Annotated in this window: 53 protein-coding genes, 2 tRNA genes and 1 pseudogene (2 of these 56 cut by a window edge); 25 read left to right on the top strand and 31 right to left on the bottom strand. The window is 59.8% G+C overall.

Annotation, left to right across the window (positions count from 1 at the left end; translation table 11 throughout):
* The 4 genes from choX to IFT47_RS17055 all read right to left on the bottom strand — a co-directional run.
* Positions 1–657 carry the 5' portion of a choline ABC transporter substrate-binding protein gene (gene choX, locus IFT47_RS17070; RefSeq protein ID WP_192173264.1) on the bottom strand. It extends 285 nt beyond the left edge of the window, so 657 of the gene's 942 nt are visible here — the first part of the coding sequence; the start codon lies at positions 655–657; its stop codon lies beyond the left edge, outside the window.
* 243 nt (positions 658–900) lie between these two features.
* Positions 901–3117 carry a xanthine dehydrogenase family protein molybdopterin-binding subunit gene (locus tag IFT47_RS17065; protein ID WP_192173265.1) on the bottom strand — a complete coding sequence of 739 codons (2217 nt, stop codon included), beginning with the start codon at positions 3115–3117 and terminating at the stop codon, positions 901–903.
* Positions 3117–4103 (bottom strand): FAD binding domain-containing protein, encoded by a 987-nt coding sequence (locus tag IFT47_RS17060; protein WP_192173266.1) that lies wholly within the window; start codon positions 4101–4103, stop codon positions 3117–3119. The genes IFT47_RS17065 and IFT47_RS17060 overlap by 1 nt, the downstream gene beginning before the upstream one ends.
* Positions 4100–4624 carry a (2Fe-2S)-binding protein gene (locus IFT47_RS17055; protein WP_192173267.1) on the bottom strand — a complete coding sequence of 175 codons (525 nt, stop codon included), beginning with the start codon at positions 4622–4624 and terminating at the stop codon, positions 4100–4102. The genes IFT47_RS17060 and IFT47_RS17055 overlap by 4 nt, the downstream gene beginning before the upstream one ends.
* Before the next feature lie 307 nt (positions 4625–4931).
* Here IFT47_RS17055 and IFT47_RS17050 point away from each other — a divergent pair, with 307 nt between their 5' ends.
* The 9 genes from IFT47_RS17050 to IFT47_RS17010 all read left to right on the top strand — a co-directional run bounded on the left by IFT47_RS17050 (position 4932) and on the right by IFT47_RS17010 (position 13855).
* Positions 4932–6224, top strand: a complete 1293-nt coding sequence (locus tag IFT47_RS17050; RefSeq protein ID WP_192173268.1) for an NCS2 family permease — start codon at positions 4932–4934, stop codon at positions 6222–6224.
* Positions 6221–7306 (top strand): tRNA (uridine(54)-C5)-methyltransferase TrmA, encoded by a 1086-nt coding sequence (gene trmA, locus IFT47_RS17045; RefSeq protein WP_192173269.1) that lies wholly within the window; start codon positions 6221–6223, stop codon positions 7304–7306. The genes IFT47_RS17050 and trmA overlap by 4 nt, the downstream gene beginning before the upstream one ends.
* Positions 7307–7538: 232 nt before the next feature.
* On the top strand, positions 7539–8831 hold the full coding sequence (locus IFT47_RS17040) for an MFS transporter (RefSeq protein ID WP_192173270.1): 1293 nt from the start codon (positions 7539–7541) through the stop codon (positions 8829–8831).
* A 247-nt stretch (positions 8832–9078) separates the two neighbouring features.
* Entirely contained in the window at positions 9079–9567 is a 489-nt protein-coding gene (locus IFT47_RS17035; protein WP_192173271.1) for an Hcp family type VI secretion system effector, read from the top strand.
* Positions 9568–9576: 9 nt separating this feature from the next.
* On the top strand, positions 9577–10539 hold the full coding sequence (locus IFT47_RS17030; RefSeq protein WP_192173272.1) for a hypothetical protein: 963 nt from the start codon (positions 9577–9579) through the stop codon (positions 10537–10539).
* Positions 10529–10888 carry a hypothetical protein gene (locus IFT47_RS17025; RefSeq protein ID WP_192173273.1) on the top strand — a complete coding sequence of 120 codons (360 nt, stop codon included), beginning with the start codon at positions 10529–10531 and terminating at the stop codon, positions 10886–10888. The genes IFT47_RS17030 and IFT47_RS17025 overlap by 11 nt, the downstream gene beginning before the upstream one ends.
* Positions 10889–11360: 472 nt before the next feature.
* Positions 11361–11741, top strand: a complete 381-nt coding sequence (locus IFT47_RS17020; protein ID WP_192173274.1) for a hypothetical protein — start codon at positions 11361–11363, stop codon at positions 11739–11741.
* A 226-nt stretch (positions 11742–11967) separates the two neighbouring features.
* A complete protein-coding gene (gene ypfJ / locus IFT47_RS17015) occupies positions 11968–12861 on the top strand; it encodes a KPN_02809 family neutral zinc metallopeptidase (protein WP_192173275.1) in 894 nt (297 codons plus the stop codon).
* Between the two features lie 4 nt (positions 12862–12865).
* The gene (locus tag IFT47_RS17010; RefSeq protein WP_192173276.1) at positions 12866–13855 is read left to right on the top strand and encodes an alpha/beta hydrolase; all 990 of its coding nucleotides are present in this window, start codon (positions 12866–12868) and stop codon (positions 13853–13855) included.
* Positions 13856–14249: 394 nt separating this feature from the next.
* Here IFT47_RS17010 and IFT47_RS17005 read toward each other — a convergent pair whose 3' ends face one another.
* The 3 genes from IFT47_RS17005 to IFT47_RS16995 all read right to left on the bottom strand — a co-directional run bounded on the left by IFT47_RS17005 (position 14250) and on the right by IFT47_RS16995 (position 16407).
* The gene (locus tag IFT47_RS17005; protein ID WP_192173277.1) at positions 14250–14849 is read right to left on the bottom strand and encodes an HAD family hydrolase; all 600 of its coding nucleotides are present in this window, start codon (positions 14847–14849) and stop codon (positions 14250–14252) included.
* Positions 14846–15715 carry an acyl-CoA thioesterase II gene (gene tesB / locus IFT47_RS17000; protein ID WP_192173278.1) on the bottom strand — a complete coding sequence of 290 codons (870 nt, stop codon included), beginning with the start codon at positions 15713–15715 and terminating at the stop codon, positions 14846–14848. Before tesB ends, IFT47_RS17005 begins: the two co-directional genes overlap by 4 nt.
* Positions 15716–15843: 128 nt before the next feature.
* Positions 15844–16407 carry a GNAT family N-acetyltransferase gene (locus tag IFT47_RS16995; protein WP_192173279.1) on the bottom strand — a complete coding sequence of 188 codons (564 nt, stop codon included), beginning with the start codon at positions 16405–16407 and terminating at the stop codon, positions 15844–15846.
* Between the two features lie 128 nt (positions 16408–16535).
* Here IFT47_RS16995 and IFT47_RS16990 point away from each other — a divergent pair, with 128 nt between their 5' ends.
* Both IFT47_RS16990 and IFT47_RS16985 read left to right on the top strand, forming a co-directional pair.
* Positions 16536–17453: a histone deacetylase family protein gene (locus tag IFT47_RS16990; protein WP_192173280.1), complete on the top strand. Its 918-nt coding sequence runs from the start codon at positions 16536–16538 to the stop codon at positions 17451–17453.
* 195 nt (positions 17454–17648) lie between these two features.
* Entirely contained in the window at positions 17649–18887 is a 1239-nt protein-coding gene (locus tag IFT47_RS16985; RefSeq protein ID WP_192173281.1) for a TIGR03862 family flavoprotein, read from the top strand.
* A gap of 23 nt (positions 18888–18910) precedes the next feature.
* On the opposite strand, the gene IFT47_RS16980 is transcribed toward IFT47_RS16985, so the two are convergent.
* A complete protein-coding gene (locus IFT47_RS16980; protein WP_192173282.1) occupies positions 18911–20086 on the bottom strand; it encodes an acyltransferase family protein in 1176 nt (391 codons plus the stop codon).
* A gap of 298 nt (positions 20087–20384) precedes the next feature.
* Between IFT47_RS16980 and IFT47_RS27970 the strand changes: the two genes are divergently transcribed.
* The 4 genes and pseudogenes from IFT47_RS27970 (at position 20385) to IFT47_RS16965 (ending at position 23893) form a co-directional block, all read left to right on the top strand.
* The gene (locus tag IFT47_RS27970; RefSeq protein ID WP_192173283.1) at positions 20385–20771 is read left to right on the top strand and encodes a hypothetical protein; all 387 of its coding nucleotides are present in this window, start codon (positions 20385–20387) and stop codon (positions 20769–20771) included.
* 162 nt (positions 20772–20933) lie between these two features.
* Positions 20934–22025, top strand: a pseudogene (locus IFT47_RS28190) (methyl-accepting chemotaxis protein); the annotation flags it as partial.
* Positions 22011–22928, top strand: coding sequence for a methyl-accepting chemotaxis protein (locus tag IFT47_RS28185; RefSeq protein ID WP_446731163.1), 918 nt, complete (start codon positions 22011–22013; stop codon positions 22926–22928). The pseudogene IFT47_RS28190 and the gene IFT47_RS28185, both read left to right, overlap by 15 nt.
* 173 nt (positions 22929–23101) lie before the next feature.
* Complete coding sequence (locus IFT47_RS16965) at positions 23102–23893, top strand: substrate-binding domain-containing protein (protein ID WP_192173285.1); 792 nt, start codon at positions 23102–23104, stop codon at positions 23891–23893.
* 309 nt (positions 23894–24202) lie between these two features.
* Here IFT47_RS16965 and IFT47_RS16960 read toward each other — a convergent pair whose 3' ends face one another.
* Together IFT47_RS16960 and IFT47_RS16955 are read right to left on the bottom strand one after the other, a co-directional pair.
* Positions 24203–24670 (bottom strand): metallophosphoesterase family protein, encoded by a 468-nt coding sequence (locus IFT47_RS16960; RefSeq protein ID WP_192173286.1) that lies wholly within the window; start codon positions 24668–24670, stop codon positions 24203–24205.
* 3 nt (positions 24671–24673) lie between these two features.
* Positions 24674–25882 carry an MFS transporter gene (locus tag IFT47_RS16955; RefSeq protein WP_192173287.1) on the bottom strand — a complete coding sequence of 403 codons (1209 nt, stop codon included), beginning with the start codon at positions 25880–25882 and terminating at the stop codon, positions 24674–24676.
* A 424-nt stretch (positions 25883–26306) separates the two neighbouring features.
* On the opposite strand from IFT47_RS16955, the gene IFT47_RS16950 reads away from it, so the two are divergent.
* Entirely contained in the window at positions 26307–26960 is a 654-nt protein-coding gene (locus IFT47_RS16950) for a hypothetical protein (protein WP_192173288.1), read from the top strand.
* Positions 26961–27149: 189 nt separating this feature from the next.
* Positions 27150–28166: a LacI family DNA-binding transcriptional regulator gene (locus IFT47_RS16945; protein ID WP_192173289.1), complete on the top strand. Its 1017-nt coding sequence runs from the start codon at positions 27150–27152 to the stop codon at positions 28164–28166.
* Between the two features lie 205 nt (positions 28167–28371).
* Here the strand turns inward: IFT47_RS16945 and IFT47_RS16940 are convergent, their stop codons facing one another.
* The 6 genes from IFT47_RS16940 to IFT47_RS16915 form a co-directional block, all read right to left on the bottom strand.
* Positions 28372–29109: an SDR family oxidoreductase gene (locus IFT47_RS16940; protein ID WP_192173290.1), complete on the bottom strand. Its 738-nt coding sequence runs from the start codon at positions 29107–29109 to the stop codon at positions 28372–28374.
* Positions 29110–29111: 2 nt separating this feature from the next.
* Positions 29112–30644, bottom strand: coding sequence for an FGGY-family carbohydrate kinase (locus tag IFT47_RS16935; RefSeq protein WP_192173291.1), 1533 nt, complete (start codon positions 30642–30644; stop codon positions 29112–29114).
* A 149-nt stretch (positions 30645–30793) separates the two neighbouring features.
* A complete protein-coding gene (locus IFT47_RS16930; protein ID WP_192173292.1) occupies positions 30794–31882 on the bottom strand; it encodes an alcohol dehydrogenase catalytic domain-containing protein in 1089 nt (362 codons plus the stop codon).
* A gap of 68 nt (positions 31883–31950) precedes the next feature.
* A complete protein-coding gene (locus IFT47_RS16925) occupies positions 31951–32910 on the bottom strand; it encodes an ABC transporter permease subunit (RefSeq protein WP_192173466.1) in 960 nt (319 codons plus the stop codon).
* A gap of 4 nt (positions 32911–32914) precedes the next feature.
* A complete protein-coding gene (locus tag IFT47_RS16920; RefSeq protein WP_192173293.1) occupies positions 32915–34426 on the bottom strand; it encodes a sugar ABC transporter ATP-binding protein in 1512 nt (503 codons plus the stop codon).
* Positions 34427–34522: 96 nt separating this feature from the next.
* Complete coding sequence (locus IFT47_RS16915; protein WP_192173294.1) at positions 34523–35470, bottom strand: substrate-binding domain-containing protein; 948 nt, start codon at positions 35468–35470, stop codon at positions 34523–34525.
* A 285-nt stretch (positions 35471–35755) separates the two neighbouring features.
* Between IFT47_RS16915 and IFT47_RS16910 the strand changes: the two genes are divergently transcribed.
* From IFT47_RS16910 to IFT47_RS16875, 8 genes are all read left to right on the top strand, one after another.
* Complete coding sequence (locus IFT47_RS16910; protein WP_192173295.1) at positions 35756–36580, top strand: NAD-dependent epimerase/dehydratase family protein; 825 nt, start codon at positions 35756–35758, stop codon at positions 36578–36580.
* A gap of 66 nt (positions 36581–36646) precedes the next feature.
* Positions 36647–37534, top strand: coding sequence for an SMP-30/gluconolactonase/LRE family protein (locus IFT47_RS16905; protein ID WP_192173296.1), 888 nt, complete (start codon positions 36647–36649; stop codon positions 37532–37534).
* 372 nt (positions 37535–37906) lie between these two features.
* On the top strand, positions 37907–38668 hold the full coding sequence (locus IFT47_RS16900; protein ID WP_192173297.1) for a hypothetical protein: 762 nt from the start codon (positions 37907–37909) through the stop codon (positions 38666–38668).
* A gap of 165 nt (positions 38669–38833) precedes the next feature.
* Entirely contained in the window at positions 38834–39745 is a 912-nt protein-coding gene (locus IFT47_RS16895; RefSeq protein ID WP_192173298.1) for a TauD/TfdA dioxygenase family protein, read from the top strand.
* A 34-nt stretch (positions 39746–39779) separates the two neighbouring features.
* Positions 39780–40895, top strand: coding sequence for an ABC transporter substrate-binding protein (locus IFT47_RS16890; RefSeq protein ID WP_192173299.1), 1116 nt, complete (start codon positions 39780–39782; stop codon positions 40893–40895).
* Between the two features lie 4 nt (positions 40896–40899).
* Positions 40900–41808: an ABC transporter permease gene (locus IFT47_RS16885; protein WP_192173300.1), complete on the top strand. Its 909-nt coding sequence runs from the start codon at positions 40900–40902 to the stop codon at positions 41806–41808.
* Entirely contained in the window at positions 41805–42593 is a 789-nt protein-coding gene (locus IFT47_RS16880; RefSeq protein WP_192173301.1) for an ABC transporter permease, read from the top strand. Before IFT47_RS16885 ends, IFT47_RS16880 begins: the two co-directional genes overlap by 4 nt.
* Positions 42594–42658: 65 nt before the next feature.
* Positions 42659–43474: an ABC transporter ATP-binding protein gene (locus tag IFT47_RS16875; protein ID WP_192173302.1), complete on the top strand. Its 816-nt coding sequence runs from the start codon at positions 42659–42661 to the stop codon at positions 43472–43474.
* 39 nt (positions 43475–43513) lie between these two features.
* Here IFT47_RS16875 and IFT47_RS16870 read toward each other — a convergent pair whose 3' ends face one another.
* From IFT47_RS16870 to glmM, 15 genes are all read right to left on the bottom strand, one after another.
* Positions 43514–44473, bottom strand: a complete 960-nt coding sequence (locus IFT47_RS16870) for a sensor domain-containing diguanylate cyclase (RefSeq protein ID WP_192173303.1) — start codon at positions 44471–44473, stop codon at positions 43514–43516.
* Positions 44474–44476: 3 nt separating this feature from the next.
* The gene (locus IFT47_RS16865; protein ID WP_192173304.1) at positions 44477–45478 is read right to left on the bottom strand and encodes a response regulator; all 1002 of its coding nucleotides are present in this window, start codon (positions 45476–45478) and stop codon (positions 44477–44479) included.
* A gap of 457 nt (positions 45479–45935) precedes the next feature.
* The gene (locus IFT47_RS16860; RefSeq protein WP_074888508.1) at positions 45936–46286 is read right to left on the bottom strand and encodes a BON domain-containing protein; all 351 of its coding nucleotides are present in this window, start codon (positions 46284–46286) and stop codon (positions 45936–45938) included.
* Positions 46287–46580: 294 nt separating this feature from the next.
* Positions 46581–48686, bottom strand: a complete 2106-nt coding sequence (pnp, locus tag IFT47_RS16855; protein WP_192173305.1) for a polyribonucleotide nucleotidyltransferase — start codon at positions 48684–48686, stop codon at positions 46581–46583.
* Positions 48687–48858: 172 nt separating this feature from the next.
* Positions 48859–49128: a 30S ribosomal protein S15 gene (gene rpsO, locus IFT47_RS16850; RefSeq protein ID WP_037015114.1), complete on the bottom strand. Its 270-nt coding sequence runs from the start codon at positions 49126–49128 to the stop codon at positions 48859–48861.
* Between the two features lie 151 nt (positions 49129–49279).
* Positions 49280–50197, bottom strand: a complete 918-nt coding sequence (gene truB / locus IFT47_RS16845) for a tRNA pseudouridine(55) synthase TruB (RefSeq protein ID WP_133776826.1) — start codon at positions 50195–50197, stop codon at positions 49280–49282.
* 3 nt (positions 50198–50200) lie between these two features.
* Positions 50201–50602 (bottom strand): 30S ribosome-binding factor RbfA, encoded by a 402-nt coding sequence (gene rbfA / locus IFT47_RS16840; RefSeq protein WP_037015118.1) that lies wholly within the window; start codon positions 50600–50602, stop codon positions 50201–50203.
* Positions 50603–50763: 161 nt separating this feature from the next.
* Complete coding sequence (gene infB / locus IFT47_RS16835) at positions 50764–53286, bottom strand: translation initiation factor IF-2 (RefSeq protein WP_192173306.1); 2523 nt, start codon at positions 53284–53286, stop codon at positions 50764–50766.
* 27 nt (positions 53287–53313) lie between these two features.
* The gene (gene nusA / locus IFT47_RS16830; protein WP_065987602.1) at positions 53314–54795 is read right to left on the bottom strand and encodes a transcription termination factor NusA; all 1482 of its coding nucleotides are present in this window, start codon (positions 54793–54795) and stop codon (positions 53314–53316) included.
* Positions 54796–54854: 59 nt separating this feature from the next.
* On the bottom strand, positions 54855–55313 hold the full coding sequence (gene rimP / locus IFT47_RS16825; protein WP_163022007.1) for a ribosome maturation factor RimP: 459 nt from the start codon (positions 55311–55313) through the stop codon (positions 54855–54857).
* Between the two features lie 127 nt (positions 55314–55440).
* Positions 55441–55517, bottom strand: a tRNA-Met gene (locus IFT47_RS16820).
* A gap of 97 nt (positions 55518–55614) precedes the next feature.
* Positions 55615–55700 (bottom strand) — tRNA-Leu (locus tag IFT47_RS16815).
* A 44-nt stretch (positions 55701–55744) separates the two neighbouring features.
* Positions 55745–56128 (bottom strand): preprotein translocase subunit SecG, encoded by a 384-nt coding sequence (gene secG, locus IFT47_RS16810; protein WP_074888489.1) that lies wholly within the window; start codon positions 56126–56128, stop codon positions 55745–55747.
* 4 nt (positions 56129–56132) lie between these two features.
* Positions 56133–56888 (bottom strand): triose-phosphate isomerase, encoded by a 756-nt coding sequence (gene tpiA, locus IFT47_RS16805; protein WP_192173307.1) that lies wholly within the window; start codon positions 56886–56888, stop codon positions 56133–56135.
* A gap of 66 nt (positions 56889–56954) precedes the next feature.
* Positions 56955–57671, bottom strand: the 3' portion of a protein-coding gene (gene glmM, locus IFT47_RS16800; protein WP_192173467.1) for a phosphoglucosamine mutase. The gene runs 627 nt beyond the window's last position; 717 of the gene's 1344 nt are visible here — the last part of the coding sequence; its start codon lies off the right edge, out of view — the gene reads right to left on this strand; it ends in the stop codon at positions 56955–56957.

Below are 57671 nucleotides of genomic sequence, written 5' to 3'. Positions count from 1 at the left end.
TTCGCTGCCGGTCAGGTAGGAGATCTTCATATTGATGTTCATCGGGTGCGGGGTCCAGCCGACGAATACCACCCATTCGTTACGCTTGATCGCGCGCTGCACCGCCGCGAGCATGCCGGCTTCGCCCGACTCGACCAACTGGAAGCCGCCGAGGCCGAACTGGTTCTTCTCGATCATGCCCTTGATGTTGGCGTTGGCACCGGTGCCGGGCTCGATGCCGTAGATCTTGCCGCCGAGCTTGTCCTTGAATCTGGCCATATCGCCGAAGGTTTTCAGCCCGCCCGACGCCACATAGTCCGGCACCGCCAGCGTTGCCTGGGCATCGCTCATGCTGGGCACGTCGAGCACCTTGACCTGATTGGCCGCCACAAAGGGCGCGATGTTCTTGTCCATCGCCGGTTTCCAGTAACCCATGAAGACGTCGAGTCGATCGTCACGCAGACCTCCGAAGACGATTTGCTGGGCGGCGCTGGTCTGTTTCACGTCGTACCCCATGTTCTGCAGCAGCACTTCGGCGACAGCGCTGGTGGCGACGACGTCTGTCCAGTTGACCACACCCATGCGCACGTTCTGGCATTTGGCGGGTTCCGCCGCCAGCAGGACGGTGCTGCTCAGCATCAACACAGCGCAACTGAAATGACGAATAAATGACTTCATGGGTGCTCCTCGGGTCGGCTCGTTATTTTATTCAGCTCTTTTCGGCAGTTTTTCAAGGCTTGAAGACCCGCGGCAATTCGATGGCTGCCGCGTCGATGCAAGGTACGCAGCAGGCCTGAGCATCAAGCGCACCAGCGCGACCTGTGCTTGCACTGGGGCGACATTGAATGAAGGGGGTTCAGCAGCAGATGATCGTTCCCACGCAGCGCGTGGGAACGGTCAGGCTACAAGGTCCGGCGTGGGTTAAAGCACTTTATCCAGCGTAATCGGGAATTCCCGAACACGCTTGCCCGTGGCGTGGAAGATGGCATTGGCGATGGCAGAAGCCACGCCGACGATGCCGATCTCGCCTACACCCTTGGAGCCCAGATCATTGACGATGTCGTCGTTCTCTTCCACGAACAACACGTCGATCTCACCGATGTCGGCGTTCACCGGGATGTGGTACTCGGCCAGGCTATGGTTCATGAAGCGCCCGAGGGTATGGTCGGTCTGGCTCTCTTCCTGCAACGCCTGACCAATGCCCCAGACCACGCCGCCGAGGATCTGGCTGCGCGCGGTTTTCGGGTTGACCACGCGGCCCGCCGCGACTGCGTCCACCACACGATTAACGCGAATGGTGCCCAGGTCTTCGTCCACCAACACTTCGACGAACACCGCCGAGTGAGTCGCCGTCGAATAGCCTTCGCGCTTGTCGTCAGGCTTGGCGTCGATCTGGACTTCCAGCGTCTCGTGGGACGACTCGCGGACGATGTCGGCATAGGCAAAACGCTGATCGTCGATGAGCAGATAACCGTCGCCGTAACCGACATCGGCCATGTCCACCACCGCGTATTGCGGATGCGCCATTCGCACGGCGTCGAGCAGCTTGGCGCGCAAGGCACGGCAGGCCTGCTGTACGGCAGTACCCACGGACGACACGGTGAACGAGCCACCCTGCAACGGCGACGTCGGCAGCGAAGAATCACCCAGCACGAAGGTGACGTCGTCCGGATTCACACCGGCGGCTTCGGCGGCGATCTGAGTCATGACCGTATACGTGCCGGTGCCAATGTCAGTGGTGGCACTGCTGACGGTGATCTTGCCGGTGCTGTCGATACTGGCTTTGGCGCTGGCCGGCATCTGCATGGCTTCCCACACACCACCGGCCATGCCCCAACCCACTAGCTGACGGCCCTGACGCATGCTGCGCGGCTCAGGGTTGCGCTTGCTCCAGCCGAAGCGCTCGGCGCCTTGCTCGTAACAGGCCAGCAGTTCCTTGCTGGAATACGGCTTGGCTTCGTTGCCGTTGCTGTCGGCAAAGTTGACGATCCGCAGCTGCACCGGGTCGATGCCGGCCGCAATGGCCAGCTCGTCCATGGCGCATTCCAGCGCGACCATGCCGGAAGCGGCGCCCGGTGCGCGCATGTCCAGCGGCGTATACACGTCCAGCGGCGCCAGCTGGTAGCTCAACTGCACGTTGTCGCACTGATAGAGCATGCCGCTCCATTCAACGACGTGCTCGGTGAAGTCTTCGAAACGCGAGGTCTGGCCGATCGCGTCGTGAGCAATCGCTGTCAGCTTGCCATCTTTGGAAGCACCCAGGCGCATGTGCTGAAGGGTCTGGGGGCGATAGCCGAAGGTGAACATCTGCTGGCGGGTCAGCGTCAGGCGTACCGAGCGCTGAAGTTTCAGCGCTGCCATCACGGCCAGTGGCAGCTGGTATTGCGGGCGCAGGCCGGAACCGAAGGCGCCACCGACGAAGGCGGCGAGGACGCGAATCTTTTCTTTCTCAAGGCCGAATACGCTGTGCAGGTAGTCCTGGCAGTTCTGCGTGCCCTGGGTTTTATCGTGAATCTCCAGGCTGCCGTCGGCCTTGTAAAACACCGTCGACGCGTGGGGCTCCATCGGGTTGTGGTGCTCGTTGGGCGTGCTGTAGTGGATGTCGACAGTCACTGCGGCCTGGGCGAATGCGCCCGAAAAATCCCCGCGCGGCTTTGGCGTTTCCGCCGGCGCGGTGTGGGCGTCACTCTGGCCGACGCTGAGGTCGGTCTGGTGCGAATCGGTTTCGTATTCGATGCGCACGAGGGAACCGGCATGCCGCGCCAGCTCAAGGGTGTCCGCCACCACCAGCGCCAGGGGCTGGCCGCTGTAGAGCACGCGGTCGTTGTAGAACGGCCGAAACGGTGAGCCTTCCGCAGAGTCGGCGTCCTGATAGTCCTCGTCATAACTGGCGATATGCGGGCGGTTGGTGTGATCGATGACCGCCACCACGCCGGGCACCGCCAGCGCCTGGGAGGCATCAATGCTGACAACCCGGCCGGAGGCGATAGTGCTGGAAACCACGCTGCCGTGCAGCAACCCGGCCTCTGGGTACTCACCGGCATAGCGGGCCTGGCCGGTGACTTTCAGGCGTCCGTCGACGCGGTCCATCGGTTGGCCCAGCGCGGAGCTTCCCGGGATTGGTGTGTTGGCGTTCATTAAACAGTCCCTCCCAAGGTGGCGTCGCTCAAGGCGCGAACGATCGCGCGGCGGGCCAGCTTGATCTTGAAAGCGTTGTGCGCCAGCGGCTGAGCGTCGCGCAGCATCGCGTCGGCAGCAGCAACGAAGTTTTCCCGCGAGACCGGCTGACCCTTGAGCGACTGCTCGACGGCCGTGTCACGCCAAGGCTTGTGGGCAACGCCACCCAAGGCGATGCGCACATCACGGATCACGTCGCCATCGAGTTCAACGGCAGCGGCCACCGAGATCAGGGCAAAGGCGTAAGACGCGCGGTCACGGATCTTCAAATAGTGGCTGTGCTGCTGGAAACGCGGCGCAGGCAGTTCGACAGCCGTAATCAGTTCATCGTCGGCCAGCTGGTTGTCGCGCTGGGGCGCATCCCCCGGCAAGCGGTGGAAGTCGGCAAACTCGATGACCCGCGCACCGGCACGCCCTTGAACGTGCACGCGGGCTTCGAGCGCAGCCAAGGCCACGCACATGTCCGACGGGTGCGTCGCGACGCAGGCATCACTGGCACCAAGGATCGCGTGGATGCGGTTCAGACCTTCTTTAGCCGGGCAACCCGTGCCAGGCTCGCGCTTGTTGCACGGCACGGTTGAGTCGTAGAAGTAGTAGCAGCGGGTACGCTGCAACAGGTTGCCGCCGGTGCTCGCCATGTTACGCAACTGCGGCGAGGCGCCCGCCAGAATGGCTTGGGACAACAATGGATAGTCACGTTCGATCAGCGGGTGCCACGCCAGATCAGCGTTGCTCACCAGCGCGCCGATCATCAGGCCGCCGCTGTCGGTTGCGCGAACGTCTTTGAGCGGCAGGCCAGTGATGTCGATCAGGTGCTCGGGGCGGGCGATGTTTTCTTTCATCAAATCCAGCAGGTTCGTACCGCCAGCGATGAAACGACTGGCAGGGCCTGCGAGGTTGACCGCCTGGGTGATGTCGGACGGCTTGCTGTAGCTGAAGGGATTCATTGGCCGCGCCCTCCCTGATCCGGTGCGGCATTCATCGATGGCAAGACTTCTACCACCGCCGCACGGATGTTGCTGTAGGCGCCGCAACGGCACAGGTTGCCGCTCATCAGTTCTTTCACTTCATCATCGGTGCTGGCGCGGCCTTCGTTGGCCAGGCCCACTGCCGAGCAGATCTGCCCGGGCGTGCAGTAGCCGCACTGAAAGGCGTCGTGCTTGATGAACGCTTGTTGCATCGGGTGCAGGGTGTCGCCGTTGGCCAGCCCTTCGATCGTGGTCAGCTCGGCGCCATCACACATGATCGCCAGGGTCAGGCACGCATTGATGCGTTTGCCGTCACGCAGCACGGTGCATGCACCGCATTGGCCGTGGTCACAGCCCTTTTTGGTGCCTACCAGATCGAGCTGCTCGCGCAGCATGTCCAGCAGCGTGGTCCAGGGCTGTACGTCCACTTGTCGGGTCTGGCCGTTCAACGTCAGGGCGATGGAATGCCCTGCGAACGCCTGTTCATTGGTTGCACTCATGGGAAGCCTCACGGTAGGTACTCGATCAGCGCAGTGATCTGCGTCTTAAGGGGTACGACTTGTGTGGTTTCGGAAACGTTCAGGGTTTATGACGGGCGTTTTGACGCAGCGTAGCGCCGGCCTGGCGCAAGGCCGATCCGGACATTTGCAATCCGGCGACAAGCGCCAGGCCCCATCGCCCGGAGCTGCTGGTATGATGCGCGGCTTTTTGCAACTGGCAGAATTTGTGCAAGCCGTTTCGGTGAGCAGTGCTTTGCTGTTTCAGTCGACTACATAAATGACGCGGAGCGTCACCGGGGAGCCTTAAATGCTGGAGCGGTTGTTTCAACTCAGGGCACATAACACCAATGTGCGCACCGAAATTCTGGCCGGGGTCACGACCTTTCTGGCCATGGCCTACATCCTGTTCGTGAACCCGAGCATCCTTGGCGAGACCGGCATGGACAAGGGCGCGATCTTCGTCGCCACCTGTCTGGCCGCGGCCATTGGTTCGACCGTGATGGGCCTGATCGCCAACTACCCGATCGCCCTCGCGCCGGGCATGGGCCTGAACGCCTTCTTCACCTACACCGTCGTGCTGCACATGGGCCACACCTGGCAAGTGGCGCTGGGCGCGGTGTTCATTTCGGCAGTGATGTTTTTCCTGCTGTCGATCTTCCGCATCCGCGAATGGATCATCAACAGCATCCCGCTGCCGTTGCGCTCGGCCATCGCCGCGGGTATCGGTCTGTTCCTGGCGCTGATTGCGCTGCACAACGCCGGTATCGTGGTCAGCAACCCTGCCACGATGGTCGGCCTGGGCGATCTGGCCAAACCGGCCCCGATCCTCGCCGCCCTGGGCTTCGCGCTGATCGTGGCGCTGGAAGCTTTGAAAGTGCGGGGCGCCGTGCTGATCGGCATTCTGGCCGTGACCATCATCTCGATCGTAATGGGCTTCTCGCCGTTTGGCGGCGTGGTGTCGATGCCGCCTTCACTGGCGCCGACCTTCCTGCAGCTGGACATTCCCGGCGCACTGAACATCGGTCTGGTCAGCGTGATTTTCTCTTTCCTGTTCGTCGACCTGTTCGACAACTCCGGCACTCTGATCGGCGTCGCCAAGCGCGCGGGCCTGATGGGCAAGGACGGCCACATGCCGAAAATGGGCCGTGCGCTGATCGCCGACAGCACCGCCGCGATGGCGGGCTCTCTGCTGGGCACGTCGACCACCACCAGTTACATCGAATCGGCGGCGGGCGTCAGCGCCGGTGGCCGGACCGGTCTAACGGCCATCGTGGTGGCGGTGCTGTTTCTTTTGGCGCTGTTTTTCGCACCGCTGGCCGGCAGCGTTCCGGCATTCGCCACCGCCCCGGCCCTGCTGTTCGTGGCCGTGTTGATGACCTCCGGCCTTGCCGAAATCAACTGGGATGACATCACTGAAGCAGCACCGGTGGTGATCACCGCGCTGGCCATGCCGTTCACCTATTCGATCGCCAACGGCATCGCCTTTGGCTTCATTTCCTGGACCGTGATCAAGCTGTTGTCGGGCCGGGGCCGCGAGCTGAATTCGGCACTGGTCGTGCTGTCGATTCTGTTCGTGATCAAGCTGGGCTTTTATCCATGAGTTCTACGTTCGACCCTGCAAACTACACCGCTCAGCTCGATGAAAAGGCCGCGCGCCTGCGCGAGCTGCTGGCGCCTTTCGAGGCGCCGGAACCTCAGGTTTTCGACTCGCCGAGCGAGCACTACCGCCTGCGCGCCGAGTTCCGCCTGTGGCGCGACGATGGCAAGCGTCACTACGCCATGTTCGCGCCGGGCGACAAACACACGCCGATTCTGATCAACGATTTCCCCATCGCCAGCCAGCAGATCAACGCGCTGATGCCGGTGCTGCGGGATCGCTGGGAAGCCAGCAAGACGCTCAATCACAAGCTGTTTCAGGTGGACTTTCTGACCACGCTGGCCGGCGACGGCATGATCACGCTGTGCTATCACCGCCCGCTGGATGAAGCCTGGCAAGTCGAGGCCGAGCAATTGGCGGCTGATCTGAAGGTCAGCGTGATCGGCCGTTCGAAGGGGCAGCGTCTGGTGATCGGTCGCGATTACGTGACCGAACAGCTGGAAGTCGCCGGCCGGCCCTTCAGTTACCGCCAGCCGGAGGGCGCGTTCACCCAGCCCAACGGCACGGTGAACCAGAAAATGCTGAGCTGGGCGTATGACGCGCTGGGCGACCGCGACGATGATTTGCTGGAGCTGTATTGCGGCAACGGCAACTTCACGCTGCCGTTGGCGACCCGCGTGCGCAAGGTGCTGGCGACCGAGATCAGCAAGACCTCGGTCAACGCGGCGCTGAGTAACCTGGCGGACAACTGTGTGGATAATGTGTCGCTGGTGCGCCTTTCGGCGGAAGAGCTGACCGAAGCGCTGAATGAGGTGCGCCCGTTCCGTCGTCTGGCCGGCATCGATCTGAAGAGCTACGACTTCGGCAGCGTGTTCGTCGACCCACCCCGCGCCGGCATGGACCCGGACACCTGCGAGCTGACGCGACGTTTCGAACGCATTCTGTACATCTCGTGCAACCCGGAAACCCTGGCCGCAAACATCGCCCAACTGCACGACACCCACCGGGTCGAGCGCTGCGCGCTGTTTGATCAGTTCCCGTATACCCATCACATGGAGTCGGGGGTATTGCTGGTTCGGCGCTGACAGCGCGACATCGGTCATTTCCGGCTAAAGCCGGTCCTACTATCGTCGGTAGGACCGGCTTCAGCCGGGAACAGGGTTTCACTTATTTCAACAACCGCGTTTTCCACATGACATCCATGCGCACGCAGCATATCCCTCACCACCCATCATTAAATTCCTGACAGCTAGCGGCGAACTGCGCCAGACCGGTGTATAACTCTCGGCCGTCTCTCGCTTCGATGGATGCCTAGCCTTGAGCTCCGAATCGCCCGCCCCGTCCTCTGAATCCTCCGCTAAAAGCGCCCTGCGGCTGCCCGGCTTTTTCGCCTTCCTGACCGCGCGTCTTGCTGCCGTCTTTGCCATGCAGATCCAGGCGGTCGTGGTCGCCTGGCAGGTCTACGACATGACCCGCAGCCCCATTTCGCTGGCGTATGTGGGCCTGGCGCAGTTCATTCCCATGCTGCTGTTGTTGATGCCGGCCGGCGATCTGATCGACCGCTACGATCGCAAGATGATCCTGACCATCAGTTGGTCCGTGCAAGCGGTGTGCAGCCTGATGCTGATGCTGTTCTCGGTCACGCACCATCAGGACACGCGGCTGATTTACGCCACCCTCGCCCTGTTCGGCTGCGCCCGCGCCTTTACCGGGCCGGCGTTGCAGAGCCTGCTGCCGCAAGTCGTCCCCCGCGAAAAACTCGCCTCGGCCATCGCCACCAACAGCATGATCATGCGCATTGCCACAATCGCCGGGCCTCTGGTCGGCGGCGGTTTATATGCAGCGGGCGGCGGCGGATTGACCTACTCGGTGTGCATGGCCAGCTTCATCGCTGGCGTGCTGCTGCTGATCCGCGTGCCGGTGCTCTATGCCGGGAAGAAGCAGATCCTCGAGTCCACGGCCTGGAAGCGCTTCACCGCCGGCATCGCGTTCATTCGATCGCGGCCGATCATCCTCGGCACCATTTCCCTCGACCTGTTCGCCGTGCTGCTCGGTGGCGTCGTGGCGCTGCTGCCGATTTATGCCCACGAAGTGCTGCACCTGGGCCCCCAAGGCCTAGGCGCGCTGCGCAGCGCGATGAGTCTGGGGGAGGTCAGCACCGGTCTGTACCTGAGCTTCCGACCTTTTGATCGACACGTCGGTCTGGTCATGTTCATCGCCGTCGCGGTGTTCGGTATCGCCAATCTGGTGTTCGCCCTGTCGACGCTGTTCTGGCTGTCGCTGCTGGCGTTGATGATCGCCGGTGCGGCGGACATGGTCAGCGTCTACATTCGCTCCACACTGGTGCAATTCTCAACGCCGGACGACATGCGCGGGCGGGTAAACGCCGTGAATATGTTGTTTATCGGTTCGTCCAACGAACTGGGCGAATTCCGCGCCGGCAGCAGCGCAGCGCTCTGGGGTGCCGTGCCCGCCGCGATCATCGGCGGCCTGTGCACACTGGGTGTCGTGGGCGCCTGGATGGTGGGTTTCAAGGCCTTGCGCCAGGTCAACCACTTTGCCGACGCCTCGCCGGTCGAAACCACCGAGAAGCAGACGGCGCGGGTTTGATGTAAGCCGTCATGAGTATGTGCTGCTGGCGCGTACCCTCTGCGCGCCACGCGAATACGGCGATTTCCAGCCCCTTTTGAACGACTACTGCGACGAACATCACCCGTTACGGAATCTTCCGTAAGACGGGCTATGGCTCCAGCGTAGGACCGATCCGAATCGTACTTCTGCCCCCCCTCTTGACGCTTCAAAGCCAGGAATACGCTCCCTATCCTTGCTGCATCTGAACTCAGCAAGGACATGCAGCATGGCATTTGACGGATTCATCAAGCTGGACGGGATAGACGGCGAGTCGCTGGATGAGCGCAACAGTGGCTGGATCGAAATCGTGGCCTACGACTTCGGCGTCAGCCAAAGCACTTCGGCCACCGCCAGCTCGAACGGCGGCGCAGGCTCGGGTCGGGCCAGCCTCAGCGACTTCAGCTTCAGCAAGCGCCTGGACAAATCCAGCGCTTCGTTGTTTGAAGCGAGTTGCGCGGGTACGCACATAAAGGACCTGACTTTGTGTCTGTACCGGGCCGGTGGAGACAAGTTGAAGTACTACGAAGTGCGCCTCGAAGAAGTGATCATTTCTGACTTCAGCCAAAGCGGTGAAAGCGGCGAGCCCCTGGAACACGTGCAAATCAACTTCGGCCGCGTTCGCATTCTGTACACCCAGCAGAAACGCAGCGACGGGGCGGCAGCCGGCAACGTCACCGGCGGCTGGGACCGCATCGCCAACAAGCGCTTTAGTTGAGGACAGCACGTGTCCAAGCCATATGTGTTTATCAATGACCGCATACAGACCTATTTCACACTCAAGGCACGGGTGAGCGGGGGTGCGAAGTTCGATGTGCTGAACGCGCATATCCGAAACGTTGTGGTGATGCCGGGCCAACTGGTTATTGTCAGCGACGGTTCAAACGGCACTCTCACAGCCGAAGAAACCGAGCTGATGAACCTGGCGCGTAACGTCCATCGTCAGGTGAAAGGCGCGGGGAGCCAGCTCATCGAGAACTATGACCTGCTGCAGAACATGCTCAGTTATGGATCGCTGGGTATTGGCGCTGCCACCGGGAGTTGGGGCAAGCACCTTGAGGGCGTGAAGCAAACTCTGGAAGAGATCGAGCGGCTTTACAAATTGTCGCTGGCGCGCGGAACACCCATTGCCCGGCAGGAGTTCATCAACCAGCGGCGAGCGCTGTTCGCCACGCTTGATAAGCAACTGGAAGGCATTGCTCGCTGGGGTACCGGGCTACGGAAAAAGGGCCCGCTTAAGAAGATGCTGGGGTTGTCGACCAAGAGTTATCTGCACACAGGTGAGATCCAGGGATATGCGGCGCGGGTCGGGAAGATCGCCAAGGTGGCGAAGTTGTTGAAGCATGGGACAGCAATTGGGATCGGGCTGAACTTAGCATCTACCGCGCTTGAGATTAAGGAAGCCTGCTCGACCGGAAGGGAGGATATTTGCACGCGAGCGAAATTCGTCGAAGGCGTGAAACTGGTGGGCAATGTCAGCGGCGGCTCCTTAGGCGGAACGCTAGGTGGCACAGCGGCGGCTACTGCATGCTTCGCGGTATTGGGTCCAACAAGCGGCCCGGTGGCACTTGCCTGTTTGATCGTGGGCGCAGTTGCTGGAGGGTATGGAGGTGGGTTGGCAGGTGAGAAAAGCGGAGAGTTCATAGGAACCAAACTTTATGAATGGAGCCCGCACACTAATGATGATTGAGAAAGTCTGGTGGGTGATGGCGGTGTTTGGAAGCATATTCGTCAATATCATCATAATGATTTACTTCCAGCTAAATAAGTTAACCGCCATGGAGGAACTGCTATCAGACGTAAAACTCGTGCAGTGGAACAAAAGCGTGTGGGGCGGGGGCCTCATTGGCAGGCAGATGAGGCTGAATGGATTAGCGATGATTATCATCATGCATAAGCTTATGTGCAGGCGGGGTGAGATACCTCCCGATGCAGATAAGCGGTTGTCTTCGGCGCTCAGGCTTCAACTTCAGGCGCTCTATTTTTTCTCGTATGCAAACGGCGCCGCTTTAGCTTGGGTTTATTTCTCCCTAGACTGAACAAGCTTGACAGTGCTCTGCGAGACCTTTTGACCCTCATTAGGGAAGAAATTTGGAGCTGCTTCACCAATGCACTACTTAATCGGCCTACTTTCACTGGCAATGTCCTTTTGGATGTTTGCGACCATCTTGACGATGACAATTTTTTGCTGCAGAAAGATAGTAATAATTGAAAGCTATCTGAATGACTGCAGATGCATATCTGATGCTCGAAGGATGTGGGGCGACGGCATTATCGGAAGACAGATGCGTATGAACATGGTGACTGTCGTCCTTACTTTTCCGAATTTGATGTACCTCCGTGGAGATATTTCAAAAGATGCAAACTTAAGAGTGCCACCAGATTTAAGGGTCTGGATACTCTGGCTCTACATCAATCTAAATACAGTATTTGCATGCATGATCGGGCTTTATGCCTTTATCACAGCACAGTGAGAGAAATGAAAGAAATGACCGACGAATATCTCTATGAATGGGCGCAGTAATGGTAGATATCCCTACCGGACTACTGGCACTCATTTTGACAGTGATCACGGCCTTGCATCTCGCCGGCTACTACATCTTCTTCTACATCAACTTGGAAAAAATCGAAAACTACCTATGCGATATTGAAATGTTTTCATTGAACAGAGATTTCTACGGAGACAGCCTTTTCGGACGAAGAATGAGGGAAACCTTTGTAATGCTGGTCGCAGTCGCACCTGAAATCTTCTGGAGGCAGAAGCGCATTCCCAGGCAAAAACTTCTCAAACTGCCTCCCCGACTGCTGTGGGGAGTGCGGATAATTTATGGCTCGATGATTCTCATCGGCGTGAGTAGCGGACTGCTCTACTATTTTCGCGCGCCTCATTAACGCACTCAAAGGGCGCTGCCTTGGCATGGGTCTACTTCTCCCCAGCTCGAAAAACACAAATAAGGTTCCAAGCTGCCAACCCCCACCAGACAGATCTGCAGGTGAGCAATACCTCTGAAGAACCGATTCGCGAACTATTCCCCCTCCCCTCCTCTCTTAGTCCAGCAGACCAGACGTCGTACGCCCGCCGTCTACACTTCCCACACGACCAAAAGAGGATTCCCCCATGCTATGGAAAAAAGGACGTCGCAGTGACAACGTCGTGGACGCACGCGGCGATTCCGGGGGTGGCGGTGGCGGCGGGATGCGCATTGGCGGCAAGGGTCTGGGGCTTGGCGGGATCGTGATCATTGTCGCGATCGGTCTGCTGACCGGGCAGGACCCGATGCGAATTCTGGGCGAGATTACCGGCCAGATGGGTTCGGAGCAGACCGCAGCGGTCAATCCGCAAACGCGCCAGGCGCCACCGGCCAATGACGAGCAGGCCGACTTCGTGCGCGCGATCCTGGGCGACACCGAGGACACGTGGCAGCAGGTGTTCCAGCAAATGGGGAGCCAGTACAAGGCGCCGACCCTGATTCTGTTCAGTGGCCGGGTGCAATCGGCGTGCGGCTCGGCGTCTTCGGCGAGCGGCCCGTTCTATTGCCCGGCTGAACAGCGCGTGTACCTGGACATGAAGTTTTTCCGTGAGATGAGTCAGCGTTTCAAGGCGGCGGGAGATTTCGCTCAGGCGTACGTGATTGCTCACGAAGTTGGCCATCATGTGCAGACCTTATTGGGGGTTTCGGCTAAAGTTGACGCCGCCCGCCAACGCGGCATGAAAATGGAAGGTGACAACGGTTTGCTGGTGCGTCAGGAGCTGCAAGCTGACTGCCTGGCAGGCGTTTGGGCCAACAACGCACAAAAGCGTTTGAACTGGCTGGAGCCGGGTGATATTGAAGAGGCGCTGAACGCCGCCAATGCCATTGGCGACGACCGCTTGCAGCAACAGGGTCAGGGCCGGGTCGTGCCGGACTCGTTTACCCACGGCACTTCTGCCCAGCGGGTCCGCTGGTTCAAGACAGGTTTTGCCCAGGGACAAATCAACCAATGCGATACGTTCGCCGCCAAGAGCCTCTGATCACATGATGAAACCGCTTTCGATCCTGTTGTTGGGCACCCTGATGAGCCTCAATGCTCATGCGGCGGATCAGGCGGTTAAAGCCATCAGCCCCGACCGGCTGCAGATCAACGGAACGACCCAGGCCACCCTCGGCCTGAGTCAGAACTGGGTTCGTCCCAGCCCGCAGGTCCAGCGGGTGGTCATTGTTTTCCACGGTCGGCTGCGTAACGCGCAAACCTACCTGCGCAGTGTCGAGCGCGCAGCCAACCAGTCCAGGCAGCGATCGAAAACCCTGCTGATCGCGCCGCAGTTTCTCGACGAAAAGGACATCGCAGAACACCGCCTGCCTGAGTCGGTACTTCGCTGGCACACCAATGACTGGATGGCGGGCGAGAAGTCATTGGGGCCCAAGCCGGTCAGCTCCTTTGTGGTCATCGACCACATCCTCAAGCGTCTGAGCGACAGTAAGCTGTTCCCCAACCTGAAGGAAATCGTGATCGCGGGCCATTCCGGCGGTGCGCAGGTGGTGCAGCGCTACGCGATGATTGGTGGCAAGGAAGATGCCTTGCTCAAGAAGGAAGGCATCAAGCTGCGCTATGTGATCGCCAACCCGTCCTCTTATGCCTATTTCGACGCGACGCGCCCTGTGCCGGTTGATGCGGGGAGCTGCCCGACTTTCGACACCTGGAAGTATGGTCTGAACAAGCTGCCCGCCTACGCTGGCAAGGAAACACCGGCTGAGCTTGAGGCCGCATACGTGAAGCGGGACATTACTTATCTGTTGGGCGAGCTGGACACCGATCCGGAGCACCCGGCGCTGGACAAGGATTGTGGCGCGGAAGCTCAGGGGCCTCAGCGCCTGGCCCGGGGTCACAACTATTTCGATTACCTGACCAAGCGCCACCCTGAAGGCTTGAATCAGCGTCTGGTGGAAGTGAAAAACGTCGGGCACAACGGCGATGCGATCTTCACTTCGCCTGAAGGGCAGACGGCGTTGTTCAAGGCGAATTGATATCCGCGCGTTTGGTAGGACTGGTTTCGGCCGGGAAGAGGCCAGCATGTGCAGCGTCAATGTTGCGGTGTAGCGCCAGACGCCTTCCCGGCTGAAGCCGGTCCTACAAATGAACACAGCCGCCGGTCCTACTGTCTAGATGCGGCACTACGTAGGGCCGGCTTTAGCCGGGAAGAGGCCAGCATGGGCAGCGTCAATGTTGCGGTGTAGCGCCAGACGCCTTCCCGGCTGAAGCCGGTCCTACAAATGAACACAGCCGCCGGTCCTACTGTCTAGAAGCGGCACTACGTAGGACCGGCTTTAGCCGGGAAGAGGCCGGCCTGTACACCATCAATTTTGTGGTGAATTGCCGAACGCGCTCCCGGCTGAAGCCGGTTCTACCGAAAGAGTGGAATCAGCTCTTTGCGCCAATCATCTTCTTTAACGCCACACAATCCGCTGCGTGCCAGTCGGTCAATTCCGGCCACGGGTTTTCCGGGAGATTGACCAGCACCGTCCGGGCCCCGGCCGCTCGACCACAGGCCAGGTCGAACTGATAGTCACCCACCATCACCATTTCCGAAGGCTGCACGTTCCAGGCGCTCGCGAGCTTCAGCAGGCCACCCGGATCGGGTTTGGGCGCGGCCTCGTCACGGCCGAGCACGTCGTCCACGGCAAAGCAGTCGGCAATACCGATTGCGTCCAGCGTCACGTGGGCAAGCTCGCGGGCGTTACGGGTCAGAATGCCGAGACGATAACCCCGCCCTGCCAGCTCCCTCACCAACTCGACAGCACCTGTCGCGGGTTTGGATTCGATCGCCAACGCGCGCTCGTGCTCCAGCAACCACGCATGTTTGGCCGCCGCAACATCAGCCGGCAGCGCCGCAAGATGCCCAAGGATGTCGTCCTCCTGAGGGATATCCAGCGCACGCTTGATCGCCGGAAAATCATGGGCAGCAACGGTCAGCGTACCGTCCATGTCGAATACCCAGTGGCGTACTTGATTGAGGCTCATGACCAATCCTTACGGTGGCGAATCAAACCTTCCTGACTGACCGACGCCACAAGCTTGCCCTCGCGATTGAATACGCTGCCTCGGGAGAACCCGCGCGAATTACCGGCCCATGGGCTGTCCATGGCGTAAAGCAGCCAGTCGTCAGCGCGCAGTTCACCGTGGAACCACAGCGAGTGATCCAGGCTGGCGATCTGCATGTCTTTCTGCCAGACCGTCTTGCCATGGGGCAACAGCGAGGTGGTCAGCAGGTTGAAGTCCGACGCGTAAGCAAGCATGTAGCGGTGCAGGGCGGGGATGTCGGGCAGGGTGCCGTCGGCGCGAAACCAGATGTATTTCACCGGATCAGCAGGCTTCGGGTTGTAGGGATCAGACTCGGTGACTGGCCGGAATTCGATGGGCTTGGGGCACAGCAGTTTGTCCTTCATGTGCTCGGGAATCAGGTGCTCGCGCTGACGCATCAATTCAAGCTCCGACGGCAGGTTTTCCGGGCCGACCACCTGCGGCATATGGGTCTGGTGCTCGAAGCCTTCTTCGTCGTACTGGAACGACGCGCTGCAGGTGAAAATCGGATGGCCTTTCTGAATGGCCGTCACCCGGCGCGTGCTGAAACTGCCGCCGTCGCGGACCCGGTCCACCTGATACACCACGGGCAAGTGCGCGTCGCCGGGGCGCAGGAAATAGCCATGCAGCGAATGCACATGGCGCGCGTCTTCAACCGTCTTGCTCGCCGCCGACAGCGACTGACCCAGTACCTGACCGCCAAACAGCTGGCGAAAGCCAAGGTCCTGGCTGCGTCCGCGGAAGAGGTTTTCTTCGATCGGCTCCAGACTCAACAGCGACACCAGATCATCCAGCACGTGACTCATTCAGGGTTCCTCACACGGTCGTCTCGCCAACCGTCATCGCATCAATCAGGCCATGGGCGCCGTAGGCCGGCGCATATGGAAGTGGGACGAAATGATACAGAGGTTTGTAGCCCGATTCCCGCAGCTGTTTAAAGCGTCGCCAACCAGCCCGCCCGGTTGATGCGATACAACACGTGGGGCCTGAGTGGATGGCCGTTGGGCAATTTCGGATGATCGAAGTTGTCAGCCGGATCGTTGCGCATGCCGATGGCCTGCATGACCTTCTGCGAGGGCAGATTATTGACCGCCGCAAATGCCACGATTTCGTCCATGTCCAGGTGCTCGAATCCGCAGCCAAGGACCGTCCAGGCGGCTTCGCTGGCATAACCCAGGCCCCAATGCTCGCGGGCCAGGCGCCAGCCGATCTCTACCGCTGGCGTAAATCCTGCCTCGAAGCCCACCACGGCCAGGCCGGTGAAACCGATGAATTCACCGGTGTCCCTGCGTTCAAGGGCCCAGAAGCCGAAACCATACTCGGCAAAATGCCCGCGCACTCGGCCGATCAGCTTGGCGCTTTCCATGCGGCTCAAGGGCTGCGGAAAGTAGCGCATCACTTGTGGATCGGCGCACATCTTCGCGAAGGCTGGCAAATCATCATCTCGCCATTGACGCATCAACAAGCGTGCGCTGTTGAGCTCAAGAATCGGCTCCATCGATCGTCTCCCTGTTGCCTCGCCTCTCAAAATGCCCGCCGGCTGGCGATCTCCCCGCCCAGGCAAATCGCTGTGCGGTGATCGTCAGAACTGGCAAGATTCCCCTTCGAACCAGACGCGTGCTCACCATGCCCCTGCCCCTCATTTACCACGAAGACTACAGCCCGGACTTTCCGCCCGACCATCGCTTCCCGATGGACAAGTTCCGGCTTCTGCGCGACCACCTTATCGACACCGGCCTGACCACAGATGCTCAATTGTTTCGCCCGCTGGTCTGCCCAACGGACATCCTCGTGCTGGCCCATGACCCCGGTTACATCAGCCGTTATATGGAAGGCGCGCTGTCGCGGGAAGATCAACGTCGCCTTGGCCTGCCCTGGACCCAGGATCTGGCCCGACGTACGGTACGCGCGGTAGGTGGCTCTTTGCTGACAGCGGAACTGGCGCTGCAACACGGACTGGCCTGTCACCTTGCCGGCGGCACTCACCATGCCCATTACGATTACCCGGCGGGGTTTTGCATCTTCAACGACCTGGCGATCATCAGTCAGTACCTGCTGCAAAGCGGACGCGTCGACCGGGTGCTGATTTTTGACTGCGACGTGCACCAGGGTGACGGCACTGCGCGGATTCTCGAACACACCGATGACGCGATCACCGTCTCGCTGCACTGCGAAAAGAACTTCCCTGCGCGCAAGGCCCAAAGTGACTGGGACATTCCGCTGCCGATGGGCATGGGTGACGACGACTACCTGAAGGTGGTCGACGACACGCTCAATTACCTGCTGCCGCTGTATCAGCCCGATCTGGTGCTGTACGACGCCGGCGTGGATGTGCACAAGGACGACGCGTTGGGCTATTTGCAGCTGACCGATGCGGGGGTTGCCCGCCGCGACGAGGCGGTGATGCGTCATTGCCTGGGCCGGGACATTCCGGTGATGGGCGTGATTGGCGGTGGCTACAGCAAGGACCGGCAAGCACTTGCTCAACGGCACGGGATTCTGCACCACAGTGCGCAGCGGATGTGGATAGAGCGCGGGCTTTGAGTGATGACATCACTTACCCACATCCCCTGTGGAACCGCCTGTGGATAACCTGAGTGCAAGGGCGTGATCCCCTGATATCAATGGGGCTCGCGCGCACTGTGCGTTTTTTGATCGATAAGTTTTCCACAGGCTGGCCGCGTTTCACGAAGCTCGCGTAGAATGCGCGCCCCCTACCCAACCGGTGTTCGCTTAGCCATGACGTCAACCGCCACCTCAAGCACCCAGACAGTCGCCATCATCGGCGGCGGCCCTGCCGGCCTGATGGCCGCTGAAGTGCTGAGCCACGCCGGTTTCAAGGTGGACCTCTACGACGCCATGCCCTCGGTCGGGCGCAAGTTTCTGCTGGCGGGCGTCGGCGGCATGAACATCACCCACTCCGAGCCGTCGCCTGCGTTCGTTGCCCGCTACGCCGAACGCGCCCCGGTAATCGCGCCCTTGCTGCGCAGCTTCGGCGCCCAGGCGCTGTGCGAGTGGATTCACGGCCTGGGCATCCAGACGTTCGTTGGCAGTTCCGGGCGTGTGTTCCCCACCGACATGAAGGCCGCGCCGCTGCTGCGCGCCTGGCTCAAGCGACTGCGCGAGTCCGGCGTCGTTATCCACACCCGTCATCGGTGGCTGGGGTGGAATGCCGACAATACGTTGCGAGTCGACGGTCCCGAAGGTGAAGTCACCCTGAACCCTGCCGCCACGCTGCTGGCGTTGGGCGGAGCAAGCTGGTCGCGGCTGGGCTCGGACGGTGCGTGGGTACCGCTGCTTGAACAACGCGGGGTCAACGTCGCGCCGCTGCAAGCCGCCAATTGCGGGTTCGAAGTCTCGGCCTGGAGCGAACTGCTGCGCAGCAAATTCGCCGGCGCGCCGCTGAAGAACATCGCGATGGGCCTGGAGGGGCAAAACCTGCGGCTGGGGGAAGGCGTGGTCACGCAGGGCGGTGTCGAGGGCAGCCTCGTTTACGCTTTGTCCGCGCAGATCCGTGAGGCGATCAATCAGTCGGGGTCGGCCACGGTCGAGATTGATCTGCTGCCCGGCAAAAGCGTTGCCGAGGTGCAAAAGGCCCTGAGCAAACCCCGCGGTTCCCGCTCGACGTCCAAGCATCTGCACAGCCAGCTGGGCCTCGACGGGGTGAAAGCGGCGCTGTTACGTGAGCTTACCCCCGCTGCGACATTCGCTGATCCAGCCCTGCTTGCGCGTGCGATCAAGGCCTTGCCGCTGACACTGATCACGCCGCGCCCGCTGGATGAGGCCATCAGCACGGCAGGCGGAGTGAAATTCGAAGCACTGAACGAGCACCTGATGATCCCGTCGCTGCCCGGCGTCTTCTGCGCTGGCGAGATGCTCGACTGGGAAGCGCCTACCGGCGGCTATCTGCTGACCGCCTGCTTCGCCAGCGGCCGCGCGGCAGGGCTGGGGATGGTTGAGTGGTTGCGCCGCAGTTAAGGCTCAGCGCAACCAAAGGGGATTCACGCCGCGCGATCAACCTGCGGCTTCAGGCCACCGCCAATACCCTGCTTGACCGGCGCTTTGCCGTTCGAGGCTCCGGTGACCCACTTGCCCAACTCGACGCCCTTCAGCTCGATGTACTTATGAGCCAGAGCAGCCAGGCCGATCGCTGCGAGGGTGACGGCAACCACCAGCGCGTTGTTGCCCAGCTCGGAACCTGTGTCCATGAAACGCTGGCCGTTGATCATCGGCGACAGATCGCGGCCGGTGAGCTTCTGCGCCACGATGAACATCGTCGACAGGCAAAACAGCAGCGCAGCGTGGGTCATGTAGATGGAGTACGACAACTTGCCCAACAGCCTGAACACGGCGGTTTTCAGGAACGTCGATACCAGCCCGGCTTCGAATGCGAACACCAGCACCAACACGCAGAACGTCAGACTGGCAATGGGCGAGCGGTCGCTGTAGTCGTTCATCACCATCCAGTACGTTGTGCACGTGAGCGCCACTTCGAGCACCGTCATCAGCCAGCGCACCGGCACGAATCGGTCGCGAACCAACAGGTAGGCGAGGTACGTGATATTGCCAGCGAAGAAGCAGGACAAACCCAGCATCGCGCGCCAGACCAGCGGTTCGTTTTCGGTGAAGATCATCGTGAATGCGACGACGGCCACGCAGGCAAACATCAGAAAGCGGCTTCTCAGTGAGAGCAGGCACAGCCCGCCGAAGAGCATGTAGATATAGAACTCGATGCTGATGCTCCACGACGGGTAGTTGAACGACATGGTTTCGGTGAGCGTCGTCCAGGCTTGCACCAGCAGCAGATTGGGCAGGATCTCCGACGGGGCGAAGAGACCGGTGAACGGCACGTTGTTCAAGGTGAAGCCTTTCTTCCAGGCCGCCCAGCGCACCCCTTCGAAGAGGATAAACACCAGCAGCATCACGACGTGCAGTGGGTACAGGCGGAACAGGCGCGAGATGACGAAACGCTTGAAGCCGAATTGCGGCTTCAGCCCATAGGAATGGGCCAGGACAAAGCCGCTGAGCACGAAGAAGAAGTTGAGGAGGATGTCCGCTCTGCGAAAAAACGGCAGCTCGATGAAAGCGCCCACCACGTGCAGGTGATAGAACACCACCAACAACGCGAAAACGCCCCTGAAACTATCTAGCGTGGTGAATCGCTGAACTGATCCCATGGCCCAACGTCCCGTCCTGAGTGAGAAAACGCCCGCGGCGGCAGTGAAGTCTCGCGGCCTTTACACGGTAGGGGGATGATGGACTTATCAACAGTTGAAATATTTCATGTCCGGTACAAAGGACAGCGCAAAGATTGACGCCAGCGTTTGACGAGCAGCGGGGCAAGCCATCGCTGAATCAACTATCAACGCCGACAATGTTCGCTACCAATCGTATTGAGTTCTGATTAATTTTGCGGCGAGTAACATCAGCTCCATACCGAGTCACCCACTCATCAAACGTACTGGAGCAACCCCCATGAAAACCAACACACTGATTCTTGGCCTGGCCTTCTCTGTACTGGCAATCAGCGCTTTCGCCCTCCCTGCTGTTGATGCCAGCCCATTTGTAAACGCGCCAATCGTTGCTGAAAACGGCTCTTCCCACACCAACATCAATCGTGTTGCTGCCGACGGCGCTGACCGCGTTGGTGCAAATCGCGTTGCTGCTGACGGTGCCGACCGCGTTGGTGCAAACCGCGTTGCTGCCGATGGCGCTGATCGCGTTGGTGCAAACCGCGTTGCTGCTGACGGTGCCGACCGCGTCGGTGCAAATCGCGTTGCTGAAAACGGTTCGTCGCACACCCAACTGGGTCGTGTTGCCGCTGACGGTGCAGACCACGTCGGTGCCAGCCGCCTGAGCTGATCGACACTCTGCTCCTCCCCCAGCCCGGCCTTTGCCGGGCTTGATTGTTTCTGGGCCCCGCGTTTTTTCTCCTGCCTATACCTCCGCTCGCACACGACTGTCGGACAATTCCGACATCGGTTTCAGATTCTCGCGAATCTGCCGATGCATTCGTACACATGAATGTTTTGCTGGCTCCATAACAAAAACCCTCCAGCTGACGATTTCAAATATTTACGGATCTGGAGAAATGGAATGAACAGCTGGTTCGCGAACATTAGCGTCAACATGAAGCTGGCCCTCGGTTTCGGTGTCGTGCTTGTACTGACTGCCCTGCTGGCTCTGGTGGGCTGGAACAGCCTGGGCAATATGACCTACCGCAGCGACCGTGTTGCCGACATCACCAAACTCAGCCAGAAGCTGACTGACCTTCGGATTACGCGGCTGCAGTACATGCTCAGCAATGGCGACGAAGCCGCTGCGCAGACCGTGCAGACTGCGCTCGAAAGCTTCAAGGCGCAGCAGCAATTTCTGCAGAAAACCTTCAGCAATCCACTGAACGTCGCGCCCATCAAGGCGTTGGGCGAGCAGATCGCCGCTTATGAGACCTCATTGAGCAAAATGCGCGAGGCCTATCAGGCGAGCGCCAAGGTTCGCGCCGACATGGGCGTTGACGCCATGAAGGCGGCCGACCTGATCGCCGCGATCAACGACGACGTAATGAAAATCGACCCGACGGACGAACGCCGTTTCGAGCAGTACCAGGCCGTCATCAAAGCCCGCGAAGACGTGATGCTGGTGCGCTATGAAGTGCGCGGCTACACCGCCAGCGTCTCGGCCAAAACCGAAGACACGGCCATGCGCCAACTGACCAGCGCCATGGACGGCCTCGCGCCGCTCAACGCCATGTTTGGCGGCACTCAGGGCGAACGTCTGAAACAGCTGGAAGCGGCGCTGAACGGCTATCGCCAATCGGTGCAGGGATTCAAGGTCGCGACGGACACGATCAACACGACGCGGGCCGAGATGACCGAGGAAGGAAGCGCCATTGTCAAATTGGCCCAGCAACTGAATGACTTGCAGATCACCCTCGGCCAGGCCGACAGCCAGCAAGCTCGCACGCTGCAATTGGCCGGCACGCTCCTGGCGCTGATCCTCGGTACGCTGGCGGCGATCATCATTACCCGTCAGATCACCCGTCCGCTTCAACAGACACTGGCCGTGGTCGACCGCATTGCGTCGGGCGATTTGTCCCACGACATGGTCGTCACCCGCAAAGATGAACTGGGCGTTCTGCAAATGGGCATCCAGCGCATGGGCGCCACGCTGCGCGAATTGATCGGCGGCATCCGTGACAGCGTCACGCAGATTGCCAGCGCTGCCGAGGAGCTGTCGGCCGTGACCGAACAGACCAGCGCCGGGGTCAACAGCCAGAAAGTGGAAACCGACCAGGTCGCCACCGCGATGCACGAAATGTCGGCCACTGTTCACGAGGTGGCGCGCAACGCCGAGCAAGCATCGGTCGCCGCTTCTGCCGCTGACAAGCAGGCACGGGAGGGCGACAAAGTGGTGGGTGAAGCGATCGTCCAGATCGAGAAGCTGGCCACTGAGGTGGTTCGCTCCACCGACGCGATGACCGTGCTGGAACAGGAAAGCGACAAGATCGGCAAGGTCATGGACGTGATCAAGGCCGTCGCCGAGCAGACCAACCTGCTGGCCCTCAACGCTGCCATCGAGGCCGCACGGGCCGGTGAAGCCGGTCGCGGTTTTGCCGTGGTCGCCGATGAAGTCCGTGGCCTGGCGCAACGCACCCAGCAATCCACCGAAGAGATCGAAGGCCTCGTCGCCGCGCTGCAAAACGGAACGCGCCAAGTCTCGGAGATCATGCTCAGCAGCCGCAACCTGACTGACAGCTCCGTTGCCCTGACCCGCAAGGCCGGTACCTCGCTGGAAAGCATTACCCAGACGGTGTCGAACATCCAGGCCATGAACCAGCAGATCGCTGCCGCTGCCGAGCAGCAAAGCTCGGTGGCCGAAGAGATCAGCCGCAGCATCGTCAACGTGCGCGACGTGTCAGAACAGACCGCCGCCGCCAGCGAAGAAACCGCCGCGTCCAGCGTCGAACTCGCCCGCCTGGGCAACCAGCTGCAGATGTTGGTCAGCCACTTCAAGGTGTAAAGCGGCTTTATCTGCGTCGGGCGAAAAGCCGCCCGGCGCAGGCACTGCAAGGGGTTGAAGACGAAACGCGCAGGCGTATCGGCAAGAAAGGGATTTACTGATCTCACAATTGCCACATACTGCCCGCGCTGTTTTATTTCGTCATATTCATCTCCAACGCCGGGTTTATCTCCATGAAAAGAATGTTGCCTTACCTCCTCAGTGCCGCCCTCTCCCTCGTTCCAGTCGCTTTTTCCCACGCCGCCACGGCACCTGCCCCCGTTCAACTGATCGTCCTGAGTTCCGGTGGGATCATGGGTGCGTTCAAGGCTGTTGCCCCCGATTACGAACAGCGCGCCGGCGTAAAGCTGCAAGGCGAGGTAGCCCCATCGATGGGCGCGACGCCCCAGGCGATTCCAAACCGACTGGCCCGCCACGAGCCGGCGGACGTGGTGCTGATGGTGGGTGCGGCGCTGGACAAGTTGATCAAGGACGGCAAGGTCGATCCCAAAACCCGTGTCGATCTGGGCAAATCCTACATCGCCATGGCCGTACGTCATGGCGCGCCCCACCCTGACATCAGCACCATGGAAGCCTTCAAGCAGACCCTGCTGGACACAAAAAGCATCGCCTATTCGGACAGCGCCAGCGGCGTTTACCTGTCCCGCGTGTTGTTTAGCCAGATGCACATCGCCGATCGCATTCAGAGCAAAAGCCGCATGATTCCCGCCGAGCCCGTCGGTGAAGTCGTTGCGCGTGGAGACGCTGAAATTGGGTTTCAACAGCTGAGCGAGCTCAAGCCGGTGGACGGCATCGACATCATCGGCCTGATCCCCGACCAGGCGCAGCAGATGACCCTCTACTCCGCCGGCGTCGTGACCATGAGCAAACACCCTGAACAGGCCAAACAGTTTCTGGAGTTTCTGAGTTCTTCGGCAGCCGCCCCGGCCATCAAAGCCAGCGGCCTGGACCCGATCGCGAAGTAACGAGGATGCCGCAGATCCTTTAGTTGGCGGATGACCTGTGGGAGCGACCGGGGTGGCGCTCCACCTTGCTCGCGAAAAGGCCCGTACATCCGCTAAATAACTTGGCGATTGGATGAACGTCTTCGTGAGCAAGCTCACTCCCACAGTGACCGTGTTCGCCGAAGCCCTATCAGTTGCCAGATCACTTGTGGTAGCTAGCTTGCTCGCGAAGAGGCCATTACATCCGCTAGATATTTGGTGGAGGGAAGATCGTCTTCGTAAGCAACCTCACTCTCACACTGGACTGCGTCGTAAGCGCACTGGATGGGCTTATGTGAGCGCCAGCTCGATCAACTCACCGCGCACGTCATCACCCTCGATGTGCAGCAGGCCGACCGTGATCGGCAATTTGAAACGTCGCGGTCCGGCGCTGCCCGGGTTGATGAACAGCACGCCATCGCGCATCTGCTGCAAGGGCCGGTGGGAGTGGCCGGTGACCACGACGCGCACCTCATCCGGCAATGATTTCGGCACATCGGCCAGTATGTGGGTGGTATAAATCGCCACATCGCCAACTCGCAAGAACGCTTCATAGGGCACGTCGCACGCCCAGGCGTCATCGGTGTCGTTGTTGCCTCGCACCACCGTCAGTGGCGCGATGGCCATCAATGCGTCGAGGATCTCCGGCTTGCCAATGTCGCCGCCGTGGATCAGGTAATCGCAGCCCTGCAACGCCGCGAGTGCCTGAGGCCGAAGCAAGCCGTGGGTGTCCGAGATCAAGCCTACTTTTACACTCATTGTTCAGCTCCCGGATGCCGACAGGGCAGCCTGTTTCGATTGCACGCGCTTCATGCTGATCATCGCCAGCAACGCAACCACGGCCACCAGTCCGGCGAAGAACTCGCCCACATGCTCCAGACCAAACACCCGCACGCTGAAACCCACCGCCACCACCGGCACGGAAATCGACACGTAAAGCACCACAAAGAATGCGGACGTCACCGCTGCCTTCTGATCAGGCGGGCTGCTGGCGGTGACCGCGCCCATGCCGGCGCGCAGGATCATGCCCTGGCCGATGCCTGCCACCAGACCCGCCGCGATCAACAGCCCCAACTGCGACGTGGCAATGCTCAGTCCCAGACAGATCATGCCGACAATCAGCCCGACGCAACCGAGGGTCATGTGCCGGTCCTTTGGCAGCACCTGCAGCAACGCCTGGCCAATGATCGACGCCACGAAAAACAAGCCGATTACAGCGCCAATCAACAGCCCGCCTTGCTCGTGCATGACGTGAATCATCACCGACGGCACCATGCTGGTGAACAGACCTGCCACGCTAAAACCCGCCAACCCGGCGATGGACGCGGAAATAAACACGCTGCGCACTGAGGCTGGAACCGATGGCTTCTGAATACCCAGTTTCAGAATGGCCGGACGCTGCACGGTCTCCCGAATCAGCGCGATACCGACCGTCGCCAGCACGAGCATTACCAAGTGCACGTAAAACACCAGATGCAACGCATCCGGCAGAAATTGCGAAGTAAAGCCGGCCAGCAAAGGCCCGATGCCAAGGCCGAACATATTGGCGGCCGTGGCCACCAGCGTGGCGTTCTTCCAGGTTTTGGGGGCCAGTTCAATGACGGCGACAGTTGCCGTGCCGGTCATGATGCCCGCGCTGAAACCGGAAAAAAGCCGTCCGATCAGCAAACCGCCAATCGAATCGCTGAACAAAAAGATCACCGCGCTAATCGCCCCCATCGCCAGCCCTGCCAGCAACAATGGCTTGCGCCCCAACTGATCGGACCAACTGCCGACCGCCAGCAGCGCTGCAATAACGCCCGCCGCGTAGATCGAGAAGATGATCGTCAGCCAGCTCGCGTCAAAGCCGAGCCGTTGTTGATAGAGGGCATAGAGCGGCGTGGGCAGCGTGGTGCCGACCATGGCGATGAGTAACGCGCAGGCGGCAAAGATGAAGTCGCGCGTAGAAGAAGAGGAAGCAGGCAAGGACATGAGCGCTCCGGGCACCGGTATAAACAAGACTGGCAGTGTCGCTGATACAGACCAGGCAAGGTAGACCTGAGAGCGTTACCGAGGTTCATGCTGAGGCAATTTTGAAGTATGCGTGAACATATTCATCATCATGTTAAACACTTTGACTTTGCATGCCTCACGCCCATCAGCGCGGATCAGAGGCCCGATTGAGCCATACTGACGAGATAACCAAGACGAAATCGCAGATTTGGAAAACTGCAATACCGATTATCACAAAAGACTTTTACTGAGTGGAAGAAGAACTAAAAGAATGAACTCGTCCGCTGTTTGGCTAACCCGGGAAAGTTCTTTAGAGTCCCGCCCTTAATACTCGCTCAACAGTGAAAAACTTGTGAATAACGATCTACAACTTGTTAAATCAGCATTAACGCGATTCGGCGTCATGCTGGCGCTTACGCTCTTCAGTATCGGCATGGTGTTCATCGACATCTTTATCGCTAAAACGGACATTCTCGAAACCTCGTTCACCGAGGTCAGTCAGGAAGTGATGCTGGCAATCATCGCCGGTCTGTTCTGGCTCTCGGCGCGTCAACCTGGGCAACGTGGCGTCGGCATCCTGATTGGCGGCTTCTTCGCCTGCATGCTGATTCGTGAGCTGGACGGGTTGTTTGACCCCATCAGTCACAGCTTCTGGCTGTGGCCTGCGCTGCTCACCGCTGGCACTTGCGTCTACAAGGCCTTGGGTCACAGGAACGCGTGGCGCGACGTCGTCTCGGGCCTCGCCCGTTTTTCCCTGCGTCCGGCGTTCGGCTTCATCATGGCCGGCCTGCTGGTGCTGATCTTCTCGCGACTCTTCGGCATGGGCTCGCTGTGGCACGGCATCCTTCAGGGCGGCTACGCGCGGCTGGCGAAAACCACCGTCGAAGAAGGCGTCGAACTGCTGGCCTACAGCATTTGCCTGGGCGGCGCGCTGGACTACTTTCTGGAGTTGCGCCGCGATCTTTCGCGCTTTGATGAGCTCACCGAACTGCAGATTTCCGTGCCCGTCAAAGCCAGACGTCGCGCTGTCGCCGAGGCAATGGAAACCAGCGTCTGACCCTGGCGTCGGCGCATCGACGGAGGGTCTTCAGGCACTCAGCCAGCGTCCGATAATTTAGCCGTCGGTTCGCCGACGCGCGCCGACATCGGCATCCCTTTCGCGCCCTCCATCGTGCTAGCCTTGGCACTCTTTGGAGGGATGCGACTGCCCCGCAGGTTGTCCCGGATTTCAGGCAGCCAATCGCCCATGAGCAAGAAAACCCCCGTCACCATTTCCGACATCGCACGCCGCGTGAACATGACGCCTGTCACTGTTTCCCGGGCGCTGAACAAACCCGATCTGGTCAAGCCCACCACCCTGGCGCGCATCCTGGAAGTGGCGCAAGAACTCGATTACGTCCCCAACGCCTTTGCCCGCAGCCTCAAGCGCAGCGAGAGCATGATCATCGGGGTCATTACCGCGTCGGTGGACAACCCGTTCTACAGCGAGATGATCAAGGCGATCTCCCGCGAGGCGAAGACCCGTGGCTACACCATCATGCTGGTGGACACTGACGGCTCCGAAGAACTCGAAGCCAAAGCGGTGGATACGCTGCTCAGTTATCGCGTGGCGGGCATAGTGCTGTCGCCGGTGTCAGACGAGCCGGCGTACCAACCGGTCTATCTGAGCCGGCTGAGCAATGGTGACATCCCGGTGGTGCAGCTGGACCGCGCGCTGCCTTCCAGCCCGTTCAGCCATGTGGTGCTCGACAACTATCACAGTGGTCTGAAAGGCGCGCGTTACCTGCTGGCGCAGAGCCCGGCGATGCGTCGCATGCTGGTGCTGACCGGTCCTGCGCATTCGCGGATCTCCGAGGAACGCCTGAAGGGCGTGAAGGCGGCGATTGCCAAGAGCGGCAAGCCGGTGCAGCTGGATGTGTTTGCCGGGGATTACACGCTGGAACCGTCGCACCAAAGCACGCTGGATTACCTGCGCGACCATCCAGTACCAGACGCCATTTTCGGCTTCAATCAGCTCATAACGCTGGGCGCCATGAAGGCCCTGCGTGACCGCGATATTGCCCACCACAGCGTGGCCATCTGCGGTATCGACCGGCTGCCGTTCGCCGACATCTTCGGCATCCCCATCGCCTGCATCGCCCACGATGCCTCGCTGGCCGGAAGCAGCGCGGTGAAGATGCTGATGGAGCGAATCGAGGATCGGCATTTGCCGAAGGCGCAGGTGGTGATTGTCGGGGAGCTGGAGAATGGGGTTGGCGGGTAATTTTTCATCGGCCATCCACCGGCAACCTTAGTCGTGAAACCTACGCACCCTTAGAGCAAACGGGATCCCTGTGGGAGTGAGCTTGCTCACGAAGAAGGCATTCCAGGCGAAGGTGATTTAGCGGTTTCACCGACGCCTTCGCGAGCAAGCTCGCTCCCACAATAAACACGCATTTAGTATCCACACAGGTGCTGAATCCAAGCCTTCAACGGCTCGTGTAACCCCCATCAATCGGCAGCGACACGCCGCTGATCATCGATGCTGCGCTGCTCAGCAGGAACAGGATCGGCGCTGCGACTTCTGCGGTTTCGGCGAAGCGGCCGAGGGGGATCGCCGCCAGCGCCGGGTCGCGTTTGCTTGGCTCGCCCCACGCCATCTGCGCCATGGGCGTCAGCGTCACGGTGGGGTTGACGCTGTTGACGCGAATCCCGTAGCGTCCCCATTCGCCACACTGCACACGGGTCATGGCATCCATCGCGCCCTTTGACGCGCAGTAGCTCAAGTGGTCGTCCAGCGCCACCAACGAAGCCTGGCTGGACACGTTGACGATGCTGCCGGCCACGCCTTCGGCAATCATCTTCTTCGCTATCGCTCCCGCGATCATCGCCGCCGCCCGCACGTTGATCGCCATGACCTGATCGAATGCCGCAGCGCTGACCTCGGTCGCGGATTCCAGTACCGAAATCCCCGCGCAGTTGACCAGGCCGTGCATTACTGGCAAGTCCGCCAGCACTGCGGCCAATGACGGCTGATCGGCCACGTCCACGCGCAAGACCTGACAGCCTTGTCCTGCCAGTTTTTCCAGAGCCGCTGCATCGCGGCCCAGGGCATACACCTCCGCGCCGCTGGCCAGCAACTGCTGCGCGACCTCCCAGCCGATGCCGCTGCTGGCGCCGGTGACCAGAATGCGCTGGCCGCTGAAATCAAATTGAGCCGTGTTCACAGTCACGCTCCCTGCAAGCGATGCATGATCGGTTTCAGCGCCGGGTACAGCGCCACGTAATCGGCGAACAGTCGTGAATACAGTGCGACGTTCTCGGCCTGAGGCTCGGCCCGCCGCTCCAGTTGAACCCAGCCTTTGTGGACCTGCGCCTCATCCACCAACCCGACCGCGTGGGCCGCCAGCAAGGCTGCACCGAGCGCCGCCTCGACCTCCTGCACGATGGTGTAGACCGGAAAGTTAGTGACGTCGGCGATGATTTGCATCCACAGGTCCGAGTGGCTGGCACCGCCGATCACGATCAGCCGAGGGTCCAGGGACTGCGCGCCTTTGGTGCCCGCTTCGATGTTGTGCCGAAGCGCGAACGTAACGCCTTCGAGCACCGCGCGATACAGATGGATTCGGCTGTGATAGAGGCTCAGGCCCACAAAACTGCCGCTGGCTTTAGCGTCCCACACGGGGCTGCGCTCGCCCATCAGATACGGCTGGAACAGTACGCCGTCGCTGCCGGCCGGAATCCTCATCGCCGCACGTTCGAGAATGACGTGGCTGTCTTCGCCGCTTTCCCTGCCTTGCTGCTCTTCAGCCTGACAGAACTGCTCGCGAAACCAGCTGACCGACGCACCGGCGGTGATCGCGCCGCCGAAGATGTAGAGGTCTTTGGCGCCGTTGAAGACATGGGGAAAACTGACCAGACCGTGGCGGGCATCGACCTGCTGATTGAGGTAGCCCCAGCACATGCTGGTGCCGATCATCGCCACGTGATTGCCGGCCTGAGTAACGCCCGCGGCGAAGGTCGCCATGGCGGCATCGACGCCACCACCGAGCAGCGGAATGCCAGGAGCAAGCCCAAGGCGGTCGGCCGATTCGGGCAACAGGCCGCCGACGACATCACCGGAGTGAACCAGCCGCTCGGGCATCATCGACGCCGCGATGCCCAACGCGTCGAGCATCTCGGCCGACCAGCCCCGGGCCTTTACGTCGTAAACACCACCGATGTTGCCGGCAGAGCTGTGGTCCACCGCGACCTCGCCGGTCAGGCAGTAATTGATGTAGCTGTTGGGCGGCAGCAGGTAGCGCGTGTCGGCCCAAACCTGCGGTTGTTTATCCTTGAGCCAGAGCATTTTGGTGAAGCCGTAATAGCTGTCCACCGAGTTGCCAGTGATCGTGTAAAGCCGTTCGAGGTCGACGTGCCGGTTGACCCACTCGACCTGTGCCTCGGCGCGGCGGTCCATCCAGATCAGGCACGGGTACAAGGGTTTGATCTGTGCATCGACCGCGATGCCGGAGCCGCCATACAGGCTGCTGACACACAGGGCTTTGACGCTGTCCCTCGGCAACGCGCTTTTGCGCATGCAGGCGGCGACGCAGATTTCCACGGCGTCGAGCCAGACCTGCGGCCATTGCTCGGCCCAGCGCGGTTTAGGGGTGTCGACCTTATAGCTGTGGCTGTGCTGCGCGACGATCCGGCCTTGGCCATCGACCAGCAATGCCTTGGTGCTTTGGGTGCCGATGTCGACACCGATGACGTAATCCATCTGGGTGCGCTCTCTTGTTATTGGTTTACCTGAGGCGTGCCACGGTTCCCTGTAGGAGCAATCGGAGGTTACGACGGTCGCGAAAGCGTTGTGTCAGGTAAACCGCATCGCGACCGTCGTAACCTCCGATGGCTCCTACAGAGACTGCGTTATCCGTTGACGGGTTTGAGCAGCACTTTGATCGACTTGGTCGAGTCCGCCAGGGCAAACGCTTCGGCGTAGTCGTCCAGACCGAAGTCGTGGGTGACGATGCCCTTTGACGTCACCAGCCCGCGCTCGAACAGGTCGATGGCAATCGGGTAGCAATACGGGCCCAGGTGAGCGCCACGTACGTCGAGTTCCTTGCGATCGCCGATGATCGACCAGTCAGCGCTGGTCTCGGCGCCAAACACGCTGAACTCCACGAAGCGGCCCAGCTTGCGGATCAGATCAAGGCCTTGGGTAACGCCGATCGGCACGCCCGTTGTCTCGATGTAAACGTCGCAGCCGTAGCCGTCGGTGAGGCCGTTGATGATCTCTTTCGCGTTGTCGCGGTTCGGGTTGATCACCACGTCGGCGCCGAATTTTTTCGCCAGTTCCAGGCGCTCGTCGACCATGTCGATGACTACCAGTTTCTTCGGCGTTTTCAGCGCAGCCACTTGCACCATGCACAGGCCCAGCGTGCCGGCGCCGGCGATCACCAGCACGTCGTCGAGCTGAACATCACCGCGGTTGACGGTGTGAATCGAGCAGGCCATCGGCTCGATCAACGCCGAATCTTCCAGCGAAACCGACTCGGGAATGTGATGCACGATGGCCGTCTTCGGGATGCGCATGTACTGCGCCATGCCGCCCTCGGCGACGTCTTTCTGGAAGCCGAAGATGTTGTGCACTTCGCACATCCAGTACTTGCCGGACTTGCAGAATTTGCACTTCTCGCACGGAACGATCTGCTCGGCGATGACCTTGTCACCCACCTTTACGCCGAAGTGCTCTTCAGCGCCCTCGCCCACCGAATCGACGTAGCCGAAGAACTCGTGGCCCGGCACCACGGGGGCCTTGACCCACGGGCTCTCGCCGCCCCAGAACATCGCCGCCCCTGAATGGCACTTGCAGTCACTGGCGCAGATCCCGCAGGCACCAATGCGAATCACCAGTTCATTGGCCCGCGCAACGGGCTTGCTGATCTGCTCCAGACGGTAGTCTTTCGGCGCATGGCAGACGACGGCTTGCATAGTATTTGTAGTGTTTTGTTCCATGTCGGTTCACCTGTTTTGATCGTTGGATGGCGTGTAGAAGCGTGCTCCTACAGGCGCTGCTTTTTTGTTTATTTATGCCGCTGCCGACTGATAAAAATCGCCAGCAAAATGATTCCGCCCTTGATCACGCTTTGCACATACGGCGAGACGCCCAGCATGTTCAGGCCGTTGTTAAGAACGCCCAACAGCATCGCGCCCACCAGCGTGCCAATGATCACGCCGCGACCGCCGGCAATCGACGCACCGCCCAGCACCACGGCCGCAATGGCGTCCAGCTCGAAACCGACGCCAGCGTTCGGTTGCCCGCTCATCAGCCGCGACGACAACACCAGCCCGGCAATCGCCGCCGTCAGCCCGCTGATCGAATACACCAGCAGCTTGAACCGCGAGGCGCGCACGCCGGACAGACGCACGGCTTCTTCATTACCGCCGATGGCATAAACGTAGCGACCGACACGCGTGTGTTGCAGCAGCACCGAGGCGAAAAAGTATGTCGCCAGCATGATCAGAATCGGCACCTGAATGCCGAACAGCGTGCCGCGTCCGAACCAGGCGAACCAGTCCGGCATGCCCGCAATCGGGTAGCCGTCGGTGTACATCAGGCCCAGCCCGCGCGCGATGCCCATGGTCGCCAGCGTCACGATGATCGGCGGCATTTTCAGGTACGCGACGAAGATGCCGTTGCCCACACCGAAGCCCACGCCAATCAGCAAACCGACAAGGATAGCGATCGGCGCCGGCACGCCTGCGACCATCAGGCCGGTGGTCAGCGTGCCGGACAAGGCCATCACCGGACCCACCGACAAATCGATGCCGCCGGTGAGGATCACGCAGGTCATGCCGACCGCGATGATTGCGTTGATCGACACTTGGCGGGCGATGTTTTCCAGGTTCGCGCCGGTGAGAAACTTGTCGCTGGCGAAGATCATGAAGACCGTCACCACCACCAGACCGACGAAGGGGTAAAACGCTGGCGAACGGATCAATCGAGCGAAGTTGAGCTGCATCCGGTTGGGCTGCGCGGTCATGGGTTTAATGGAGGTGTTCACTGTTCAGACTCCCGGTGGCGTGGCGCATCACTTCCTGCGGATTGATGGCCGAAGCCTCCAGCACGTTGACGATAGCGCCCTTGTTGAAAACGGCCACGCGGTCGCACATACCGATGATTTCCGGCAGTTCCGAAGAGATCATGATGATCGCGAAGCCTTGTTCGGTGAGTGTGCGCATCAGGGTGTAGATCTCCGCCTTCGCGCCGACGTCGATACCTCGGGTCGGCTCGTCGAAGATCAGGATGTCGCAGTGGTGATTGATCCAGCGCGCGATGACCACCTTCTGCTGATTGCCGCCGCTGAGATTAATCACCCGGCTTTCACAACTTGGCGCCTTGATCGACAGCTGCTTCATCAGCTGAGCGGTGGTGGTGTCCTCCTTGTGCCGATCAAGCAGGTGCGCCGCGCCTTCGTACTTGCCCAGATTGTTCAGGGAAATGTTCTCGCGAATGCTGAAATCCACGATCAGCCCTTCACTCTTTCGGCTCTCCGGCAACAGGCCGATGCCACTGGCCAGCGCTTGCGCCGGATCATTAAGGTGCGCCGGCTGACCCCGCAGCAGCACATCCTTGCTGACCACCGGCAACGCGCCTATCACGCCCAGCGCCAGCTCCGTGCGCCCGGACCCCACCAGCCCGGCAAAGCCGAGAATCTCGCCCTTGTGCAGATTGAAACTGTTGTGCGGGCCGTTGCGGGTGAGCTGGATATCACGCACTTGCAGCACCACTTCGCCTTGAGCGCGGGACTGCTTGGGCGGAAAGCTCGCTTCCAGACGCCGCCCCACCATCATCTCCACCAGCGTGTCGATGTCGCTGTTGGCGACGGTCAGGGCGCCGACATTGGCGCCATCACGCAGCACGCTGATGCGGTCGCAAACCTGAAAAATCTCTTCCAGATGGTGAGAGATGAAGATCACCGCCACGCCCTGGCTTTTCAGTTCGCGCATGATGTCGAACAGCAGCTCGGCCTCGGATGGCGTCAGGGTGGCAGTCGGCTCGTCGAGAATCAGCAAGCGTGCTTCAAGGGCCAGGGCCTTGGCGATCTCGACAAACTGCTGCTCGGCGACGCTCAAGTGCTGCACCGAACAATCCAGATTGATCTTCACGCCGAGGCGGTCGAACAGCGCGATGGCCTTCTCGCGCATCTCGCCTTTTCGCAGCAAGCCGAAACCGTTGACGATCTCGTGACCGAGGAAAATATTCTCCACGGCATTGAGATAGGGGATCAGGCTGAATTCCTGAAAGACGATGCCGATGCCGGCGGCAATGGCCTCGTTGTAGGTCGCGAAATGCTGCTCCGCGCCGTCAATGAGAATGCTGCCTTTGTCCTGATGTTCGACGCCCGCGAGGATCTTCATCAGGGTCGATTTGCCCGCGCCGTTTTCGCCGAGCAGCGCGTGAATTTCGCCGCGCTCGACCTGCAGGTTGATCGACTTGAGCGCCTGCACGCCGGGGTAGCTTTTACAGATGTTTTCCAATTGCAGAAGGCAGCTCATGGGCACCTCGTCGCAGCAGAACATCGCTGCGCAACTCACATCAATCCGTGGCGCCCGCCTGGGCAAACAAGACTCAGGCGAGAGGCGCCACGCCCCTTACCAGGTGAAGGTCTTGGCCTTGGCCTGATCCACCAGCAGGATGTCGACCGGAATGGTCGCCGGGACTTGTGAGCCCCACTTCTTGGCGAGCGCCAACCCGAGGGCCAGACGTACCTGGTCGCGAGGGTACTGAGCGGAAGTGGCGATGAACTTGCTGTTGGGCTTCTGGATTTCCTTGATGGCTTCGGGCGCGCCATCGACGCTGGTCAGCTTGACGTCCATGCCACTGGATTCGATAGCCGCCAGGGCGCCAAGGGAACCGTTGTCGTTGACGCTGAACAGGCCTTTGAGATTGGGCTGCGCCTGCAGCATGTTTTCAGTCACGGTCAGCGCCTGATCACGCTCCTGCTTGCCGTTCTGAATGCTGACGATCTTGATGTCTTTGTACTTGCCCAGGGCTTCCTTGCAGCCGCGCACGCGCTCAAGAATCGGCACCACCGCGATGCCGTCGAGAATTCCGACGTCGCCCTTCTCGCCGATGTTCTTGGCCAGGTAATCGCAAGCCTGCACGCCAGCGTCGAAGTTCTTCGAGCCGACGAACGAGTCCAGCGGGCCATTGGCTTGAGCGTCGACGGCAACCACGACCACGCCTTTGTCGTGGGCCTGTTTGACGGCGGACTGAACACCGACCGAGTCGGTCGGGTTGATGATCAGAATATCGATGCCCTTCTGCAGCATGTCTTCGATGTCGCTGATCTGCTTGGACACGTCATGGCGCGCGTCAGTGACCAGCAGCGTTGCACCGATGCTGGCAGTGGCGTCCTGAAGGGCGTCCTTCATGGTCACGAAATAGGGGTTGTTGATCTCTTGAAACGAAGCGCCGATTTTCAGCGGACCGGTCTTGGCGGCGTCGGCGGCTTGAACGTTGATGGCGGTGCCGCAGGCGACGGCCACAGCGAGGGAACAGAGAGCGGCGGAAAAGCCCTTCTTGAGGCGAGTTGTCATAGCGAAAAATCCCGTTGTTTTTATTGTTTAAGCGGAAATGTCATCGTTAACATTTTCGAAATTAGCAGAGAAACAAGGGGTCCGCAATATCCGCCAGCGACCGTTGGTAAGCCCGTGACGAGTACCGTTCGGGTAGTGCCCCGCACTGGCCCAGCGAGGACGACCCCATGGGATTGAAACCTTCGTCGCGTTGACAAAATTTGCGGGCCCTGTCGATAATCCTGCAAACGTCATACGACAACCGATGACACCATAAAAACAACATCAGAATCAGGGCTTCCCACGATGACTGAATTCAACGCCCAGGCCCCGCTCAACCGCATTTTGCTGACGGGCGCCGCTGGCGGCCTCGGTAAAGTCCTGCGCGAAAGCCTGCGTCCGTTTGCCAAGATCCTGCGCCTGTCCGATATCGCCGACATGGCACCGGCCGCCGGCCCCCACGAGGAAATCCAGATCTGCGACCTGGCCGACAAAAAGGCGGTTCACCAGTTGGTCGAAGGCGTTGACGCCATCGTTCACTTTGGCGGCGTCTCGGTCGAGCGATCCTTCGAAGAAATCCTCGGCCCGAACATCTGTGGCATCTTCCACATCTACGAAGCGGCACGCCGGCATGGCGTGAAGCGAGTGATTTTCGCCAGCTCCAACCACGTCATCGGTTTCTACCGTCAGGATGAAGTCATCGACGCCAGCGCTGTGCGTCGTCCGGACAGCTACTACGGCCTGTCGAAATCCTACGGTGAAGACATGGCCAGCTTCTATTTCGATCGCTACGGCATCGAGACCGTCAGCATCCGCATCGGCTCCTCATTCCCTGAAGCACAGAACCGCCGCATGCTTTCCAGCTGGTTGAGCTACGACGACCTGACCCAGCTGATCGAGCTCGGGCTGTTCACCCAGAACGTCGGCCACACGATCGTTTACGGCGCGTCGGACAACAGCAAGGTCTGGTGGGATAACCGCCTGGCCAATCACCTGGGCTATCAGCCGAAAGACAGTTCCGAGCCCTTTCGCGCCAAGGTCGAAGCGCAGCCGATGCCGGCGTCCGACGACCCCACCATGGTTTACCAGGGCGGTGCGTTCGTGGAGTCCGGGCCTTTTGGCGACGAGTAAGGGCCGACGACGACCAGGCCGACTGCGGGGTCGGCCTTCCATAGTAAAAATCCGGGAATGATTGTCATGGACGCAGAGCTGATTCTCGATGCACGCAACGCCACGGGTGAATCGCCGGTCTGGAACGCTCAGGAACAGGCACTCTACTGGGTCGACATTCCGGCCCGTCGCCTCCATCGCTGGAGCCCGCAAGACGGTCGCACCACGCACTGGGAAGCACCGGAAATGCTCGCCTGCATCGCTCGCTACGAAGACGGCAGCTGGCTGGCCGGCATGGAAAGCGGCCTGTTCCGCCTTCATCCTCAGGACGATGGTACCGTCACCACGCAACTGCTCAGCGGCGTGAAACACGCCAGCGACAACATGCGCTTCAACGACGGTCGCTGCGATCGCCAGGGCCGTTTCTGGGCCGGCACCATGTTCATGGACATGGCAAAAGCGTCGCCGGTGGGTTCGCTGTATCGCTACGGCGCCGGCCAGGCGGAGCCGCTGACTGCGCAGATTACCGACATGATCGTGCCCAATGGCCTGGGGTTCAGCCCGGACGGCTGCATCATGTACCTCTCCGATTCCCACCCTTCCGTGCAGAAAATCTGGGCCTTCGATTACGACATCGACACCGGCACGCCGCGCAACCGCCGACTGTTCGTCGACATGAATCACCACGCCGGCCGCCCCGATGGCGCAGCAGTCGACGCCGAGGGCTGCTACTGGATCTGCGGCAACGATGAAGGCGTGATCCATCGTTTCACCCCCGAGGGCAAGCTTGATCGCTCGCTCAAGGTGCCCGTGAAAAAGCCCGCCATGTGTGCCTTCGGCGGTTCGGGTCTGGACACCCTTTACGTCACCTCGATACGCCCCGGCGGCGACATCAGCGACCAGCCGCTGGCCGGTGGCGTGTTCGCGTTACACCCTGGCGTCCAGGGCCTCGAAGAACCCCTGTTCAAGGGCTGAGCCACACACTCGGCCCCGCTCTGCCGCTCAACCGGTCTGGACATCGTCGAGCGGGTAAAACGCACTGCCATCCAGATGGCCCGCCACGTGGCTTAAAGATCGCAAAGTGGCCTTGACATATCTCGCGACACAATAACGTTACACTCAGCACCCCTTCTGCTCGGGGCCTCTTGCGTCGATCTGTTTCATAAATGGACGAAAAAGCGAGCTTTTCCCGCGAAAATAAACATTTTGAAATATTCTCTCCGTGCACATGGATAAACGTGTGCTAGCTGCTAGGCTTCGGCCTCGCCCGGCTGAAACGGTATATCTCAAGCAGTAGGTCCGATGGGCTTCTCCGTTCCTCGGTCAACGTCATGAGGTTGCCGCCAGATGCCCTACACCACTTTTTCGGAAGCTCAGGTCCAGAGCTTGATCAAGGCCATCGACAGCGACGGATACGCTGTCTTGCCCGGCTGGGCCAGCCCTTCCCAACTCAAAGCACTGCAAGCGCTGGTCGCCCGCACGGTTGCCGACTGTGGCAACGATTACGTGGCACTCTCGGGCCGACAGGCCGTGCAAGGCACGCCGCTTCATGAATGGGGTACATCTCGGGATTTCATCGATTTATGCCGGCGCATTGTGGCCGGAGCCACCGGTCATCGCTCCAGCGAAAACGGCATGACCCAGACGTTACGCTGCCTGACCGGTAGCGGCGGTCGTCGCGAATCGCTGATCTTCCACTACGACTCGTTTGTGCTGACCACCATCATGCCGGTCTGCATGCCCACCAGCGGCGAACGCGGCGACCTGCTGATGCTGCCGAACCGTCGGCCGATCCGCCGCACCTACTTCTCCAACCTGCTGGACAAGGTGCGAGTGGACAACGGCTGGGTGCAGCGCCGTCTCAGGAGCAAAGTCGCCAGGGATGAAAAGGCGTTCACCCGCATCGCCATGCAACCCGGCCACCTGTACCTGTTCTGGGGCTATCGCTCGCTGCACACCAACATGCCCGTGGCCGAAGACGCCCTCCGCGCCACAGCGGTGTTTCACTATCACAACGTCCACGGCAGCAGCTCGCTGGCCAGCCGGCTGCGAAGATCCCTCGGCACCTGGAAGGGGCAGGGTCTGCAGGAGGATGCACCGCAGATGTGAGGTGATCCAATTGCGCAGGAATCTCTTGGGCTTATGACCTTCAGCCCATGACATTAACCTCACGCATAAACTCTCCTTCTATATTTATGCCAAATTGTGATTAGCGGACCGCCGATTTATATCCTTATGATCTGAGCCACAACAGCTCAGATCGAGGTTACGGACATGGCGATTCAGATCAAACCCGTTGCGGGGAAAATCGGTGCCGAGGTGAGCGGCATCAAACTCTCCGCCGATGTCTCCGCGCAGGATTTTGATTTCATCAATCAGGCGCTGCTCACGCACAAGGTGCTGTTCTTCCGTGAGCAGTTTCTCAACGACGAGCAGCACGAAGGCTTCTCCCGCCGTTTCGGCGATCAGGTCCCTCACCCCACCGTACGTTCCGCTGAAAAAAGCAGTGCCATCCTGCACCTGGACGCGAAGGAAACTCGCGCCAACTCCTGGCACACCGACGTCACCTTCGTCGCCAACTACCCGAAAATCTCGATCCCGCGCGGGGTGGTCATCCCGCCCTACGGCGGCGACACGGTATGGGCCAACACGGCAGCCGCCTACGCTGACCTTCCCGACAGCCTGAAAACCCTGGCCGACGGCCTGCGCGCACTGCACACCAATGTCTATGACTATGCGGCGCCCCGAGACACCGGCGAAGCGGGCGTGAAACGCTACCGCGAACAGTTCACCGCCGAAGTCTATGAAACCGAACACCCACTGGTGCGCGTGCACCCCGAAACCGGCGAGCGCAGCCTGCTGCTCGGCCACTTCGTCAAACAGATTCAGGGCGTCAGCAGCAACGACTCGAAACAGCTGATTCGCCTGTTCCACGATCGCATCACCCATCTGGACAACACCGTGCGCTGGCGCTGGAACGAAGGCGACGTGGTGATCTGGGACAACCGCGCCACCCAACACATTGCCGTCAACGACTACGGCCAGGCCGAGCGCGTGGTGCGTCGTACCACTGTGGCGGGCGACATTCCGGTCGGCGTCGACGGACGCGCCAGTCAGGCCATCAAACCCACACCCGAAACCCTCTCGCCCAAAACAGAAGCCGACAAGAAACACCTGGCTGCCTGATTGCGCGTCACCCACTTTCCAAGGAAGAACCGTCATGGCAAACGCCAAGCGAACATCTTTATTCAGCAAAACAAGCGTAGCTACCGCACTGGCGGCGCTGCTGATGATGCCCTTGGCCGAGGCCGACGTTCTGCGCATTGGCGTGGCCAGCGCCGGTGGCGGTGATCCGGTCACGTTCAGCGGCTCGCCGTTAGGCATCGTGCGCAACCAGCAGCTCCTCGAAAAAGCCTTCGCCGGCACCGACACCGAAGTGCAGTGGTTCTTCTTCAAGGGCGCCGGGCCGGCCGTCAACGAGGCGCTGTCTAATCAGCAACTGGACTTCGCTTACGAAGGCGACTTGCCTGCGGTAGTCGGCCGTTCCAACGGCCTGGACACCAAATTGCTTGCGGCCATCGGCGTGCGCTCGAATGTGTATCTGGCCGTGCCGAAAGGCTCCGACATCAAGACCGTCGAAGACCTCAAGGGCAAGAAGGTCGCGGTGTTCCGTGGTACCAACGGCCATCTGGTTTCGATCAAATTGCTTGCCGATCACGGCATGACCGAGCGCGACCTGAAAGTGATCAATCTGGACAGCGGCAGCAGCCAGGCCGCGCTGGCGTCCAAAGGCGTCGATGCCGCATTCGGCGGTCGCGAGCTGTTCAAGCTGCGCGATCAGGGGCTGGTCGACATCATCTTCGACAACCCTGACAACAACGTGCGCTACACGCGCCAGTGCGCCCTGGTGGTTCGTGGCGATTACGAAAAACAGCACGCCGACAACGTGCAAAAAGTCGTCAACGTACTGGTCGATGCCGCGCGATGGGAATCCGAAGCCGGCAACCGCGACGCCGTGCTCAACGAGTGGGCGAAGACCAATGAACCGCTGGCCTCGCTGCAAGCTGACTTCAATCGACTGGATTTGCGCGACAGCGCGTCACCGCTGGTGGATGAATTCCTGCGCGACCGCTATCAAGCCGTCGCCGATCAGGCCAAGGACGAGAAAATGATCCGTCGGCCAGTGAGCGTCGACGGCTGGTTCGACACCCGCTATCTGGACAACGCGCTGAAAGCCAAAGGCCTCGAGCACTACTGGACCTCCTACGGCGCAGACGGCAAAGCCGCGAACACAGCGACGGCGTCTTCGGACAAACCCGTCAACAACGGAGGCTGACGCCATGGCCCGAGCCACCGCTGAAGCCCTTGATCGGCAGCACCTCCCGGCGAAAACCGTGGCGCCGGTCAAGCGCCTGCCCCGTTCACCGTCGCGTGCCCCTCGCCGCGTCCCGGTTGTCAAAACCGCCACGGCCTGGCGAACCCGCGCTGCCAACGTCGCGCTGGCCTGGCTGCTGCCCGTCGCGCTGCTGGGGCTGTGGTACCTCGGCACTGAACGCGGCTGGTTGTCGGAGCAAGTGCTGCCGCCGCCCGCGTTCGTTTACCAGACGCTGGGCGATCTGGTCAGCAGCGGCGACTTGTGGCTGAACGCTTCCGCCAGTCTGCAGCGCGTGCTGGTGGGCTTTCTGATTGGCTCGGCGCTGGGCATCACCCTGGGACTGGCGATGGGTTTGTCGAAAACCGTGGAGGATTACCTGCTGCCGACCTTCAACGCGCTGGTGCAGATTCCGGTACTGGGCTGGATGCCGTTTGCGCTCTTGTTGTTCGGCATCGGCGAGCCACTGAAATACGTGCTGATTGCCCATGCCGCGCTGGTCCCGGTGACGCTGTGTACGCTGCAAGCCTTCCATGAAGTGCCCAAGCGCTTGCTGGAGGTGGGCCGCGCGTACGGGTTCAGCCAACGCCAGATCGTCACCGATATCGTCCTGCCCTCCGCCGTTGCGCCGATCTTCACCGGCCTGCGCCTGGGCTTCACCAAGGCCTGGCTGTCGCTGGTGGTGGTTGAGCTGTTGGCGTCCAGCGAAGGGCTGGGCTACCTGATTGCCTACGGTCGGCAGTTGTTCCAGCTGGACCTGGTCATGGCCGCCGTGGTGGTGGTCGGCACGATGGGTCTGCTGATTGATCGCGGGTTCGAGTTCGTCGAGCGGCGCCTCAACCGAGGCCGCCCGAGCAAGACCGGGAGACTCGCATGAACACACTGACTATCCCGCAAGCCGGCCAGACCCACCGCTATCGAGGGTGGGCCGTGCCGATCGTGGCGGTCGCCGTGTGGTGGCTGGCGTCGAGTCAGGGCTGGAGCAGCTCCGGCCTGTTGGTCTCGCCGCAAAAGGTCGCGGTCACCGCCTGGGAGCAAGTGACCTCCGCGCAGTTCTGGCGCGCGATTTCCGCCAGTCTTGCGCGCGACGTGAGCGGCTTCTTCATCGGCACCACATTGGGCCTGGTGCTCGGTTGTCTGCTGGGGTTTTCACGGCTGTTCGAGCGCCTGGTGGGCCCGAGTTTCAACACCTTCAAACAGATCTCGTTGTTCGCCTGGATCCCGCTGATCTCAGTGTGGTTCGGGCTGGGCGACGTCGCCAAAGTGGTGTTTCTGTCACTCGCCGCACTGGTGCCGGTGGTGGTCAACACGTGCGACGGCTTGCGCAGCGTCTCCCCCGCGCTGCTGGAAGTCGCGAAGGTCTACGGCTTCACCCGATGGCAGACCATCATCGGCGTCATGCTGCCGGCAGCACTGCCGTCGATCTTCACCGGCATCTACCTGGCGCTGGTCTATTCGTGGCTGGCGACCATCGGCGCGGAATACCTGCTGGTGTCAGGCAGCGGCATCGGCAACACACTGATCGATGGCAGCGAGCACTTCATGATGGACCTCGTGCTGTTCGGCATGATCGTCATCGGGCTGGTCGGTTGGGGACTTAACGTCCTGGCGCGCCTTCTTGAACGACGCCTGCAACGGCTGTACGGCATCGCCCCGCGCTAAAGCCATCGTGTTCAGCCTCAATCGACTCTCTCGCTTCGCAAAACCTTATTTCTGAAGGAAAGCCCATGCCAGCCACTCAACCGCTTACTGCACAGCCCGTCGCCCGGGCCATCTCCCCATCGCAGGGCAATGGCCTGCGTCTGGAAAACATCAGCAAGCGCTTCGCCAGCACAGCAGCCGACACCCAACTGCAGGTACTGGATAACGTCCAGCTGGACATCGCGCCGGGGGAGTTCATCACCATCGTCGGCGCCAGTGGTTGTGGCAAATCAACCCTGCTCAGGCTGATCCTCGGCCTGGACGAAGAATTTGACGGCCGCATCCTGCTGGACGACAAGCCGATCAGGGGCACGGGCCTGGAGCGCGGCATCGTGTTTCAGGATCACCGGCTGTTCCCGTGGCTCACGGTTGAGCAGAACGTCGCGGTCGGCCTGAAAAACGCGCCGCTGACTGCGGCGCAGAAAAATGAGACCGTGCGCGAACACATTCAGCTGGTGGGCCTGCAGGATTTCACAGGGTCGTACCCACACCAGATTTCCGGCGGGATGGCGCAACGGGTGGCGATCGCCCGAGGGCTGGTCAATCGGCCCAGCGTGCTGTTGCTCGACGAACCCTTCGGCGCGCTGGATGCGCTGACCCGTACGCGATTGCAGCGTGAGTTGCAGCACATCTGGCAGCAGGAAAAGATCACCATGGTTCACGTCACCCATGATGTGGATGAAGCGGTTTATCTCGGTGATCGGGTGGTGGTGATGCAACCGCATCCGGGGCGCATCCGGCGTATCGTCGACGTAGACCTGCCACGCCCGCGCAATCGCAGCGACGCGCGGTTTATCGAGCTGCGGGATGACGTGCTCAGCGATTTCGCGGAGTTGTCCTAGCGGGTGAAGACGGCCTTGGATGCAGACGTTATCCGGGCTTCAATCCGACGCATCCACCGACACACGATTGCGCCCGTTCTTCTTGGACTCGTACAGCGCCTGGTCCGCGCGTTCGATGAGCATCTTGTAGTCGTCCATGGGCGAGGTCATGTCAGCGACGCCCAGGCTGATCGTGCAATGAATGGCTTCGCCTTCCTGCATGACGTCCAGCGCCTCGACGGCGGCGCGCAGACGCTCGGCAAACATGGCGCCGCCCTGCTTGTCCGTATCGGGCAGCAGCACCGCGAACTCTTCACCGCCGTAACGACCCGCGATGTCAGCGTCGCGGATGTGCTCACGCACCACGTCCGCCACCCGCTGAATCACCCGGTCGCCGCATTGATGCCCATAGGTATCGTTGACGCGTTTGAAGTGGTCGATGTCGAACATCACCAGTGACGCCGTGGTGCCGTAACGCACATGCCGCGCATGCTCCAGACGCAATGCTTCTTCCCAGTGGCCGCGGTTGTACAGGCTGGTCAGCCGGTCGGTGCTCGATAGCTTCTGCAGCTCGCGGTTGGCCGCCTGCAACTGCAGACGGTTTGTCGCCACATCGGTGACGTCGTAGATCACCAGACACACATGGGTGACCACGCCGGTCGTCGACCGCAGGGGAAACATCGTGGTGTTCTGGTACATGAAGTCTTCTTGCCCGGTGATGGGCTGATAGCTCTTGAAGCGAACCAGAAAGGGGCGCTGCTCCCAGATCGTGAACGCTGGGGTGCCGAGGGTGATGACGCTGTCGATCTTGTTTTTCAGCCAGCGCTCGTTGATCTCCGGGAACAACGAGAAGAACGAGCGGGTCGCTGCTTCGTAGGACAGTATCCCGGAACGGTTCTCCATGAAGGTGTTCCAGACCTGCACCCGGTATTCCTGATCCAGCACCACCACGCCGACGTCGATGCTCTGCGTCACGGTGAGCAGCCAGTGCAATTCCTTGAAATCGATACGATCGTTCATGAATCAGCTCATCAGGTGGGCGAGTTTCCGCGACAGCAGCTCGACCGAATCTTCGGTGAACAACATCAACAGATCGAAATGGATGTTATGACCCTCCAGGCTGTAACTGATCTCCACAGCCAGGGTCTTCTTCCAGCGCCGCTCGTTGAGCCGGATCAGCTCTTCAATGCCGCTGTGCAATCCCAGCACTTGCGGGTGGCCCTGGGAAAAGGCGATGTCGAGCTGCTCCGCAATACCGCTCAGACAGGCGCCGATCAGGATGGAGGACAGGTCCAGCAACATTTCCATGTCGGAATAGTCGGCGTCATCGATCTTCATCAACTGCGCCATGTCGGCGATTTCCGAATCATGAAACAACAACAGCGCCTCGCCGGCTATGCCACCACCAATGTAGCCCTGACACACCGCCGTGAGCCGGTCGTTGGCCTGGGCATCGGCCAGCGCCATGTGCAACTCGCCCACTTCCAGCATGTTGACGTTAGGCACCGGCAGTTGCACGAATACGCCCAACACCCGCGCCAGCAAAGCGGCCGCGCGGCCCATCGCGACGTTCACGGTCTCGCGGAATGCGTCGTTAAAACTGATCTCCGCCTGATCGAGGCCGGATGCCGGAGCCAGCGACTGATCGGCGCCCTCCCCCAACAGGCCCAGCCGCTGGAGGGTCTCCTGCAACTGATCGGGATCGGCCGGTTTTTTCAGGAACGCCAGTGCGCCCAGTTCGAGGGTACGGCGCACCGCCTCCTCCTGAACGTCGCCGGAGACGACAATGACGCTGGTCTGCAGGCTTTCCGCGCGGATGGCCGCCAATGTCTGATAGCCGTCCATGTCCGGCATTGTCAGATCCAGCAGCACAACGCGGCCCAGACCCTGACGAATCGCCTCGATCCCTTCACGGCCATTGGTTGCCGTGGTCACTGAAACATCCCACTCGGGCGGCAGGGCCCTAATGAGTTGCTTCCGCGCCATGTTGGAGTCGTCGCAAATGAGCAAGGGAATCGTGGGCATCTACTTCTCACAGCAAAAGAGTTTCAGGCCTGGCCCGGTGTAAGGCAGCGTGACAAAGGGTGAGCAAAGCGTCATGCCAGACTGTAGCTGATGACACGTCATCAAAGCGTCAAACCTGTGGGTAGATTCTCTACCCGTTCCACAATGGGCTGCGTGATATGCAATTAATGTGCACAGCTGATCCGATTCATTTCGGATGGATTGAAAAAATCCTTCCATTTGGATATCAAGAAGCGCAGAAGAGTAACGCAGCGGGTGTGGCGAGAATATGTCAAACGCTCTGGCGCTGGTGAAACAGCGAGGAGGATGGGCTGAAATCAGGGCATAAAAAAGCCCCGACGCGGGCGTCAGGGCTTTTGGTGGCCGCATTGCTGCGGCCTTTCGCATGAACCTGGATCAGTCAGCTGACGACTTTCACACTGTCAGACAATTGTGCCGGAGGCTCTACCGAATGGAATTACTCAGCTTTCAGGCCGTCAGCCGAAACAGCCTTCACGCCTTTGATTTTCTTGGTGATCGCAACAGCGGTGGTTTTCTGTGCTTCGGTAACAGCGACAGTCGACGACAGGGATACCACGCCTTTGTTGGTCTCAACCTTGATGTCGGAGCCTGGAATGCCTTTTTCGGTCAGCAGATCAGATTTGACCTTGGTGGTGATCCAAGTGTCAGAAGTAGCTTCTTTGGTTTTGGCGACTTCGTTGGCAGCTACGGTCATTGGAGCTTGAGCAGAGGTCTGAGCCATGGCTACGTTGGCCATAGTCAGAGTCAGAGCAGTGGCGGTAGCAGCAGCAATAGCGAACTTCTTCATACGGGTAACTCCTGTTTTTCTCAGAATCTGCGCCAATCTGATTGGCTGCAGGGTTACGTATATGTCGCAAGCGGTGTGCCAACCTTCGGCCTGACAGATATTCGTTATAAATCAATGAGTTATGTTTTCATGGATCCACGGGGGTCGTGCAGATTGCCCGCTTTGGGAAAGTTCCGCTTGCAAGATGCATGTTCTGACCAGCTGCCAAGCGACGGTCTGCATCCTTAAGCCATTAATTGCATTCAAAAAAAAGAGCCCCGAAGGGCTCTTTTTGATCAGCTGCGGTAGAGCGGGTTAAACCCCCGACGCCTTGGCAGCTGCTACGTCTTTGATCGACAGCTTGATGCGACCGCGATTGTCCACGTCCAGCACCAGAACTTCGACTTCCTGACCTTCTTGCAAGATGTCGGTGACTTTCTCTACGCGAGCGTCGCTCAACATGGAGATGTGCACCAGACCGTCTTTGCCCGGCAGGATGTTAACGAACGCACCGAAGTCGACGATGCGCTCAACCTTGCCGATGTAGATCTTGCCGATCTCGGCTTCAGCGGTGATACCCAGAACGCGCTGACGTGCAGCTTCAGCAGCTTCCTTGGTTTCGCCAAAGATCTTGATCGAGCCGTCGTCTTCGATGTCGATCGACGCTTTGGTCTCTTCACAGATGGCACGGATGGTCGCGCCGCCTTTGCCGATGACGTCACGGATCTTGTCGGTGTCAATCTTCATCGCGATCATGGTCGGCGCGTTTTCCGACAGCTCGGTACGCGACTGACCAATGATGGTGTTCATCTGGCCCAGGATGTTCAGACGCGCTTCCAGCGCCTGACCCAAAGCGATCTCCATGATCTCTTCGGTGATGCCTTTGATCTTGATGTCCATCTGCAGCGCGGTGACGCCTTTGGCGGTACCGGCTACCTTGAAGTCCATATCGCCCAGGTGGTCTTCGTCACCCAGAATGTCGGTCAGGATGGCAAACTTCTCGCCTTCTTTAACCAGACCCATGGCGATACCGGCAACCGGCGCCTTCATTGGAACACCAGCGTCCATCAGGGCCAGCGAAGCACCACAGACCGAAGCCATGGAGCTGGAGCCGTTGGACTCGGTGATTTCCGATACGACACGGATGGTGTACGGGAACACGTCGGCAGCAGGCAGCATGGCCTGAACCGAACGGCGGGCCAGACGACCGTGACCGATTTCACGACGACCTGCGCCACCCATGCGACCACACTCGCCCACCGAGAACGGAGGGAAGTTGTAGTGCAGCATGAACGGGTCTTTTTTCTCGCCTTCGAGGGTGTCGAGCAGTTGAGCGTCACGCGCGGTACCCAGGGTGGCCACGACCAGCGCCTGCGTTTCGCCACGGGTGAACAGTGCCGAACCGTGAGTCTTCGGCAGAACGCCGACTTCGATGTTCAACGGACGAACAGTCTTGGTGTCGCGACCGTCGATACGTGGTTTGCCGTTGACGATGTTTTCGCGAACGGTGCGGTATTCGATTTCGCCGAACGCCGCTTTGACTTCGCTGGCGGACGGGCTGCCGTCTTCAACAGCCAGCTTGGCAACAACCTGATCCTTCAGCTCACCCAGGCGAGCATAACGATCGGCCTTGACGGTGATGGTGTACGCCTCGGAGATCGCTGTGCCGAACTCGGAGCGGATAGCGCCCAGCAGTTCAGTGGCTTCAGCTTTAGGCGCCCAGTTCCAGGTTGGCTTGGCAGCTTCGGCGGCCAGCTCTTTGACGGCCTTGATGACCGACTGGAATTCGTCGTGGGCGAACAGCACGGCACCCAGCATCTGGTCTTCAGTCAGCTCTTTGGCTTCCGACTCAACCATCAGCACCGCTTCTTCGGTACCGGCAACGACCATGTCCAGGCTCGATGCTTTCAGTTGCTCGTAAGTCGGGTTCAGCAGGTAGCCTGTGCTCTCGTGGAAAGCAACGCGCGCGGCACCGATCGGGCCGTCGAACGGAATGCCGGAGATGGCCAGAGCAGCCGAAGTACCGATCATCGCAGCGACGTCCGGATCGGTTTTCTTGCTGGTAGAGACGACGGTGCAGACAACCTGCACTTCGTTCATGAAGCCTTCTGGAAACAGTGGGCGGATCGGACGGTCGATCAAACGCGAGGTCAGTGTTTCTTTTTCGGAAGGGCGGCCTTCACGCTTGAAGAAACCACCAGGGATCTTGCCCGCGGCGTAGGTCTTTTCCTGGTAGTGAACGGAAAGAGGGAAAAAGCCTTTGCTTGCGTCTGCATGCTTGGCGCCGACCACAGTCACGAGAACGGTGACGTCGTCGTCAACGGTGACCAATACAGCACCAGAGGCTTGACGGGCAATACGGCCAGTCTCGAGGGTTACGGTCGATTGACCGAATTGAAATTTCTTGATTACCGGGTTCACGGTTTCCTACCTTCTTTGTGGCTCTTGGGGAACTGGTTTCTTGCGAATTCTTGGGCAGCTAGGGGAATCGGACCCTTCGGCAGTCCAGATACAACTAGAGGCTGGGAGGCCGCCACCCCACTGATAAAACCAGCGGAACATGACGACCAACCAACCTCTATCCGAGTCGTTATTAGCGACGCAGACCCAGACGACCGATCAGGGCGCTGTAACGGCTAACGTCCTTACCTTTCAGGTAATCCAGCAGCTTGCGACGCTGGTTTACCATACGGATCAGACCACGACGGGAGTGGTGATCCTTACCGTTGGCCTTGAAGTGGCCTTGCAGTTTGTTGATGTTGGCGGTCAGCAGTGCAACTTGCACTTCTGGCGAACCAGTATCACCAACAGCTTGCTGGTAGTCGGTTACGATCTGAGCTTTATCTTCAACGCTGAGTGCCATGTGGGCATTCCTTTTATCAAGAAACCGCTCCGGGGAGACGGTTTCAACAGGCCGAGAGCTGACTCTCGTATTTAAATGTGAGGAGTGACCATGCCTGTTAACAGCCACCCTCGTACCGCCGTGCCAGGAAACCCTGCCGCGACGGGTCCGGTCACTCTGACCGAATCAGTCGACGCGGCGCAATGCGCCCGTCTTCACTCACTTCACCGATCCCGATGAAGCGTCCTTCATGATCCTGCACCCGCACCATGCCGAACTTCGGCGCGTCGGGGGCTCTCACTGGCTGACCATGCAGCCAGTAAAACGAACTGTGCTCTGAAAACTGCAGCAGCGGCCAATCCAGCAACCCGCTGTCCGATGGCATCAGGAAGCGATCAACCGCTTCGTTCCCGCCTTCGGCATGCACCGCTTCCAGCTCTTCCAGCGTTACGGTCTGGGCCAGCGTGAAAGGACCGGCCTGGGTACGACGAAGCTGAGCAACGTAAGCACCGCAGCCCAGCTTTTCACCGATATCTTCCACGAGGGTACGAATATAGGTGCCTTTTGTGCAGTCGACCGCCAAACGAGCGGTCTCACCTTCGCACGCCAATAATTCCAGGCGCGCAATAGTAACAGAACGCGGTTCACGCTCCACCACTTCCCCAGCCCGGGCCAACTTGTATAACGGCTGACCGTCGCGCTTGAGGGCGGAGTACATCGGCGGTATCTGACTGATATTCCCCCGAAATGCCGGAAGCACCGCTTCGATATCCGAACGACCAACGGTCACAGGCCGCGTCTGCAGGACCTCACCCTCGGCATCGGCCGTGGTAGTGGTCTTGCCAAGCTGCATCAGGGTTTCATAACCCTTGTCAGAGTCGAGCAGGTATTGGGAAAACTTGGTCGCTTCACCGAAGCACAGCGGCAGAACGCCGGTGGCCAGCGGATCCAGACTGCCCGTATGCCCTGCTTTTTCTGCGTTGAGCAACCAGCGCACTTTTTGCAGCGCGGCGTTGGATGTGAACCCCAGCGGCTTGTCGAGCAGGATGATCCCGCTGACGTTACGGCGAATACGCTTGACCTGAGCCACGCCTTATTCCTCCGAACCGTCTTGCTTGGGTGCGGTTTGGTGCTGACCATCTTCAGCCACTGCCCGCTCGATCAATGCCGACAAATGCGCGCCACGGGCAACGCTTTCGTCGTAATGGAAATGCAGTTGCGGCACGCTGCGCAGCTTCATCTCACGGGCCAGCTGCATACGCAGGAATCCTGCAGCAGCATTGAGCACCTTGATGGACTGTGCGATTTCTTCGGCGCTGTCCTGCCCCATCACGGTCATGAAGATTTTCGCGTGGCCGACGTCACGGCTGACGTCAACGGCGGTGATGGTGACCAGCCCTACGCGGGGGTCCTTGATTTCACGACGGATCAGCTGTGCCAGCTCGCGCTGCATCTGATCGCCGATACGTTGGGTACGGCTGTATTCTTTTGCCATGTCTTGTTACCTGTCACTGCTGACTCATGGCAAAAGCCATGTGGTCTGAAAGCGGCAAACGCCCGGCCTGGCGAGAGCCGGACCGGGCGTTGCGTTTAGAGTCCATGGCCGACGCCTGGCATTTTCATGCGGCGCAAGCCATGACTCCTGAAGCTCGCGATTTAGAGGCTGCGAGCCACTTGGACCTTCTCGAAGACTTCGATCTTGTCACCGACCTTGACGTCGTTGTAGCTCTTGACGCCGATACCGCATTCCATGCCGGCACGTACTTCGGAAGCGTCATCCTTGAAGCGGCGCAGGGATTCCAGCTCGCCTTCGAAGATAACGATGTCTTCACGCAGTACACGGATTGGACGGTTACGGAAGACAACGCCTTCAATGACCATGCAACCTGCGATCGCGCCGAATTTCGGCGAGCGGAACACGTCGCGGACTTCAGCGATACCCAGGATGTTCTCCCGAACGTCGCTGCCAAGCATGCCGGTGAGGGCCTTCTTGACGTCTTCGATGATGTCGTAGATAACGTTGTAGTAACGCATATCCAGACCTTCCTGCTCGACGATCTTGCGCGCGCCAGCATCGGCACGTACGTTGAAGCCGAACAGTACAGCGTTGGAGGCCAGTGCCAGGTTGGCGTCGCTTTCGGTGATACCACCGACACCGCCGCCCACTACACGCACTTGCACTTCGTCGTTACCCAGGCCATTCAAAGCACCCTGCAACGCTTCCAGAGAACCACGGACATCGGATTTGAGGACGATGTTGAGCGTCTTCTTCTCTTCCTGACCCATGTTCTCGAAGATGTTTTCCAGCTTGCCGGCGTGAGCACGGGCCAGCTTGACTTCGCGGAACTTGCCTTGACGGAACAGAGCCACTTCACGGGCTTTCTTCTCGTCGGCAACCACGCTCATCTCGTCGCCAGCGTCCGGCGTACCGTCCAGGCCGAGAATCTCGACTGGGATCGACGGGCCGGCTTCCTTGATTGGCTTGCCGTTCTCGTCGAGCATTGCCCGAACGCGACCGTAGTTGGAGCCAACCAGAACCATGTCGCCCTGACGCAGCGTACCGTCCTGAACCAGAACAGTAGCAACCGGGCCACGGCCCTTGTCCAGACGCGATTCGACAACAACACCGCGACCCGGAGCCGATGGCGTTGCCATCAATTCCAGAACTTCGGCCTGCAGCAGAACGGCTTCAAGCAGCTCGTCAACGCCAGTACCCATCTTCGCGGAGACCGAGACGAAAGGTGTCTCGCCGCCCCACTCTTCGGACGTTACGCCGTGAACGGACAGTTCACTGCGGATACGGTCCAGGTCAGCGCCCGGCTTGTCGATCTTGTTCACGGCAACGACCAGCGGAACACCGGCAGCCTTGGCGTGTTGCACGGCTTCGATGGTCTGCGGCATGACACCGTCGTCGGCAGCGACAACCAGAATCACGATGTCGGTTGCCTTGGCACCACGAGCACGCATTGCGGTAAACGCAGCGTGACCCGGGGTATCGAGGAACGTCACCATGCCACGTTCGGTTTCCACGTGGTACGCACCGATGTGCTGGGTGATACCACCGGCTTCGCCCGCAGCAACCTTGGCACGACGGATGTAGTCGAGCAGCGAGGTCTTACCGTGGTCAACGTGACCCATGACCGTTACAACCGGCGCACGGGAGAACGTCTCACCTTCGAACTTCAGGGACTCGGCCAGGGAATCTTCCAGCGCGGTGTCGCTGACCAGGGTCACTTTATGGCCCAATTCTTCAGCGACCAGCTGGGCAGTTTCCTGATCCAGAACCTGGTTGATGGTGGCCGGAGTACCCAGCTTGAACATGAACTTGATGATCTCGGCCGCTTTGACCGACATCTGCTGAGCGAGATCGCCCACGCTGATGGTTTCGCCGATCTTCACTTCACGAACGACAGGGCCGGTAGGGCTCTGGAAACCGTGCGCGTTGCGCTTCTTCAGCTTGGCCTTGCCGCGACCGCCGCGACGGAAGCCATCGCTTTCTTCGTCGGTAGTACGAGGAGCAACGCGTGGCGTTGGCGCCTTTTCCTTGACCGATGCACGATGCGGGGCGTTCTTGCGATCGCCGTCACCACCGCCGCTGCGACGATTGTTGTCGTCATTGCGTGGTTTGTCGGGGCGACGCTGTTCGTCTTTCTTGCGATCGGCGACAGGCGCAGGTGCCGCAGCCGGAGTTTCCCGGGCTGGCTCGGCAGCTTGCGGAGCCGGTGCCGGCGCTGCAACAGCCTCGGCAGCGGGGGCACCAGACGAAGGCTGACGGCGCGCTTCTTCTTCGGCACGCTGACGGGATTCTTCTTCAGCCTTTTGACGAGCGGCATTTTCTACCGCACGACGTTCGTCCAGCTCGCGCTTGCGTTCGGCTTCGATTTCTTCCGGGCTGCGCTGAACAAAGACTTTCTTTTTGCGTACTTCAACGCTGATGCTTTTGCTGCCAGCAACGCGCAGGGTACTGGTGGTCTTGCGCTGCAAGGTAATCTTGCGCGGCTCTTCCACCTTGGCCTTGTGACCGCTTTTCAGGTGGGTCAACAGGGCTTGTTTTTCAATATCGGTCACAACTTGTTCGGCGGCGTTGTGCGGCAAACCTGCCTCACGCATCTGCTGTAACAGGCGCTCTACCGGTGTGTCGACCGTCTTGGCCAGTTCTTTCACCGTGACTTGCGTCATGCACTTCTCTCCTCAGGCCGCATCTACTTACTCGAACCAATGGGCTCGGGCGGCCATGATCAACTTGCCGGCACGATCATCGTCAATGCCGTCGATGTCGAGCAGATCGTCAATAGACTGCTCGGCCAGGTCTTCGCGGGTAATTACGCCGCGCACCGCCAGTTCCATCGCCAAATCCTTGTCCATACCCTCAAGCGAGAGCAGGTCTTCGGCCGGATGGGCGTCTGCCAGCTTTTCCTCAGTAGCGATGGCTTTAGTCAACAAACGATCCTTGGCACGAGCGCGAAGCTCGTTGACGGTGTCTTCGTCAAAGCCGTCGATGTTGAGCATTTCTTCCAACGGTACGTAGGCAATCTCTTCCAGGCTGGTGAAGCCTTCGTCTACCAGAACCTGAGCGAGATCCTCATCGACTTCCAGCTCGTCGATAAAGTTGCGCAGGATGTCACCGGTTTCCGCTTGCTGCTTGGCCTGGATGTCCGATTCGGTCATCACGTTAAGGGTCCAGCCAGTCAACTGACTGGCCAACCGCACGTTCTGGCCACCGCGGCCAATCGCCTGGGCGAGGTTATCTGCGCCTACAGCGATGTCCATGGCGTGGGCATCTTCATCAACGATGATCGCTGCCACTTCGGCAGGCGACATGGCGTTGATGACGAACTGCGCCGGGTTATCGTCCCAAAGCACGATATCCACACGCTCGCCGCCCAACTCGCCGGAAACAGCCTGCACGCGCGAACCACGCATGCCGATGCACGCGCCTTGCGGGTCAATGCGTTTGTCCTTGGAGCGAACTGCGATCTTTGCACGCGAACCAGGATCACGAGAGGCAGCCATCACCTCGATGAGTCCTTCGGCGATTTCCGGAACTTCAATCCGGAACAGCTCGATCAGCATTTCCGGCGCGGTACGCGACAGGATCAGCTGAGGGCCACGGTTTTCGGTGCGGATCTCTTTGAGCAATGCACGAACGCGGACACCTACGCGGAAAGTCTCCCGCGAAATGATGTCTTCACGCGCCAGCAGAGCTTCGGCATTGTTGCCAAGGTCGACGATGACATTGTCACGTGTAACTTTTTTAACAGTGCCGGAAATGATTTCGCCCAGACGCTCACGGTAGGCGTCCACGACTTGAGCTCGCTCGGCTTCGCGAACTTTCTGCACAATGACTTGCTTGGCAGTCTGCGCAGCGATGCGGCCGAACTCGATGGAATCGATCTTTTCTTCCACTACGTCGCCAACGTTGGCGCCCGGGTGGGTCAGAGCAACTTTGCTAGGCCATGTCTCGATGGCCGGGTCGTCGAGGTCGTCTTCTTCGACGACGGTCCAGCGACGGAAAGTCTCATATGCACCTGTTTGACGATTGATCTCGACACGCAGGTCTACTTCGTCTTCAAAACGCTTTTTGGTGGCCGTAGCCAGAGCTATTTCAAGCGCTTCAAAAATCACATCGGCCGGTACGCCTTTTTCATTGGATACCGATTCAACAACCAGCAGTACTTCTTTGCTCATCGTACGCCTCGCCTTTCGCAAGCCATTGGATCCGCGGGATCCGCTGTATCTGGCACGTCTTAGTCAAACGTGGGAATAATGTTGGCTTTGTCGATCAGATCGATCGGCAACAGAAACTCGTGATCTTCAACCTGGACCACGACGTCCTGCTCCTCCACCCCGCGGAGAAGGCCTTGAAAGTTGCGTCGACCTTCAAACGGCGAACGCAGCTTTATCTTCACTTGTGCCCCGGCAAATTCCGCAAACTGCTCAATGGTAAACAGTGGGCGTTCCATGCCTGGAGAGGAAACTTCGAGCGTATATTCGGAGCTGATCGGATCTTCTACATCCAGAATACCGCTGATCTGACGGCTGACGATCGCGCAATCGTCCACCAACACGCCGCCTTCTTTATCGATATAGACGCGCAACATCGAGTGACGCCCTTGAGACGAATACTCGATACCCCAGCATTCATAGCCTAGGGCCACGACCACCGGGGCCAACAAGGCCTGCAACTCTTCTAGCTTGCTCGACACCTGAACCCCCTCGTGCATGCTGCAAATAAAAAATGGGCAGAAGCCCAATCATGAAAACGCCTGCGAAAAGCGGCGTCATAAAGTGTCCAGCTAACAAAAAGCCCCTGAAAAGGGGCTCCGCTAAAACTGGTTGCGGGGGCTGGATTTGAACCAACGACCTTCGGGTTATGAGCCCGACGAGCTACCAGACTGCTCCACCCCGCGACAAAGCTGGGGCGGAAGTATACGACCGATCCAAATTTGGGTCAATCCGACACATCCACCTACAAGAAAGCCCGCTACTGCGGGCTTTCTTGTTAATTGGTACCGAGAAGGGGACTCGAACCCCTACACCCTATGGGCACAACCACCTCAAGGTTGCGTGTCTACCAATTCCACCACCTCGGCATTACAACTCTTTTGCAGCCCCAAAAACAGCTGCGAATCCGGTGTTACTTCTGCTCTGGAGTGGCAGGAACATCAGCAGGTACTGCAGCTGGTTTCTGTTGCCCTTCCAGAACCGGAACATCATCTGCTGCCGGCTTTTGCTTCACTTCCAGTACCGCTGGATTTGGCAAACCTACTTGAGTCAGCTGGTGAGCTTTCTCTTTAGCAAAGTAACCTAACCCTAAGCTAGTCATGAAGAAACAGGCGGCAAGTATAGCAGTAAGTTTACTGAGAAAGGTAGAGGAACCTTGTCCACCGAACACAGTATTTGATGCACCTGCTCCAAATGATGCGCCAGCGTCGGCACCTTTACCCTGCTGCAGCAAAACCAGAGCAACAACGCCAAGAGCACCCAGCAGATGAAGAACGACTACGACTGTTTCCAGCATTTTTTCAGTTTCCCGCGGCGCGAATGATCGCACCGAACTCATCTGCATTCAGGGAGGCGCCACCAATGAGGCCTCCATCGATATCCGGCATGCCGAACAGTTCGACCGCATTGGCCGCCTTCACGCTGCCGCCATATAGAAGACGCACACCTTGTGCGACTTCAGAATTCTCTTTCATCAACTGCGCACGAATCGCTGCGTGCACTTCCTGCGCCTGTTCCGGCGAGGCAGTCAATCCGGTACCAATGGCCCAGACTGGCTCATAGGCGATTACCGCATTAACGAAAGCGCCGACGCCAAGTTCTTCGATGATGCTGCCAAGCTGCTGCCCGACAACCTCAAGGGTCTTGCCGGCTTCTCGCTCCTCGAGCGTCTCACCGATACACAGTATCGGCGTCAGACCTGCCGCCTGGACGGCCTCGAACTTGCGATTAAGCACCTCATTGCTCTCGCCCATTATCTGGCGACGCTCAGAGTGCCCGACAAGCACAAACTTGCAACCTGCATCCGCCAACTGAGTCGACGACACCTCTCCAGTCAACGCGCCCTGGCCTGCCTGATGAGCGCAATTCTGCGCACCGACAGAGATCGACTGCCCTTCAAGGCAATCAACCACAAGACTCACGTGCAGGCTAGGCGGGAAGACCGCCACATCAACGCCACCCGGAAGGGCGAGATTTGCAAGACCCTCGATCAGCTCAGCGACGCTGGCGCGGGTACCGTGCATCTTCCAGTTACCAGCTACCATAGGGCGACGCATGCTGTACCTCGTCGGTCAAAGTGGGCGCAGATGTTACCCAACAGTTTCAACACTGGCAAGCCGAAATCAGGCGCAAACTTCAGCAACCAGTTTTGCCAGTTCGTCGGCATACCCGCGAACCAGGATTTCGTCCTCGCCCTCGACCATTACCCGCACAAGCGGCTCGGTACCGGACTTGCGCAGAAGCACACGTCCACGCCCGCCCATGGCGGCGGTCACGCGATCACACGCTTCAATAACGGCGGGGTGTTTGACCGGATCAACGCCTCCACCCTCGAAGCGCACATTGACCAATACCTGAGGGCATTTCTTCAAACCTGAACGCGATTGTGCGAGGCTCATGCTTGTACGCTTCATCGACAGCAGCACCTGCAGGGCGGCGATGATCGCATCCCCGGTTGTGGTGTGACGGAAGCACACGACATGGCCCGAGTTCTCGCCGCCCACTTGCCAGTCGCGCTCCAGCAGCTCGGCGATGACATAACGGTCACCGACGTTGGCGCGCACGAACGGGATGTCTAGATCCCCAAGTGCCAGCTCCAGCCCGAGGTTGCTCATCAGGGTGCCGACGACACCTCCCTGCAACTGGCCGCGCTCTTGAAGGTCTCGCGCAATGATGTAAAGCAGTTCATCACCATCGACGATCGCGCCAGTGTGGTCGACCATCAGCACACGGTCGCCGTCGCCATCGAAACCGATGCCCAGGTCAGCGCCATGCTCGACAACGGCGGCCTGCAGCGCTCCCATGTGGGTGGAGCCGCAGTTGTCATTGATGTTGAGCCC

The sequence above is a fragment of the Pseudomonas sp. CFBP 13711 genome, assembly GCF_014842265.1.
In the GTDB taxonomy this organism is placed as follows: domain Bacteria; phylum Pseudomonadota; class Gammaproteobacteria; order Pseudomonadales; family Pseudomonadaceae; genus Aquipseudomonas.
This window is presented reverse-complemented; position numbering and strand designations above follow the sequence as displayed.

Excerpts from the sequence above, each read along its gene's own strand:
- IFT47_RS16870 (WP_192173303.1), bottom strand. The coding sequence starts at position 44,473 with ATGAACGATCGTATCGATTTCAAGGAATTGCACTGGCTGCTCACCGTG.
- IFT47_RS16915 (WP_192173294.1), bottom strand. The coding sequence starts at position 35,470 with ATGACAACTCGCCTCAAGAAGGGCTTTTCCGCCGCTCTCTGTTCCCTC.
- IFT47_RS28185 (WP_446731163.1), top strand. The coding sequence starts at position 22,011 with ATGGTCGTCACCCGCAAAGATGAACTGGGCGTTCTGCAAATGGGCATC.
- IFT47_RS16920 (WP_192173293.1), bottom strand. The coding sequence starts at position 34,426 with ATGAGCTGCCTTCTGCAATTGGAAAACATCTGTAAAAGCTACCCCGGC.
- IFT47_RS16990 (WP_192173280.1), top strand. The coding sequence starts at position 16,536 with ATGCCCCTGCCCCTCATTTACCACGAAGACTACAGCCCGGACTTTCCG.
- IFT47_RS16905 (WP_192173296.1), top strand. The coding sequence starts at position 36,647 with ATGGACGCAGAGCTGATTCTCGATGCACGCAACGCCACGGGTGAATCG.
- IFT47_RS16890 (WP_192173299.1), top strand. The coding sequence starts at position 39,780 with ATGGCAAACGCCAAGCGAACATCTTTATTCAGCAAAACAAGCGTAGCT.
- ypfJ (WP_192173275.1), top strand. The coding sequence starts at position 11,968 with ATGCTATGGAAAAAAGGACGTCGCAGTGACAACGTCGTGGACGCACGC.
- secG (WP_074888489.1), bottom strand. The coding sequence starts at position 56,128 with ATGCTGGAAACAGTCGTAGTCGTTCTTCATCTGCTGGGTGCTCTTGGC.
- IFT47_RS17020 (WP_192173274.1), top strand. The coding sequence starts at position 11,361 with ATGGGCGCAGTAATGGTAGATATCCCTACCGGACTACTGGCACTCATT.
- IFT47_RS16865 (WP_192173304.1), bottom strand. The coding sequence starts at position 45,478 with ATGCCCACGATTCCCTTGCTCATTTGCGACGACTCCAACATGGCGCGG.
- tpiA (WP_192173307.1), bottom strand. The coding sequence starts at position 56,888 with ATGCGTCGCCCTATGGTAGCTGGTAACTGGAAGATGCACGGTACCCGC.
- rpsO (WP_037015114.1), bottom strand. The coding sequence starts at position 49,128 with ATGGCACTCAGCGTTGAAGATAAAGCTCAGATCGTAACCGACTACCAG.
- IFT47_RS16925 (WP_192173466.1), bottom strand. The coding sequence starts at position 32,910 with ATGACCGCGCAGCCCAACCGGATGCAGCTCAACTTCGCTCGATTGATC.
- tesB (WP_192173278.1), bottom strand. The coding sequence starts at position 15,715 with ATGAGTCACGTGCTGGATGATCTGGTGTCGCTGTTGAGTCTGGAGCCG.
- IFT47_RS16935 (WP_192173291.1), bottom strand. The coding sequence starts at position 30,644 with ATGGATTACGTCATCGGTGTCGACATCGGCACCCAAAGCACCAAGGCA.
- IFT47_RS16910 (WP_192173295.1), top strand. The coding sequence starts at position 35,756 with ATGACTGAATTCAACGCCCAGGCCCCGCTCAACCGCATTTTGCTGACG.
- IFT47_RS16950 (WP_192173288.1), top strand. The coding sequence starts at position 26,307 with ATGCTGGCGCTTACGCTCTTCAGTATCGGCATGGTGTTCATCGACATC.
- IFT47_RS16880 (WP_192173301.1), top strand. The coding sequence starts at position 41,805 with ATGAACACACTGACTATCCCGCAAGCCGGCCAGACCCACCGCTATCGA.
- IFT47_RS16885 (WP_192173300.1), top strand. The coding sequence starts at position 40,900 with ATGGCCCGAGCCACCGCTGAAGCCCTTGATCGGCAGCACCTCCCGGCG.
- IFT47_RS16930 (WP_192173292.1), bottom strand. The coding sequence starts at position 31,882 with ATGGAACAAAACACTACAAATACTATGCAAGCCGTCGTCTGCCATGCG.
- IFT47_RS16875 (WP_192173302.1), top strand. The coding sequence starts at position 42,659 with ATGCCAGCCACTCAACCGCTTACTGCACAGCCCGTCGCCCGGGCCATC.
- nusA (WP_065987602.1), bottom strand. The coding sequence starts at position 54,795 with ATGAGCAAAGAAGTACTGCTGGTTGTTGAATCGGTATCCAATGAAAAA.
- infB (WP_192173306.1), bottom strand. The coding sequence starts at position 53,286 with ATGACGCAAGTCACGGTGAAAGAACTGGCCAAGACGGTCGACACACCG.
- IFT47_RS17065 (WP_192173265.1), bottom strand. The coding sequence starts at position 3,117 with ATGAACGCCAACACACCAATCCCGGGAAGCTCCGCGCTGGGCCAACCG.
- IFT47_RS16955 (WP_192173287.1), bottom strand. The coding sequence starts at position 25,882 with ATGTCCTTGCCTGCTTCCTCTTCTTCTACGCGCGACTTCATCTTTGCC.
- IFT47_RS16900 (WP_192173297.1), top strand. The coding sequence starts at position 37,907 with ATGCCCTACACCACTTTTTCGGAAGCTCAGGTCCAGAGCTTGATCAAG.
- IFT47_RS16965 (WP_192173285.1), top strand. The coding sequence starts at position 23,102 with ATGAAAAGAATGTTGCCTTACCTCCTCAGTGCCGCCCTCTCCCTCGTT.
- IFT47_RS16960 (WP_192173286.1), bottom strand. The coding sequence starts at position 24,670 with ATGAGTGTAAAAGTAGGCTTGATCTCGGACACCCACGGCTTGCTTCGG.
- IFT47_RS17050 (WP_192173268.1), top strand. The coding sequence starts at position 4,932 with ATGCTGGAGCGGTTGTTTCAACTCAGGGCACATAACACCAATGTGCGC.
- IFT47_RS17005 (WP_192173277.1), bottom strand. The coding sequence starts at position 14,849 with ATGAGCCTCAATCAAGTACGCCACTGGGTATTCGACATGGACGGTACG.
- IFT47_RS16980 (WP_192173282.1), bottom strand. The coding sequence starts at position 20,086 with ATGGGATCAGTTCAGCGATTCACCACGCTAGATAGTTTCAGGGGCGTT.
- IFT47_RS16860 (WP_074888508.1), bottom strand. The coding sequence starts at position 46,286 with ATGAAGAAGTTCGCTATTGCTGCTGCTACCGCCACTGCTCTGACTCTG.
- IFT47_RS17010 (WP_192173276.1), top strand. The coding sequence starts at position 12,866 with ATGATGAAACCGCTTTCGATCCTGTTGTTGGGCACCCTGATGAGCCTC.
- IFT47_RS16995 (WP_192173279.1), bottom strand. The coding sequence starts at position 16,407 with ATGGAGCCGATTCTTGAGCTCAACAGCGCACGCTTGTTGATGCGTCAA.
- IFT47_RS17060 (WP_192173266.1), bottom strand. The coding sequence starts at position 4,103 with ATGAATCCCTTCAGCTACAGCAAGCCGTCCGACATCACCCAGGCGGTC.
- IFT47_RS17025 (WP_192173273.1), top strand. The coding sequence starts at position 10,529 with ATGATGATTGAGAAAGTCTGGTGGGTGATGGCGGTGTTTGGAAGCATA.
- IFT47_RS16945 (WP_192173289.1), top strand. The coding sequence starts at position 27,150 with ATGAGCAAGAAAACCCCCGTCACCATTTCCGACATCGCACGCCGCGTG.
- trmA (WP_192173269.1), top strand. The coding sequence starts at position 6,221 with ATGAGTTCTACGTTCGACCCTGCAAACTACACCGCTCAGCTCGATGAA.
- IFT47_RS16985 (WP_192173281.1), top strand. The coding sequence starts at position 17,649 with ATGACGTCAACCGCCACCTCAAGCACCCAGACAGTCGCCATCATCGGC.
- IFT47_RS17035 (WP_192173271.1), top strand. The coding sequence starts at position 9,079 with ATGGCATTTGACGGATTCATCAAGCTGGACGGGATAGACGGCGAGTCG.
- IFT47_RS16895 (WP_192173298.1), top strand. The coding sequence starts at position 38,834 with ATGGCGATTCAGATCAAACCCGTTGCGGGGAAAATCGGTGCCGAGGTG.
- rbfA (WP_037015118.1), bottom strand. The coding sequence starts at position 50,602 with ATGGCAAAAGAATACAGCCGTACCCAACGTATCGGCGATCAGATGCAG.
- IFT47_RS27970 (WP_192173283.1), top strand. The coding sequence starts at position 20,385 with ATGAAAACCAACACACTGATTCTTGGCCTGGCCTTCTCTGTACTGGCA.
- IFT47_RS17055 (WP_192173267.1), bottom strand. The coding sequence starts at position 4,624 with ATGAGTGCAACCAATGAACAGGCGTTCGCAGGGCATTCCATCGCCCTG.